We start from the raw sequence: 56,192 nt of genomic DNA, 5'->3' as shown, positions 1-56,192 counted from the left end.
CCGAGACCGTCGGCCTGCAGGCCCTGGTCGACGACCTGCTGGTGCTCGCCCGCGGCGACGCCGGGGTGCTCGAGGTCGCGCACCCCGTCGCCGTCGACCTCGACGCCGTCGTCCTGGCGGCCGTCGCGGAACGGCCGACGAGCGACCGAGCCCTCCGGATCGGCACGCGCGAGGTCTCCCCGGTCCAGGTCCTCGGCGATCCGGCGCAGCTCCAGCGGCTGGTCGGGAACCTCGTCGACAACGCGCTCCGGCACGCGGAGCACGCGGTGTCGATCACCCTGGCCGCCACCCCGGACGGGCGCGCCGAGCTCGCGGTGCTCGACGACGGTCCCGGGATCCCGGCGGAGCACCGCGAGGACGTGTTCCTCCCCTTCACCCGGCTCGACGACGCGCGTCCGGCGAGCGACGGCACGGGGCTCGGCCTGGCGATCGCGACCGATATCGCGCGTCGCCACCACGGCACGCTCGTGCTCGACGCCCGGCACCATCCCGGTGCGCGCTTCGTGCTCACCCTCCCGCTCGACCCGCGTTGACGGCGGCGGTCCCGGCCGGGTCCCCGGGACCTTCTGCTCTACCCCGCCTGCGCGCCCCCGGCGCAGGCTGGGGATCGAGCGGAGGGCGCCTGCCGCCCGGCACGACCGTCCTCCCCCGGAGGGAGTGAGTGCCATGGCACGCACCTGGAAGGCCGCGATCTACCTGTTCGACGCGGACGACCCGAGGTCCGACAGCGACGTCACCACGGCGCACGCCGTGCTCGAGACGGTCGGCGGGACGACGGTCGAGGGGTACGGGCGGGCGCGCCGCGCACCCGCGGACGTGGACGTCCCGGAGATCGGCGACGAGCTCGCCGCGGCCAGGGCCCTGCGCGACCTCGCCGACAAGCTGCTGCGCGCGACCTCGGACGACATCTCGCAGATCGAGCACGCCGAGGTGCACCTCGTGCGGTGACCGCGCGGGCTCCTCGTCCACGCGAGTGCGACAGGCGGGCCGGCGCGCGATGGTGGCGTGACCACCCACGTGCGAGCAGGCTTGTCGAGTGACCGAGACCGAGGAGCCCGGCGTGACCACGGCTCGGCACGGCCGCGGGCGGCTGGTCGCCGTGGTGCTGGCGGGGTTCGCGGTCGGCGCGGTGGTCGCGGTGTCCGCGGCGGCCGCACGCTCCGGTTCCCCCGACCGCGACTGGGTGGTCGCCTGGTCCGGCCTGGCCCTGGCGCTCGCCGTCACGTCGGCAGTCGTGTTCGAGCTCGGGCTCCGCCGGTCGGACGACGTGAGCCGGGTCCGCGCCGTGCGCTGGGGTCCCCTCCGGGCAGCCGCCGTCGCCACCGTGGCCGTGGTGGTGGTGCTCTGCGTGTCCACCCTGCTCGTCGACCTGACCGGGGTGAGCTGGCGGGGGCTCGCGCTGACCATCTGGGCCGTCGTGGGCTCGACGACGGTCGTGGTCGCGATGCTGGGCGTCCGCAGCGCCGTCCACGCCGTGCCCGCGGGGACGACCCTCGGGCGGCGCGTCGACGACTACCTGCGGCTGCGCGAGCTCACCGTCGGGCTCCTGCCCCCGCTCGGCGCGCTCGTCGCGCTGTCGACCTTCGCGCTCGGCGCAGCCGCCCAGCTCGCGCCGCTGCACGGTGCCGCGCCCGTCACGTCGAGCACGGTGCTCGTGTTCGGGGTGGCCGGGACGGCCCTCGTCGGGTGCGTGTACGCGGTGCCGCGCCACGCCCTGCGCACCGAGGCCCGCGACCTGCTCCGGGCGCTGGCTCCCGTCGTCGGGACCCACGCCGACGCCGTCCGCGCCGAGCTCCAGCAGCGACAGGCCGTCCGGGCCCAGCTCGGGCTGGACGCCACGTTCCTGGGCGACCTGCAGTCGGGGCTCTCCATCCTCGGCCCGCTCCTCGCGGCCGCGACGACCCTGCTCGTGACCACCCGATAGTCGCGGCTGGACGGCTCAGCGTCCGACGAGCTCGTCCCGGCGGCGGACGAGGTACGCCGTCTCGGCGGAGTTGCCCGCCACCGCGATCGCCCGGTCGTACGCCGCGCGCGCCTCGTCGTCGCGCCCCAGGCGGCGCAGCAGGTGCGCGCGGGTCGCGTGGAAGGCGCGGTAGCCCTGCAGCGGCAGGCCGTCGACCTCCTCGAGCGCGACCCGCGGGCCGTCGAGCTCGGAGACCGCGACGGCCCGGTTGAGCCGCACGACCGGCGAGGGGTCGAGACCGACCAGCTGGTCGTAGAGCGCGACGACCTGCGGCCAGTCGGTGCCGCGGACGTCCGGGGCGTCGGTGTGGACCGCGTTGATGGCGGCGAGGAGCTGGTAGCGGCCCGGGGCCCGGCCGGACGCCAGCCGCTCGCGCACGAGGGCGTGGCCCTCGGCGATCAGGGCCCGGTCCCAGCCCGTGCGGTCCTGCTCGTCGAGGGCGACGAGCTCCCCGCTCGGCGACACGCGCTCGGCCCGTCGGGCCTCGGTCAGCAGCATCAGGGCCAGCAGCCCGGCGACCTCGCCGTCCGCCGGCAGCAGGTCCCGGACCAGCCGGGTCAGCCGGATCGCCTCGGCGGTGAGGTCGCCGCGCACGGCCGGCGCCCCGGGCTCCGAGGCGAGGTAGCCCTCGTTGAAGACGAGGTAGAGCACGGTGAGCACCCCGGTGACCCGGGCCGGGAGGTCGTCGCGGTACGGCACGCCGTACGGGATCCGCGCCGCCCGGATCTTGGCCTTCGCGCGGGTGATCCGCCGGCTCATCGCGGTCTCCTGGACCAGGAAGGCGCGCGCGATCTCCGGCACGGTGAGCCCGCCGACCATCCGCAAGGTCAACGCGACCCGCGCTTCCATGGCCAGCGCGGGGTGGCAGCAGGTGAACACGAGCCGGAGGCGGTCGTCGTCGACGGCACCCAGCGGCTCGGGCGCGCCGGTCAGCATCATCGCCTCCCGCTGCCTCTGGCCTCGCCCGGCCTCGCGACGGAGCCGGTCGATGGCCTTGCGGTGGGCGGTGAGGGTGAGCCACGCGCCGGGGTTCGCCGGGACGCCGTCGACCGGCCAGCGCGCGACGGCGGTCGCGAACGCCTCCGCGGCCATGTCCTCCGCGAGGTCGAGATCGCCGAAGCGTCGGGCCACGGCCGCGACCACCCGGGCCCACTCCGCACGGTGGACGCGGGCGATCGCCTCGTCGACCTCGGTCATGCCACCCCGACGAAGGGCCGGAGCTCGAGCCGGCGGTTGCAGCTCGCCGAGCCCTGGGCGGCGAGCCGCAGCGCGGCGTCGAGGTGCGGGGCGTCGATGATCCAGAAGCCGGCGACGAACTCCTTGGTCTCGACGTACGGGCCGTCCGTGAGCACGGCCTCGCCGTCCCGTCCGTCGACGACCGTGGCCGTACCCGGCGCCGCGAGGCCTCCGGCGAAGACCCAGTGCCCCTCCGTCCGGAGCCGGTCGTTGAACACGTCGATCGCGGCCATCTCCTCCGCGGTGCCGGACCCGGACCTCTCGTCGAGCACGGACATCAGGTAGTGCGCCATCGGATCGTCCCCTCCTCGTGCGGCCGCCCGGCGGGCCGCCGCTCACCAGTGCGACGAACGCCGGTGCCGGAGACCGACACGTCGCCGCGAGCTCGTCGAGGATCTTCGTACACCGCGGGACCGAGACTTAGGTCACACTCCACCGGAAAACCCGCCCCTAGCCTGCGAAGAAAGGCCGAAGCACGTCACGAAACGGGGAACCCGTGCGCACCATGACCGCCCTCTGGACCACGCTCTCGTCGACGGCGGAGCCGCCCGGCGCGGGACACGGCGGTGAGGCCAGCCTCGTGCTGCCGGACCTCAGCACCGTGACCGTCTTCGGCGGGGTGTCGGGGCGCCTGCTGCTGAGCCTGGGCCTGGTGGTGTGCCTGCTCGGTCTCGGGTTCGGGCTCGTCGCGTTCGTGCAGCTGCGCCGGCTGCCGGTGCACACCTCCATGCGCGAGGTGTCCGAGCTCATCTACTCGACGTGCAAGGCGTACCTGGTGCAGCAGGGCCGGTTCCTGCTCATGCTCTGGGTGTTCATCGCCGCGGTGATCGTCGTCTACTACCGGTTCCTGGTCGACTTCCCGTGGAGCCGGGTGGCCATCGTCATCGGGTTCAGCCTGGTCGGGATGGCCGGCTCGTACGCGGTCGCCTGGTTCGGCATCCGCGTGAACACGTTCGCCAACTCCCGCACGTCGTTCGCCGCGCTGCGGGGCCGGGCGCTGCCCGTGCACCGCATCCCGCTGAAGTCCGGCATGTCGATCGGCATGGTGCTCATCAGCCTCGAGCTGCTGATGATGCTGGTCATCCTGCTGTTCCTGCCGCGGGAGATCGCGGGCGCCTGCTTCATCGGGTTCGCCATCGGCGAGTCGCTCGGCGCGGCGGCGCTGCGCATCGCGGGCGGCATCTTCACCAAGATCGCGGACATCGGCTCCGACCTCATGAAGATCGCGTTCAAGATCAAGGAGGACGACGCCCGCAACCCCGGCGTCATCGCGGACTGCACGGGCGACAACGCGGGCGACTCCGTGGGCCCGAGCGCCGACGGCTTCGAGACGTACGGCGTGACGGGCGTGGCGCTGGTGACGTTCGTGCTGCTCGGGGTCCACCAGCCCAACGTGCAGGCGAGCCTTCTCGTCTGGCTGTTCGTCGTGCGCGCGGTCATGGTCATCGCCTCCGCGCTGTCCTACCTGGTCAACGACGCGTGGGTGGGTCGGCGGTACCGGGACGCGACCCGGATGGACTTCGAGTCGCCCCTGACCTCCCTGGTCTGGGTGACCTCGGGCGTCTGCGTGGCCGCCACCTACGCGACGACGTACCTGGTGCTCGGCCGCGGCAGCACGGGGTCGACGTGGTGGGTGCTCGCGACGATCGTCGCGTGCGGCACGCTGGCCGGCGCCGTCATCCCGGAGCTGGTCAAGGCCTTCACCTCGACCGGCAGCCGGCACGTGCGCGAGATCGTCATGAGCTCGCGGCAGGGCGGCCCGTCGCTGAACATCCTGTCCGGCCTGGTCGCGGGCAACTTCTCGGCGTACTGGCTCGGCATGACGATCGTCGGGCTGATGGGCGGCGCGTTCCTGCTGTCCGGCCTGGGGCTCGGCACGCTCATGGTGGCGCCGGCGGTCTTCGCGTTCGGCCTGCTCGCGTTCGGGTTCCTCGGCATGGGCCCGGTGACCATCGCCGTCGACTCGTACGGGCCCGTCACCGACAACGCGCAGAGCGTCTACGAGCTGTCGATGATCGAGGACGTCGAGGACATAGAGGCCGAGCTGGAGGCCGACCACGGGTTCGCCCCGCAGTGGGACCGCGCCAAGGCGATGCTCGAGGAGAACGACGGCGCGGGGAACACCTTCAAGGCCACCGCCAAGCCGGTGCTGATCGGCACGGCGGTCGTGGGCGCCACCACGATGATCTTCTCGATCATCATGGGCCTCACCGAGGGGCTCACCACCGGCCTGGACAACCTGTCGCTGCTGCACCCGCCGTTCCTGCTCGGCCTGGTGACCGGCGGTGCCGTGATCTTCTGGTTCACCGGCGCCTCCATCCAGGCGGTGACCACGGGCGCCTACCGGGCCGTCGAGTTCATCCGCACCACGATCCGGCTCGACGGGGCGGCCAAGGCGAGCGAGGCGGACTCCCGCCGGGTGGTGGAGATCTGCACCCAGTACGCCCAGCAGGGCATGCTCACGATGTTCCTCGGCGTGTTCTTCTCGACGCTGGCCTTCGCGTTCGTGGAGCCCTACTTCTTCATCGGCTACCTGATCTCCATCGCCGTCTTCGGCCTCTACCAGGCGATCTTCATGGCGAACGCGGGCGGGGCGTGGGACAACGCCAAGAAGATCGTCGAGATCGACCTGCACGCCAAGGGCACGGCCCTGCACGAGGCGACGATCGTCGGCGACACGGTGGGCGACCCCTACAAGGACACCTCGTCGGTCGCGCTCAACCCGGTCATCAAGTTCACCACCCTCTTCGGTCTCCTGGCGGTCGAGCTCTCGCGCAGCCTGACCACCGACGGGAGGCACGGCCTCGTGCTCGGGCTCGCCGGCGTCTTCTTCGTCGTCTCCCTGTTCTTCGTGCACCGCTCGTTCTACGGCATGCGGATCCAGCCCACGCTCTCCGACGAGGGGACGCCGGCGGGTCCGCAGGGCGACGAACCCGCGGCCCCGGACGCGAGAGACACCGCGGACGCCGACGTGCTCGATCTCGTCGACGCGACGGGAGGCGACCGATGAGGATCGCGGTCCGCCACCCGGACGTCCTGGTCGACCCCGACGGGCACGTCGCAGGGCACGACGCCGGTGCCACCCTGGTGCGGCGCCTGCTCCGCATCTTCCCCGGGTCGATCCTCGTGGGGCCCGGCCCGCGACGCGGGGACGGCTTCGACCTGCTGCCGCTCGAGTTCGTCGACCCCGACCGGACGGTCGTCATCAACATGGCCGTGGCGGACACGGTCGGCGTCTGGCGGACGCTCGCCGCGTCCGGGGGCGAGCCGCACGTCATGAACTTCGTGTGGTTCAGCACCTCGCAGTTCTCCCACCCGGTCGAGCGGGCGGCTGTCGCCCTCTCCTGCGCGCTGTTCCCCACGTTCGCCAACTCCGAGCGCACCGCGGGCGAGGTCCGCGAGATGGTCGAGCGCTGGACCATCCCCGCGCTGGCGGAGAAGGCCGAGTCGGCCTGGGTGAACCTCGGCATCCGGCTCGACCACGTGCTGCCGCGCCGCGACCCCGACGTGCCGGTCGTGCTCTACCCCGCGATCTACCTGTCCGACCGCAAGCAGCCGCAGCTGTTCCTCGACGTGGTCGAGCGGGTGGCCAAGCGCACGCCGCTGCGGGTGGAGGCCCGACTGCACGAGTCGCACCTGGCCACCGAGCTCGCGATGCGCCTGTCGCTGCACGACTGGGCCTGGGTGGGCCCGCTGACCGCGACGCGCGAGGGGTACTGGTCGGCCCTGGCGCGGACCACCGCGTTCCTGGCGACGGCGAGCGACGAGTCCTACGGGCTGGAGTACATCGAGGCGCTGGTCGCCGGGGCGGTCGGCGTGCTGCCCGACCGGCCCTGGGCGCGAGCCATCCTGCCCGCGGGGTACCCGTTCCTGTACCGGACGCCGGCCGAGGCCGAGCAGATGCTCCTGCGCGCGGTCACGGAGCCCGACGCGTGCCGCCGGGAGGCCGACGCGTCGGCCGGGGGCAGCTTCGCCGAGTGGTTGCGCGCCCGGCACGACGACGACCGGTTCGACGCCGCGATCGTCGAGCAGGTGGGCCGCTGGTTCGGTCCGTGACCTGAGGTCCCCGGGGTGGGTCAGCTCCGGGTCAGCCGCTCGCCGTGCGCCGCCTCCTCGGGCTCGACCACGCCGGGTCCGGCGCCCAGCACGGTCCATCGGCTGGTGCGCCCGTCCGGCCCGACGACGGACCCGCCGGCCAGGGCCGACTCGACGAGCGCACGCACCCGCGCCTCGTCGGCGGGCTCGGCCGCGAACAGGACCCGGAGCCGGACCTCGTCCCCGACGGCGTCGGCCCGCGTGTGGTGCGCCGCCAGCGGGCACGGCGGGTCGTGCTCCCACGACCCGCAGAGGGCGAGGGTGATCGCCGCCCCCGGGCCGTCGACCGCGGCACCGTCTGCGAGCTCGACGACCGCGGTGTGCACGAAGGGGGTCCGCATCCCCACAGTGTCCGGCCGTTCCCGCGTGAGGGGTACTGGCAGGGCCTCCCCGCGGTGCCCGCAGCCGTGTTCCATGGGGTCATGCGCGGAGCGATCATCTACGGACCGAACGACGTGCGCTTCGAGGAGCGCCCCGACCCCACGGTCGTCGAGCCGACCGACGCCGTCGTCCGCACGGTCGCCGCGTGCGTCTGCGGATCGGACCTGTGGCGGTACCGGGGGCTGGCGGATGTGCCGCGGCCGACCCCGATCGGGCACGAGTACGTCGGGATCGTCGAGGCGGTCGGCGGCGCCGTCGCCACGGTCCGGCCCGGCGACTTCGTCGTCGGCGGGTTCCTGCACAGCGACAACACCTGCCCGGTGTGCCGCAAGGGCATGCACTCGGCCTGTCTGCACGGCGGCGGCTACGACGGGTGCCAGGCGGAGAAGATCCGCGTCCCGAACGCCGACGGCACACTGATCGCCACGCCGGGGCAGCCCGACGACGACCTGATCCCGAGCCTGCTCGCCCTCTCGGACGTCATGGCCACCGGCTGGCACGCCGCGGTGTCCGCCGGCGTGGGTCCCGGCAGCAGCGTGGTGGTGGTCGGCGACGGCGCGGTCGGGCTGAGCGGGGTGCTCGCCGCGGCCCAGCTGGGCGCCGGGACGATCATCGCGATGAGCCGGCACGCCGACCGGCAGAAGGTCGCCACCGAGTTCGGCGCCACGCACCTCGTCGCGGAGCGCGGCGAGGAGGGGCTGGCGCGCGTGCGAGAGCTGACCGACGGGATCGGCGCGGACGCCGTGCTCGAGTGCGTCGGCACCGAGGAGGCGCGTCTGCAGGCCGTGCAGAGCGCGCGGCCCGGCGGGATGATCGGCCTGGTCGGCGTCCCGCACGGCGACCTCCCGACCGACCAGCTGTTCTGGGCCAACAAGGGCATCCGCGGCGGCCCGGCCCCCGTCCGGGCCTACCTCCCGCACCTGATCGACCTCGTGTGGACCCGGCAGATCGACCCCGGCAAGGTCTTCGACCTCACGCTCCCGCTCGCGCAGGTGGCCGAGGGCTACCGCGCGATGGACGAGCGGCGCGCCATCAAGGTGCTCCTGCAGCCGTGACCAGCCTCAGCAGACCGGAGGAGACACCATGAGCAGCTGGACCGCCGACGAGCTCCGGCGCATCGAGCGGGTCGACGAGCTCGAGGTCGCCTCCCGACGGCCCGACGGCACCCTGCGGCCGTTCGTGACGATCTGGTTCGTCGGCCACGGCGACGAGGTCTACATCCGCTCGGCGCACGGCCCCCAGAACGGGTGGTTCCGGCGCGCGCGCGAGGCGGGTGCCGGCCGCGTGCGGATCGGGGGCGTGCAGAAGGACGTAACGTTCGAGCCGGGCGACGACGCGCCGCACGACGCCCTCGACGCCGCGCTGCACGCCAAGTACGACCGCTACGGCCCGGCGCCCGTCGGCGCCATCGTGGGCCCGGCCGTCCGCGACGTGACCCTACGCGTGGTGCCGTCGCCCTGAGAGGCGGCCACCGACGCGCCGGACGTACTGTCGAGAGGTCAGGTTCGCGCACGCGTCGAGATCGACGGCCGGACTCGCGACCCAGGTCGTCGGGAACGGATCAGCCATGTCTCGCAGCTACACGGTCGGGTACTTCGTCGGGAGCCTCTCGTCCACGTCGATCAACCGGATCCTGTCGAAGGCGCTCATCGCGCTCGCGCCCGGTGACCTCGAGTTCGTCGAGCTCCCCATCGGCAACCTCCCGCTGTACAGCCCGGACTACGACGCGGACTACCCGCCCGAGGCGCGGGCGCTCAAGGAGGCCATCGCCGGCATCGACGCGGTGCTGTTCGTCTCGCCCGAGTACAACCGGTCCATCCCGGGCGCCCTGAAGAACGCCATCGACTGGGCGTCGCGCCCGTGGGGCCAGAACTCGTTCGACCACATGCCGGCCGCCGTGATCGGGGCGTCGATCGGGGCCATCGGCACCGCGGTGGGCCAGCAGAGCCTGCGGGCCGTGCTCAGCTTCTGCAACGCCCGGCAGATGACGTCGCCCGAGGCGTACATCCACTACTCGCCCGAGGTCTTCTCGCCCGACGGTGAGGTCAGCGACGACTCGACGGCCGCGTTCCTGCGCGCCTACATGACCGAGTTCCACGACCACCTGGTCCGCGTCCTGACCGTGCTGCCCCGCGGCTGAGCCGGTCCGGTCCTACAGCCCCTCGAAGACGTCGCGCAGCGGCGTCGCGTGCTCCCCGGGCGGCCACGCGATCGCGTACGACTCCCGGCCGACCGTCCGCCGCCACAGGTCCTCGGAGCCCGCGGGGTCGTAGAGCACGTGCCGCTGCGTGCGGTGCTGCGTCAACCCCGCGACCACGAGGTCGGAGACGGGCCGGGTGTCGACGCTGACCCCGAGCAGCTCGTCGGGGAACCCGCGCAGGTGGTAGAGCCTCGTGGGGTCCCACACCGGCTTGCCGTGCCGGGCCAGCCAGGCCTGGTGCCGCGCGAACTGCGCGTCCGGGATGCCCGCGTGCAGGAGCCGGCGCAGGCCCGGCCCGCCGTCCCTGCGCACCCGCTCGAACGCCTCGTCGGTGGCGCGGCCGACGGTGACGTGGTCCGGGTGGCCCGTGACGCCGTCGGGACCGAACGTGACGACGACCGCGGGGCGCTCCGCGTCCAGGAAGGCCGCGACGGTGTCGACCAGCCCGGCGAACGGCACGTCGGCCACCCCGCCGTCGGGCAGGCCCAGGAAGTCGTGGCGCGCGGGCGCCCGGCCCACCGCGAGCCAGCCGCGCCGGGACTCGTCACGGCGCACGCCGGCCAGCGACGCGGGCGTCGCGTCGACCCCGGGGGCGATCTCGCCCGCGTCGCCGTCGGTGGCGTGCAGCACGGCCAGCCGGAACGCCGGGTCGTCGCAATGCAGAGCCACCGTGCCGTACACCGCGTACGCCTCGTCGTCCGGGTGCGCCACGCACACCGCGAGGCCGTGCGCCGCACCGCGGGCGTCCCCCGCCTGGTCCATGCCCCGACGGTCCCGGGGCGTCACGCGCGGGGCAAGTGAATTCGGGGCGGCGACAGGTTCCTAGGCCCGGGAGCGACCCCGGCCGACGATCCACCCGATCAGGCTGATCACCAGCAGGGCGATGCCGATCCACAGCAGCACCTTCGCTGCCGTGACGGCCACGCCGAGCACGATCATGATGACGCCGATGATGATGAGAACCAGCCACAGAGCCATGGTGATGCCTCTCTACGACGCGGCCGTCGGGGTCGACGACCGCCCGGCCGCTGATCGACCTGACACTTCGCATGGTCGACCTGCGCGGTCCGTCGCGCACGCCGAGAGCGGGCGATCCCCCGCTACGCGTCGCCGACGGTGAACGCCGGGCGCGGGCGGGTGTCCACCGTGAGCCGGAAGATGTCCGGGCGGTTGTAGTGCCCGACGGGGTCGAACATGCGGCGCGCCGCGCGGACCTGCGCGAGGTCGACGTCCGCCGTCAGGATGGCCTCCTCGTGGCGGACCGGGCCGGCGAGCAGCTCACCGTTCGGACCCACGATCACGCTGTTGCCGGGCTCCACCCAGCCGTCGTCCCCGTCCTTCACCGGCCAGACCTCGTCACGCCGCGGGAAGCCGGCGGGGATCTGGTCGACGTGCGTGCACGGGTTCGCGCCGACGACGTAGCACCGACCCTCGCGGGCGATGTGCCGCAGGGTGGCGATCCAGCCGTCGCCCTGCGCCAGGGTGGGTGCCACCCAGATGTCGATGCCCTGCGCGTAGAGGTAGAACCGGGCCAGGGGCATGTAGTTCTCCCAGCACGTCAGGCCGCCGATCCGGCCGTGCGGGGTGTCGACGACGGGCAGCGTGGAGCCGTCGCCCATGCCCCAGACGGTGCGCTCCGAGCCGGTGGGCATCAGCTTGCGGTGCGTGGCGAGCAGCGCCCCGTCGGGGCCGAGGTAGAGCGTCGTGTTGTAGATCGTCGAGCCGTGCGGCTCGCGCTCCTCGACGTTGACGACGACATGGACCCCGGCGGCGGCGGCCGCGGCGCCGAGGGCCTCGGTGACCGGACCGGGGACCACGACGGCCTGGTCCACCAGCAGCGCGAACCACTCCTCGTCCCCGTCCCAGATCGGCCGGGAGTCCATCCAGACGGGAGTGCCCGGGATGAAGGCCTCCGGGAAGACGACGACCTGCGCGCCCTCGGCCGCGGCCTTCCCGATCAGCCGCACCGCCTTGTCGAGGCACGCCTGCCGGTCCATCAGGACGGGGGTCGCCTGGACCGCGGCGACGCGAGTGACAGCCATCCTGCAGCGTATCGACCGCGGCGGGGCCGGGACAGGAGGGTGTGCTGGTCAGCGCGTGACGGCGACGACCTCGCGGAGGGCGGCCCCGACGAGCGACCCGGGGTCGAGCGTGCAGTCCAGCTCGACCCCGGGCTCGTCGGGGGCGAGCGGCTCGAGGGTCGCCAGCTGCGTGTCCAGCAGCGACACCGGCATGAAGTGGCCGTCCCGGGAGCTCATGCGGGCAGCCAGCTGCGCGCGGGTGCCGACGAGGTGGACGAACCGGAGGTCGGGTGCGGCCTCCCGCAGCAGGTCCCGGTACGGCCGCCGCAACGCCGAGCACGCCACGACCGCGCCGTGCGGTTCCGCGGCGAGCGCCGCGCCGACGAGCCGGAGCCACGGCCAGCGGTCGGCGTCGGTGAGCGGCACTCCCCCGGCCATCTTCGCGAGGTTGGCTGGCGGGTGCAGGCTGTCGGCGTCGAGGAACGCGACCCCCAGGCGCTGCGCGAGCAGGGCGCCGACCGTTGACTTGCCGCAGCCGGAGACGCCCATCACGACGAGGCGGGTCACCAGTCGTGGACCGTACCGTCGGCCAGCCGGTTGTACGGCAGGTACGCGACCTCGTACGGGTACCTGCCGGCCTCGTCGACGTCGAGCTCGACGCCCAGGCCCGGCTTGTCGCCCGGGTGCAGGTAGCCGTCGACGAAGGTGAAGGACTGGTCGAACACCGCGTTGGTCTTCTCCCCGTGCTGCATGTACTCCTGGATGCCGAAGTTGTGGATGGCCAGGCCGACGTGCATCTGCGCGGCCAGGCCCACCGGCGAGATGTCGGTCGGGCCGTGGAACCCGGACTTCACCTGGTACTGCGCGGCGTAGTCCATGACCTTCTTCAGCGGGCTGATCCCGCCGAAGTGCGTCGAGGCGGCGCGCACGTAGTCGATGAGCTGCTCCTTGATGAGCCCCTGGAAGTCCCACACGGTGTTGAAGATCTCGCCGATGGCCAGCGGGGTCGTCGTGTGCTGGCGGACCAGCCGCAGGGCCTCCTGGTTCTCGGCCGGCGTGCAGTCCTCGAGCCAGAACAGGTCGTACGGCTCGAGCGACTTGCCCAGCTTGGCGGCCTGGATCGGGGTCATCCGGTGGTGGCCGTCGTGCAGCAGCGGCAGCTCCGGCCCGAACTCGTTGCGCACGGCCTCGAACACCGTCGGGACGTGCCGCAGGTAGGCCCGGGTGTCCCAGTCCTCCTCGGCCGGGTAGGCGCCACGCTGGGCGGGCTCGTGGTCGTAGCGCTCCTCGCCCGTCGACTGCGCGGCGATGCCGTAGATGGCCTTGAGGCCCGGCACCCCCGTCTGCACCCGGATGGAGCGGTAGCCCAGCTCCTGGTGCTCCCGGACGGAGTCGAACAGGGACGGCAGGTCGACGCCGGACGCGTGGCCGTACGCCATCAGGCCGTTGCGGCTCGCGCCGCCCAGCAGCTGGTAGACGGGCATGCCCGCGGCCTTGCCCTTGATGTCCCACAGGGCCATGTCGACCGAGGCGATCGCGGCCATGGTCACCGGACCGCGCCGCCAGTAGGCGCTGCGGTAGAGGAACTGCCAGGTGTCCTCGATCCGCTGCGGGTCGCGGCCGATGAGCAGCGGCGCCACGTGGTCGCGCAGGTAGCTGACCACCGCGAGCTCGCGGCCGTTCAGGGTGGCGTCCCCGAGGCCGGTGAGCCCGTCGTCGGTGGTGATCTTCAGGGTGACGAAGTTGCGGTTCGGGCTGGTGACGACGACGTCGGCGGCGACGATCTTCATGGTCGGGCTCCTGCGAGGGTGGGTGTGGTGGGACGGCGGACGGCGAGCAGCTCGGCCACGTGCCGGGCGTAGACGTCCTTGCGGGCGAGTCGGGGGGCGAGGAGGTCCAGGGCCAGCGTCGCGCGGGTCGAGCTGCCCTGCCCCGGCAGGCGCGCGACCAGGTCGGCGGCGCCGGGGTCGGACGTCGCCGGGTCGATCGTGCCGAGGTGGTCGATCCAGGCGGCGACGACGCCCGCGCCCGCCCGGCCCACCGGGAGGCCGGCGGCCGCGCGCTCCTGGGCCACGGCGAGGATCCGGACGGGGAGCTTCGCGGACCCGTCCTTGGCAATCTGGGCGAGCCGGTGCTCGATGCGGGCGTTGGCGAACCGCGTGCGCAGGGCGGCGGTGGCGTCCTCGACGGGCAGGGGCAGGACGGCGGCCGCCTCCGACCACAGCTGCTCGAGCCGGGCTCGGCAGTCCGGGTCGGCGAACGCCTCCGCGACCGTCTCCAGGCCGCGTGACAGGCCCTCGTACGCGAGCAGCGAGTGCCCGGCGTTGAGCAGCCAGAGCTTGCGGCGCTCGTACGGCTCGAGGTCGTCGACGAACCGGGCACCCGCGAGGTCCCACCGCGGGCGACCGGCCGGGAACTGCCCCTGCACCACCCACTCGCTGAAGGGCTCGGTGACCACCGGGGAGCGGTCCTCGCGCCCGGTCAGGCTGCGCACGATCGCGCGGTCGGCCTCGGTGGTCGCGGGCGTGATCCGGTCGACCATGGTGGACACGAACGCGACGTGCTGCGCGATCCAGCCGGCGAGCGACTCGTCGACCCGGGACGCGACGTCCAGCGTGACGCGGCGCACGACGCTGCCGTTGTCGGGCAGGTTGTCGCAGCTGACGACCGCGATCGGGCCGGCGCCCGCCGAGCGGCGCGCCCGGAGCCCGTCGACGAGCCGCCCGGGGGCGGTGCGCGCGGGCTCGCCGGCGCGGAGGCGGTCCAGGTCGCGGGCGACCTCGGGGTCGTGGCGGTCGAGCTCGCCGGACGACGTGCGCCGGTAGCCGGCCTCGGTGACGGTCAGGGTGACCACGCCGACCTCGCGCCGGCGGAAGTACTCGCGCCAGGCGTCGGAGTCCGCGCCGTCGTGGACGGCGACCAGGGCGTCGATCGTGGTCGGCGCGTCGCCCTCGGGCGAGCGGACCAGCAGCGTGTACCGGCCGTCCTGCCGCGCGAGCGCCTCGGCCGCGGCGGCGGACCGGCCCGTGAAGGCGGCGACGCCCCACTGCTCCGGGGTGGCGGACTCGTTGGCGCGCTGGGTGTACCAGAGCAGATGGGCGCGGGCGAAGGCGCCGAGCCCGAGGTGGACGATCCGCACCGGTGCCGGGGGCTCGGTGCGCTCCCAGCCTGTCGCGTCGTGCACGGCTCCACCTCCTGGTCGTCGGACCCTCGTCGGTCCTCGACCATTCAGCACCCTGGCGACGCGGGATGGCAATCGGTTGCCATCACTTGCCGCCGGTCACGCCCGGCGGCGGCGCACCCGTCGCCCGGTGGACTCCCGCACCACCAGCTCGGCGGGCAGCAGCGCGGGACGGACCTGGGGCGGCGTGCGGGACGCCATGCCGGTCAGCAGCGTCTGCACCGCGTACCGGCCGAGCGCGGCCAGCGGCGCCGCGACCGTGGTCAGGGCCGGCGAGCAGAGCTCGGCGCCGAAGATGTCGTCGAAGCCGACCACGCTCACGTCGCGCGGCACCCGGACCCCCGCCGCGGCCAACCCTCGCATGAGGCCGATCGCGACGAGGTCGTTGTAGGCCACCACGGCCGTCACCGACGAGCCGGCGACCGCCGCGGCCGCCTCCGCTCCCCCGGCGAGCGTCGGCGCGAACGGGCCGAACCTCTGCACCCGCAGGTCGAGCGCCTCGGCCGCCTCGCGCATCGCGCGCCACCGCATGCCGTCGGCCCAGGACGCCTCCGGGCCCGCGGCGTAGCCGATCGTCCGGTGCTCGAGCGCGGCCAGGTGCTCCACGGCCCGGCGCGTGCCGCGCGCGTTGTCGGTGATGACGCTCGGGATTCCGGTGAGCACCCGGTTCAGCACCACCGTGGGCCGCTGCTTGGCCATCACCCGGATCGCCGAGTCGGACATCCGCGAGGTGCCCAGCACCACGCCCTCGACCAGCGGCAGCGCGCGCTCGAGCGCCTTGCGCTCCGCCGTCGCCGACTCGTGCACGTCCGCGACGAGGAGCGTGTAGTCCGCGTCGGTGGCGGCGATCTCGGCGCCGCGGATGATCTCGAAGTAGAACGGGTTGGTCACGTCCGAGACCACGAGCGCGAGCAGCGACGTCTTGCCGGTGGGCAGCGCGCGGGCCAGCGGGTTCGCCCGGTAGCCCATCTCCTCGGCCACCTGCCGGATGCGCGCGGCGGTCTCGGCGTTGACCCGGCCCGGCCGGGAGAACGCCCGCGACACCGTCGACGGGGCCACGCCGCAGGCCGCGGCCACGTCGTAGATCGTCGGCACCCGGCGCTCGTCCACCCTCGAACGGTAGGGACCGCGACAAGTCATGGCAACCGCTTGTCGTCCGGTGATCCCGGGGTCTCAATGGGATCACCGGCCGCTGCGCAGATGCTCCGCCGGCGATGAGAGGAGAGCACCGATGCTTCGTCCCCAGGACACCCCGAGCCGCGAGCGCAAGGCGCTGAACGGCCTGTGGGACTTCCGCCTCGACGGCGCGGGTACCGGTCGGCGCGAGGGCTGGCACCGTGCCCCGCTGACCGACCCGCAGGCCATGCCCGTCCCGGCGAGCTACAACGACGTGCTCGTCGGGACGACCGGGCGCGACCACGTCGGCGACGCCTGGTACCAGACGACCGTGCGGGTCCCCCGCGGCTGGGCCGGCCAGCGCGTCGCGCTCCGGTTCGACTCCGCCACCCACGCCGCGGTCGTCTGGGTCGGGGACACCGAGGTGGCCCGCCACGAGGGCGGCTACACGCCGTTCGAGGCCGACGTCACCGCGCTGGTCTCCCCCGGGGACGAGGTCCGGGTGACCGTCGTGGTGAACAACGAGCTCAGCTTCCAGACGATCCCCCCGGGCATCGTGCACGACACCCCGCAGGGCCGCCGGCAGCAGTACTTCCACGACTTCTTCAACTACGCCGGCCTGCACCGGTCGGTCTGGCTCTACGCCACGCCGACCACCTACGTCGACGACGTCGTGGTCACCACCGACCGCCGCGGCAGCACCGGGGTCGTCGCCTACGCCGTGTCGGTCGCCGGCACCGCGGAGCACACGGTCCGCGTGAGCCTGCGGGACGCCGACGGCGTCACCGTCGCGACTGCCACGGGCGCCCGGGGCGAGCTCGAGGTGGCCGACGCGCACCTGTGGGGCCCCGGCGACGGGTACCTCTACGACGCCGAGATCGAGCTGCTCGACGGGTCCGGCCGGCGCCTCGACAGCTACCACCAGAGCGTCGGCATCCGCACCGTCGAGGTGCGCGGCACCCAGTTCCTGATCAACGGCGAGCCGTTCTACTTCCAGGGCTTCGGCAAGCACGAGGACACCGCCGTGCGCGGCAAGGGGCACGACGACGCCTACCTGGTGCACGACTTCGAGCTGCTCGACTGGATCGGCGCCAACTCGTTCCGCACCTCGCACTACCCGTACGCCGAGGAGGTCTACGAGTACGCGGACCGCAAGGGCATCGTCGTCATCGACGAGGTCGCGGCCGTCGGGCAGAACATGGGCCTGGCGGGCGGGATCTTCGGCGGCCAGAGCTACACCACGTTCTCCCCCGAGACCGTCAACGACGTCAGCCAGGAGGCGCACAAGCAGGCCATCCGGGAGCTCGTCGCGCGGGACAAGAACCACCCGAGCGTCGTGCTCTGGTCCATCGCCAACGAGCCGGAGTCCGACACCGACGCCGCGCGCGCCTACTTCGAGCCGCTGTTCGCCCTGACGCGCGAGCTGGACACCAGCCGACCGGTCGGCTTCGTCAACGTGATGCTCGCGCCGCACGGCGCCTGCCAGGTGTCGGAGCTGGGCGACGTGATCATGCTCAACCGCTACTACGGCTGGTACGTCAACACCGGCGACCTCGTGGCCGCGGAGGCCGCCTGGTTGGCCGAGCTGCAGCAGTGGGCCACGGACGGCAAGCCGATCATCATCACCGAGTACGGCGCCGACACCGTGGCCGGCGTGCACTCCCTGACCCCGCAGCCGTGGTCCGAGGAGTACCAGGTCGAGTACCTGGACATGAACCACCGCGTCTTCGACGCGGTCGACGCGGTCGTCGGCGAGCAGGTCTGGAACTTCGCCGACTTCGCCACCGCGTCGAACAGCGTGTTCCGGGTCGACGGCAACAAGAAGGGCGTCTTCACCCGGGACCGCCGACCCAAGGCCGCGGCGCACGTGCTGCGCCGCCGCTGGACCAGCAAGCCGTGACAAGCCCCAGCAACCCCGCCGCGCCGCGGCCCGACCGAGGAGTCGACATGACCAGCACCGTCGCTGTCTCCGACCCGATCACCACCACCCCCAGCCCGACACCCCCACCCAAGCTCCGGTTCCGCACGTACCTCGGGTACGCCGCCGGGGACGCGGGCAACAACCTGGCGTTCTCGATGACGTCGATGTTCCTGCTGCTCTACTACACCGACGTCGTCGGCATCTCGGCCGCCGCCGCGGGGACCCTGTTCCTCGTGGTGCGGGTCTGGGACGCGTTCGCGGACATCTGGGCCGGCCGCCAGGTGGACAAGACCATGACGCGGTGGGGCAAGTTCCGGCCGTTCTTCCTGTTCGGCTCGCTCCCCCTGCTCCTGCTGTCGGTCGCGACGTTCACCGTCCCCGGCGGCCTCGGCGGGACCGGCAAGCTCATCTACGCCTACGTCACCTACGCGGCGCTCGGGCTGGCCTACAGCCTCGTGAACATCCCCTACGGCTCGCTCGCGTCGGCCATGACGCAGGAGCCCGTCGAGCGCGCCAGGCTGGCGAGCTTCCGGTCCATGGGGACCGCGGCGACGATCATCGCGCTGGCGTTCATCGTGGCGCCGCAGATCAAGAGCTCCGACAACCTCCAGCAGTCGCTGACCCTGACCACCCTGCTGTTCGTCGTCATCGGGTTCGGCCTCTACATGCTGCTGTTCTCGACGTCGAAGGAGCGCGTGGCCCGCGACGTGGCCCACGTGACCCTCAAGCAGAGCCTCGGCACGCTCAAGGGCAACCGCCCGCTGCTCATGCTGTGCCTGAGTGCGCTGTCGTTCCTGGTCGGCATGTTCACGCTGCAGACCGTCCAGGCGTACTACGCCCGAGACGTGCTCGGCGACGCCAACTACTTCATCATCCTGACGGTCGTGAGCACCGGCGTGATGTTCGTGGTCGCCGGCTTCATCCCCCGCATCGTGCGGGCTGTCGGCAAGAAGCCCGCCTACGTGGCCAGCAGCGTCGTCGCGATCGTCGCCGCTCTCGGCATCGCCCTGACACCGTCGACCCGCCCGGGGCTCGCCATCGCGTTCTTCGGCCTCTACGGCGTGGGCATGGCCGCGGTGAACACCCTGATGTGGGCGCTGGAGGCCGACACCGTCGAGTACGGCGAGTGGCGGACCGGCGTGCGGACCGAAGGCACCACCTACGCGGTCTTCTCCTTCACCCGCAAGGTCGGGCAGGCGGTCGGTGGTGCCGCCGCGGCGTTCGGCCTCGCCTTCGTGGGCTACGTGGCCCAGCAGGACGTGCAGAGCCAGGCCACCCAGGACGGCATCCGCTACATCGCCGGCTTCGTGCCGGCGGCCTTCATCACGATCGGCGTCCTCATCATGGTCTTCTACCCCCTGACCGAGACCCGCTTCCGCACCATGGTGGCCGAGGTCGCCGCTCGCCGCGCCGCGCGGGAGGACTGACCGTGTCGACCGCCACCGCGCAGGCCCTGCGCCTCCACCCCGACCGGCTGCTGCCGACGGCACCGGAGGTCCGGTCCATCGCCCGACGCCTCTACGACGAGGTGCGCGACCTGCCGATCCTCTCCCCGCACGGGCACGTCGAGGCCAGGCTCCTCCTCGAGGACCGGCCGTTCACGGACCCGACGACGCTGCTGGTCACGCCGGACCACTACGTCACCCGGCTGCTGCACGCGTCCGGCGTCCCGCTCGACCGGCTCGGGGTAGGGCAGGGTCCCCTGTCTCCCGAGGCGGCGCGCGAGGCCTGGCGCCTGCTCTGCCGGAACTGGTCGGCCTACCGCGGCACCCCGGTGAAGTACTGGCTGGAGAGCGCGCTGGTCGACGTGTTCGGCGTGGACGTGCGGCCGAGCGCCGAGACGGCCGACGAGCTCTACGACGCGATCGCCGGCCAGCTCGCGCAGCCGACGTTCCGGCCGCGGGCGCTCTTCGACCGGTTCCGCATCGAGGTGCTCGCCACCACCGACGACCCGGCGGACGACCTGGCCGCGCACGCCGCGCTGCGGGACGACCCGACCTTCACCGGCCGGGTGGTGCCCACGTTCCGGCCCGACCGGTACCTCGAGGCCGGCCGGCCCGAGTGGGCCCGGGACGTGCTGCACCTGGGCGCCGTCGCCGGGGTCGACACCGGCTCGTACGCGGGGTGGGTGGCCGCGATGGAGCACCGTCGCGACCACTTCCGGCGGCACGGCGGCGTCTCCACGGACCACAGCCACGAGGACGTCGGCACCGAGCCGCTGGACGCCGCCGACGCCGAGCGGATCTACCGCGCGGCGCTGGACGGCCACGCGGGCGCCGGGCAGACCACGGCCCTGCGTCGGCACATGCTGCTGGAGATGGCGCGCATGGCGACCGAGGACGGCCTGACCATGACCCTCCACCCGGGCGTCCGCCGCGGCCACCACCGCCCGACCGGCGCCCGGTTCGGCCCGGACACCGGGCACGACCTGCCGCTGCCCGGCGCGTTCACCGACGCGCTGCGGCCGCTGCTCGACCGGTACGGCACCCACCCGAACCTCACGCTGGTGCTCTTCACGCTGGACGAGTCGGTGTTCTCCCGCGAGCTCGCACCCCTGGCCGGCTTCTACCCGTCCGTGTACGTCGGCGCGCCGTGGTGGTTCCTCGACGCGCCCGACGCCATCCGGCGGTGGCGGTCCGCGGTCTCCGAGACCGCGGGCCTGTCCCGGACCAGCGGGTTCATCGACGACACCCGCGCCATCTGCTCGATCCCCGCGCGGCACGACATGGCGCGCCGCCTCGACGCCGGATACCTGGCCGGCCTGGTCGCCGACCACCGGCTCGAGGAGGACGAGGCCGCCGACGCGGTCGTGGACCTGGTGCGCGGCCGACCCCAGCAGGTGTTCGGGCTCTAGGCGGTGTGCTGACCCGCGGCGTCGCCGCCCGGCACCCGGTATCGCCGCGGTATCACGCGCGTTGACCGCGGTATCGGGCGGGCGGAGACTCCGGGAATGAGGGTCCGGCTCCTGGGTCCGACACAGGTCGAGGGCGACGGCACGCTCGGGCGGCGCGACCGGGTCGTCCTTGCGGCTCTCGTGGTCCACGCCGGGGAGCCGCTGAGCGTCGACCAGATCGCGGTGGCCCTGTGGGGGGACGCCGTCCCGCCGTCGTCGGCGAAGGTCGTGCAGGGCGTCGTGAGCCGGCTGCGTCATGCTCTCGGGGCGGAGCGCATCCGGACGACCAGCAGCGGGTACGTGCTCGAGCTCGACGGTCTCGACCTCGACGTCGTCGACTTCGAACGCCTGGTCGGCCGGGCACGCGAGCTCCTGGCGGTCGGCGACGCGAACCGGGCAGCGGCCGTCTACGGCCAGGCGCTGTCGTGCTGGTCCGGCCCGGCTCTGGCGGACCTGGCGGACTGGGACGACGGGCGCGCCGAGGCGGCGAGGCTCTCCGAGGTGCGCGAGTCGGTGGAGGAGGAGCTGGTCGAGTCGTTGCTGGCCTGCGGCCGCACCGCGGAGGCGGTCGCGGAAGGACGACGGCTGGTGAGCCGGGCGAGCACCCGCGAGCACCGGTGGGCGCTCTACGCACGCGCCCTCTACCGCGCCGGCCGCCAGCGCGAGGCGCTCGACGTCCTGCGCCGGGCGCGCACCGTGCTGCGCGAGGAGGTGGGCCTCGACCCCGGGTCCGAGCTGGTCGAGCTCGAGCGCGCGGTCCTGGACCAGGACCCGGCGCTCGGTGGCCCCGACGAGGCCCCGGTCCGTGCGTCCGACGTGTGCCCGTATCCCGGGCTCCGGTCGTTCGACGCCGAGCAGGCCGACCTCTTCGCCGGTCGCGAGCAGGAGGTCACCGACTGCCTGGCGCGGCTGGACACGTCCCGCTTCCTCGTCGTCGTCGGTGCCTCGGGCTCCGGCAAGTCGTCGCTGGTCCGCGCGGGCCTGGTCCCTGCGCTCCGCCGGCGCGGGCAGCCGGTCGTCGTGCTCACGCCCGGGGCAGCACCGACCGCCACCCTCGCGGCGGCGGCCGCGGCGCAGGACGCACCCGTCGTCGTGGTCGACCAGCTGGAGGAGCTGTTCGCCCCGACCTCGGCGACGCACGTGACCGGCTTCCTCGACGGGCTCACCGGGCTGGTCGACGGCGGCCGGACGGTCGTCGCGACCATCCGCGCGGACCACCTCGCCTCGCTGTCCGGCAACCCCGGCCTCGCGCGCCACGTCGAGCGGGGCGTGCTGCTGCTCGGCCCGCTCTCGGAGGGCGCGCTGCGGCGGGCGATCGAGGAGCCCGCCCGGCGCAGCGGGCTGCTGCTCGAACCCGGCCTCGTGGACCTGCTGGTCCGGGACGTGCTGGACGAGCGCGGCGCGCTGCCGCTGCTGGGACACGCTCTCGCCGAGACCTGGGCACGGCGGGAGGGGTCCGTGCTGACCGTGGCGGGATACACGGCGAGCGGAGGCATCAACGGCGCGGTCGCCCAGTCGGCCGAGCGCCTCTACCTGTCGCTCGACGCCGCGGACCGCGACGCGCTGCGTGCCGTGGTGCAGCGGCTGGTCTCGTCGGCGCCCGGCGGCGACCCGGTCGTGGTCCGCGTCCCCACGCGGGTCTTCCTGGGCACGGACGACGCACCGCGCCTCCTCGACCTGCTGGTGCGCGCCAGGCTCGTCACGACGGACGCCGACACCGCGGCACTCGCGCACGAGAGCCTCGTGCGCGCGTGGCCGCGGCTGCGCTCCTGGCTCGACGAGGACGTCGACGGGCAGCGCACGCTCACGCACCTGCAGGTCACCGCGGACGCCTGGGACCGGGCGGGCCGTCCGACCGACGAGCTCTACCGTGCGGCGCGGCTGCAGAACGCGCTCGAGTGGCGAGCGCGCGCCCACCCGGTGCTGGCCCCGACCGAGGAGGCGTTCCTCGACGCGTCGGCCGAGCACGAGCAGGACGAGCACCGCGAGCAGACGCGCCGGCTGCAGGCCAAGACGCGGGCGAACCGCCAGCTGGTCGGTGCGCTCGCCGCGGTGGTGCTGCTGCTGGGCGTCGCCCTGCTGGGTGGGTCGCTCGCGGTCGGGAACGGTCGGCGCGCCGCGAGCTCGGCCCTGGCGGCGGCGGCGTCGGCCGCGGACGCCCGCGGTGACCGGCTGGTCTCGGCCAGCCAGTCGGAGCCGCGGATCGACGTCGCCCTGCTGCTCGCCCGGCAGGCCGTCGAGATGTCGCCCCGGCCCTCGCTGCAGGGCAGCCTGCTCGACGCGCTCACGCGACGCAACATCGTCAGCTCGGCGAGCGCCGGCGTCTTCGTCCCGCAGCGGTTCGACGACTCCGCGGTCAGCCCGGACGGCTCCCGGGTCGTGCTGGACGCGATGCCCACCGACGACGCGACCGACACGGGGCCCTATCTGGTCGATGCCGGGTCGGGGCGGGTGATCACGAGTATGGGCATCGGGGCCCCCCGCGCCGACTGGGGGCGCCAGCCGTGGGTCGCGGGCTTCGTCGACGGCGGCCGGACCGTGGCCGTCATGCGCGACACCGCCGACGGCTCGGGCCGCGAGATCGTCCGGATCGACGCGGCGAGCGGCGCCGTCGCGGAGCCCGCTGCACCGGTTCCCGGGTCGATCACGGACGACTTCTTCGGGCAGGACCGGATGTCGATCAGCCCCGACGGCCGGACGCTCGTCTCCCTGGTCGACCGGACCCTGCGGGTGTGGACCGACGCCGGCGCCGGGTGGACCGGGCCTCGACTCCTCCCGCTGCCGGCGCTCACCCCGTCGCGCTCCGACCAGGAGGCCCCCGATGCCATCCGGTTCAGCGCCGACGGGCGGCGGGTCGCGGTCGTGATGGAGTACGCCGGGCGGGCGGAGGCCAACCCGCCGCAGCTCGCGCTCGCCGTCGACCTGGCGACGGGGACCTGGTCCGGGCCGTACCTCGCCGCCGTCGACGTGGCGCTGTCCCCGGACGGGTCGATCTTCGCGGTGGCCTCGCAGCTGGGCGGCGTCACGCTCCACGACGTCGGCGGGGGCGCGACGGTCCTGCCTGGCGTGTCCACGCCGGGGGCGTTGGCCTTCTCCGCGGACGGGGCGCAGCTCGTCGTCGGGTACCGCGACGGCTCCGTCGAGGTCTTCACCACGGACCCCCTGCGTCTGGTGCTCCGGACGCCCGCGACCAGCGTCCCGGTGCGGCTCGTGGCGCTGCCCGTCGGAGGGAGCACCGTCGTCGCCGTCGACGAGGAGTCGCGCACCACCACCGTCTCCCTGCGTGGTGCGAGCAGCATCGTCGCGACGACCCCGACGTCGGCCATCGACCACGTGTCGGTCGGCCCGCCGGGCACGATCGTCGCCGCGGGCTTCTACGACGGGAAGGTCACGGTGTTCGACCAGGGCGACCTGCGCAGGGTGCGCGACCTGTGGCTCGGGCCCTACCCCGAGCCGGACGGCACCTACGACCCCCCGCTGCACCGGCGGGTCACCGCGCTCGCCGTCACGCCCGACGGCACCGCGGTGGTCGCCGCCGACCGGACGGGGCACCTGCGGATGTGGTCCGTCGCGGACGGGCGCCTGCTGTGGTCCCGGGACGACGTGCACGCGTCCTGGCTCGCGGTCTCGCCCGACGGCAAGTACCTCGCCACCTCGGAGTTCACCGAGGACCTGACCGACGCCCCGGTGCCCGAGGGCGCGCACCCCGACGGCTTCCCCGTCACCGACACCGTGCGGGTGTGGGACCTCTCCGACGCGTTGGCTCCCGTGCTCACCGACCCGCTCACCGACCTCGCGAACCGGGACGGCGGCCCGCCGAAGCCCCGCGCCCTCGCCTTCTCGCCCGACTCCTCGATGCTGGCCGCGTCGTGGTTCGGTGACGGCCCGGCGCTGATCGTCTACGACGTGCACACGGGTGCGCGGGTGCTGACCACGCCGGACGACCCCGCGACGCCGTCCGTCTCGGCGATGACCTTCACGCTCGACGGCCGCCGCCTGATCGCGTGGGAGTCGAGCGGCGACATCGTCTCGCGCGACCTGCGCTCGGGCGACACGACGCGCGTCGCGAGCGGCGGCCGAGGGGACTACGCGAGCCTCGCCTACAGCTCGGACGGACGGCTGCTGATCGGGGTGTCGGGCTACGACGAGGTCCGGCTGTCGATCTGGGACGCGTCCACGTACGCGCCGATCGGTTCCACCGGGAACATCCCGGCGACCGACGGCGACGCGTCGCTCGCGCCGACCGCCGACGGCCAGGTGTTCGTCGGCACCGGGATCGGCGTCGAGCGCCTGGACCTCGACGTCGAGCACTGGAAGGCCGCCGCGTGCGCGCTCGCCGGGCGCCCGCTGACCACGGACGAGTGGGACGCGTACCTCCCGGGGACCCCGTACTCGCCGGCGTGCGCCTGAGACCCGCGGCGATACCACGGCGATACCTCCGTGAGGGGGGTCCTGCAACCGCGGCCCTCGACGGTGGACGTACAGCTCCCACCCGGGAGCCCGTCCCTGGAGGTTCTCATGACTACCGTCCCCGCCGTCCCGTCGCCGGCCCACCCACAGCTCCGGCGCGGTGCGCTCGTCGTCGCGCTCGTCGTCGTCGCCCTGGCTGCGCTGACGATCACGCTGGTCTCCGCGTGGCTGCGTCCGCTGGGTGCCGGGGCGCCTGCTGAGGTGCCCGCGCAGGTGCCCGCCGCACCACCCGCGTACCTGTCCGGCGGCTCCGTCTACGACGAGCAGGTTCCCGCTGCCGGCCTGTCGGACACCTACGGCCCGGGCAGCGCGATCTACGACCAGCAGGTGCCGCCCGCGGCCCGCGGCGTCGTGAGCACCGAGCGGCCGCGGTTCACCGCGACCTTCCCGGTCGGTGCGCCGCAGGGTTGACGGCCCGTGCCGACGACGACCTCTAGGCCGCGGCGAACGCCCGCTCGAGCTCGTCGGCGGTCGGTGGCACGGCTCCGACGCGGGCGACCGTCAGCGCGGCCGCCTGCACGGAGCGGGCCAGCACCTGCTCCACCACGGGCGCGCCCGACCGCAGCCAGCGCATGCCGGTGTCCGCTTCGAGGGTCAGCGCGCTGTCGATGAGCGTCGACATGAAGGCGTCCCCGCCGCCGACGCCCTGCTCGGCGTGGAGCACGTCGATGCCCGGCACGTCGACGACGCCGCGGGCCGTGACGGCGGACGCGCCGCGCGGCCCGCGGGTCAGCACGACGAGGTCGGGCCCGCGGTGCAGCCAGTCGGTCAGCACCTCGAGCGGGTCGTCGTCGGGGTAGAGGAAGTCGAGGTCGCGCTCGCTCGCCTTGACGATCCCCGCCAGCTCCACGAACTCCAGCGTCCTGCGCCGGGCCTCGTCGCGGCCGCCGACGAGGGCGGGCTCGATCCTCGGGTCGAACGTGATCAGGGACCGCCCGTGCGCGCGGGAGACCAGGTCCAGCACGGTCGCCGCCCCCGGGGCGAGGTAGGCCGCGACCGAGCCGGCGTGGACGGCGCGCGCGCTGACCTCGCCGGGACCGGACGCGGGCTCCCACTGGATGCGGAAGTCGTGCCGCGCCGAGCCGTCGCCCCGGAGCACCGCCCGCGCGACCGACGACGACGCCAGGCTGACCGACGAGTCGGACAGCCCGACCCCCGACGCCGCGAGGTACTCCGTGATCTCCTGGCCGCGCTCGTCGGGACCGATCGCCGTGTGCAGCAGGGTGTCACGCCCGAGGCGCGCCAGCCCGACCGCGATGTTGCCTGCGCTACCGCCCACCCGCTCGCGGATGGTCATGCCGTCGTCGTGCACGTCGATGAGCGCTTCGCCGACGACGAGCACATCGTGTCGTGGGTCCATGATCGTCCTCGGTTCGCTGCCTGGGGGTTGTCGGGTGGCACCCCGAGGCCCGGGAGCCGAGCTCGAACCGGGGCCTCGGGACGCTTGTCCACGAGCGTCGCACACGGCTCGTTTCGGCCAGATTTCCCCAGGGCGAACACTCGGGGTCGACCGGCTTTTCACCCGGTCGGGTGGATCAGGCCGTGCCGAGCTTCTCGTCGAAGAAGTCCAGCACCCGCGCCACGGCGCCCTCGTCGCGGTGCTCGGTGAGCGTGCTGTGCCGAGCGCCCGGCAGGTCGACCGCGAGGAAGTTCTCCCCGAGGGCCCGGCGCAGCGTGTCGAACCGCGTGCCGACGGCGCGGTCGTCCGCGTACCGGACGCCGAGCACCTGGCAGCCGGCGGCGACCTTCGCCCGCACCGCGGCGACATCGTCGGGGCCGAGACCCAGGTCCGCGGCGCGCCGGCGACCGACCGGGAACGGGGACGCGGGCTGCGCGAGCACCGGGGCGGCGACCGGCGCGTCGGCCAGCATCGCGAGCGCGAACCCGCCGGTGAAGCACATGCCCACCGCACCGACGCCCGGGCCGCCCAGCTCGGCGTGCAGGTCGCGGGCGAGGGACTGCAGCCAGCCCGCGACGGGGCTGGTCCGGCCGAGCGCGAAGGCGTGGAACTCCCGGCTCACGCAGACCCGGGTCAGCGAGCCGAGCACGGCCCGGGCCGACGAGGGCTCCCCCGGCGTCCCGAACAGCACCGGCATCACCACGGTGTGCCCGCGCGCCACGATGTCCTCGCCGAACCGGATGCACTCGGGCGTCAGCCCCGGGAGCTCGTGGATCATCACGACGCCCGGCCCGGTGCCCTTGCGGTAGGTCGGGTGCGTGACGCCGTCGGCGGTGTGCTCCCCGACGACCCAACCCTCGAGCGGACCCATCCGGGCAGCGTAGCCACGGCACCGCCCGCACACTCAAAGGGTGTTCCCAGCCTGACGGCCTACCGTGCACCCAAGAGCCGAGCCGTCCGGGAGGAACCATGGCAACCGAGCCTGTCCCCACCGCTGCCCCCGCACCGGCCGCAGCACCCGTCCCGCCGGTGCCCACCGGTCCCGCCGGTCCCGCCGCGCCGCCGCCGCGCCCGCCCGAGCCGTCCGCGCCGGTGGGCTGGGTCATCGCCGCCATGATCCTGTTCTGGCCGACGGGCATCCCCGCGCTGCTGGCCTCGCACCGCGCGGCCCGGGCGTTCGGCGCGGCCGACACCCCGGTCGCGTTCCGCGAGGCCGCCAACGCCCGCCGCTGGGGCATCATCAGCGTCATCGTGGGCGGGTCCCTCATCGCGCTCGCCGTCCTGGCCTCGATCGCGTGGCTCGTGATCGCCGCGTTCGTCGTGAGCACGGGCATCGACGACGGTCAGTGGCAGCAGGGGCCGAACCGCTCGCACGTCCTGCCGTTCGACCGGCCGGACATGCCCGGGATGCCCGACCGGCAGGGGTCCGGCAACTAGCTGGCGTCCACCATGCGAGAGCCCGCCGGCTCACTCTTGACTGAGCCCCGGGCGGGTGCTGGTGTGTGCTCCGCCAGCGCGGGGTCGCCCCCGCCTCGTGCGCCTCGAGGAAGGGAGAACCGATGACCGCCACCCGCGTCGCCGCGGCTCCCTCCCGCCTGCGGTCCTGTCCGGCCTGCTGTCAGCAGCACTGACGCTCCCACCCGGCCCACGCCGGGAACAGGCCCGTCCGATCGCGCCCCCTCGGCCGCGCGACCGGTCCGCAGACGCACCCGAGAGGCACCGCCATGACCGTCGACCTGTCCACCCGTCCGACCCCGCCCGCACCCGTCACGCTCGGCGTCGACGAGCTCAGCGCCCTGACCCGCGAGATCGCCGCCCGCACCGCGCTGTGGCGCCCGCTGGTCCGCTTCCAGCAGAGCGGCCGCTGGTGGACCCGCCTCGACGGGCCACCCGGCGTCGACGTGTGGCTGCTCACCTGGCTGCAGTCGCAGGGCACCGAGCTGCACGACCACGGCAGCTCGTCGGCCGCGTTCACCATCGCCGCCGGCACGCTGACCGAGATCCGGCCCGACCGGGACGGGCGGCTGGTGCCGCGGCAGTTCCGGGCCGGCCGCACGCAGACCGTGGCGCCCGGCGAGCTCCACGACGTGGTGAACACCTGGTCCGAGCCGGCCGTGAGCATCCACGCCTACTCGGTCCCGCTGACCCGCATGACCTACTGGGCGCGCGCCGCCGACGGCACCCTGGTGCCCAGCCGCACGGTGGAGACGGACGAGCCGGAGTCGCAGGCATGAGCGCGGTGCGGCGCCGGACCATCGACGAGGTGCTCGCCCACGCGCGCGCCGGCCTGCAGCGGCTGTCCCCGGACGAGGCCTGGGACGCGATCGGGCGCGGCGCGCTGCTGGTCGACATCCGCCCGGCGGGCCAGCGCGCGGCGGAGGGTGACGTGCCGCAGGCCGTCGTGATCGAGCGCAACGTGCTCGAGTGGCGCCTCGACCCCGCCAGCGACCACCGGCTCCCGCAGGCCACCGGGTACGACCTGCAGGTCGTCGTGCTCTGCTCGGAGGGCTACACGTCCAGCCTCGCCGCCGCCGCGCTGCAGGACCTCGGGCTGGACCGCGCGACCGACGTCGTCGGCGGGTTCCACGCCTGGTCCGCCGCAGGGCTGCCGACGACGCAGCAGGGCCGCGTCCTGGTGGGCGGCTAGAGACCGATCGTCGCGAGCACCGGCCGGTGATCGGACCCGGGCTTGCCGCGGCGCGCGTTCGGGTCGTCGGTGATCGACGGGACCGGTCCCGCGTCGTTGGTGGTGACCGCCCCGTCGGGGACCAGCCCGACCAGGACGTGGCTGACGAAGATGTGGTCGATCAGCTCGCGGCGGCCGCGGTACTCCCGGCTGAACCGCTGCGCCTGCGGGATGCGCGCCGCGAGGTTCCACAGCCGCTGCCGGTCGCCCTTGTCGGGCGCGTCGAAGCCACCGGTGCCGATCTCCGAGCCCGTCGGCCCCTGCAGGATCTGGGTGGTGGCGGCCTCGGGCTCGTCGTTCAGGTCCCCGAGCACGACGACCGCCGACCCCTCGTCGCCGAGCCGGCGCGTCGCGGCGGCACGCACGGTGACCGCCTCGGCCGCGCGCCTGGTCAGCGCGTACGACGCGAACCGTGCCCGCTCGCCCTCGTCGTCCGTCGAGAACCGCTCGCCGGGGAACGTCAGCAGCTTCGACTTGAGGTGACACGTGATGACGTCCACCGGGTGACCCCCGACGTGCACCCGGACCTGCAGCGCCGGCCGGCCCATGGCGGACATCGCCGGGCCGGTGTCGTCGACGTGGATGGCCCGCAGCCGGGTCGGGAACCGGCGCCACTCCTGCACGTGCGTCAACGGCAGGCGGGACAGGAAGCCGACGCGGATCCCGCGGGTGTCCGGGTCGGCGGTCTCGAGGTGCCACGCCCCGCCGGCCCGGTCGGCCAGGTCCTCGAGCGCCGTCACGTCGCCGACCTCCTGCACGCCCAGGACGTCCGGCGCCATCGCCACGATCACGGCGGCCAGGCTGGCGAGCTTCTCCTCGTAGTCCGCGGCGGTGACCGGTCCGGCGGCGCCGCCCGGCAGGAACAGGTTCTCCAGGTTCCACGTGCCGATGCGCACCATGGTCTCCACCCCCACGAGTTCCCTCGTGTCTACTCCCCCGACGAAACGCGGCACAAGGCAACGGGCGCGGTGGCGGCGCGGCCCAGGCTTCCCGACGCGACCCCCCGGCTACTGTGGGCGCAGGTGCGCAGGGGTTGCGAAGGAGGACCGTGCCACGGTTGACGAGTGCCGATGTGGCCCGGGAGAGCGGCGTCTCGCGGACGACGGTGAGCTACGTCCTGAACGGCAAGCCCGGCGTCGCCATCCCCGAGGCGACGCGGCAGCGGGTGCGTGACGCCGCCGCACGGCTGGGCTACACGCCGTCGGCCGCCGCGCGGACCTTGCGCTCGGGTCGCAGCGACCTGGTGCTCTGCGTGCTGCCCGACTGGACCATCGGGCCGGTCATCGACACCCTGCTCGACCACCTCACGGCCGAGCTGGCCGAACGAGGGCTCTCCGTCCTGGTGCACCACGACCGCGGCCCTCGCCCGCTCGCCGAGCTCTGGCGGGCGGTGACCCCCCGTGCCGTGCTCGGGCTGGCGCCGTTCGCCGAGGAGGACGCGCGCGCGATGCGCCAGGCCGGCATCCAGGTGGTGGGCAGCGCCCTCGACGAGGACGACCACCCGGGGACCTTCTCGGTCCCGCAGGTCCGCATCGGGCAGCTGCAGGTGGAGCACCTGGCCGCCCGGGGCCACCGGGTCGTCGCGTTCGCCGCGCCCAGCGACGACCGGCTGGCGGCGTTCGCCGACCGACGGCTGGCCGGCGTCGTGCTGGAGTGCGAGCGGCTGGGGCTGCCCGCACCGTCGGTGCAGGCCGTCGACCTGGACGTGGAGCCCGCCGCCGCCGCGGTCCGGCACTGGCGGTCGGGCGCGGACCCGGTGACTGCCGTGGCCGCGTACAACGACGAGGTGGCGCTCGCCGTGCTGTCCGGGCTGCGGGCCGAGGGCCTCCGGGTGCCGCAGGACGTCGCCGTGATCGGGGTCGACGACATCCCCGCGGCCCGGCTGGCCGCGCCGGCCCTGACCACCGTGTGGCAGGCGATCGACGCGCAGGCCACCTATCTGGCGGCCGCGGTGCTCGCCGCCCTGGACGGGAACCTCGAGCCCCCCGCGCTGCCGAGCGACCTGCTGCACGTGGTCGCACGCGAGTCGACCTGAGGCACCGAGCCCGGCTTCGCACGACGTCGAGGAGCGTGTGATGGCGAGCGTCACCCCGTGGTTGCAGGTCGCCGACGCCGACGCGGCGCTGGAGTTCTACCGGCGCGCGTGGGGTGCGGTGGTGCTCGAGCAGCTCGACGACGACGGGCACGTCGCGGTCGCCCTGCTGTCCGTCGACGGCGCGGAGTTCTGGGTGCAGTCCGGTGGCCACGCGGCCGCGGACGCGCCCGACGACCCGCCCGTGCGGATGATCCTCACGGTCGCCGACCCGCACGCCGCACACGCGTCGGCCGTGGCCGCCGGGGCCACCGAGATCTTCGCGGTGGGCGAGGGGAACGGCTGGCTGGTCGGGCGGCTGGCAGACCCGTCCGGGCACCACTGGGAGGTCGGTCACCGGCTGACCGACTGATCGCGGGCCGTCGGCGACCATCCGGTCAATTCACTCGAACGGGGCAGACACACACGGGTTGACTCGTGTCACTAGCGGCAATAACGTGTGCCCGGCGGCAGCGACCGATCACCGCGACCGCCCGCGAAGACGACGACGTCCCTGCACACACGCTCCCCGCGGAGCACCCCGGAGATGCGCTCGAGCGCCTCTCCCCCGCGCCTGCCCACGACGCCCCGCGCGCCTTCGTCGCGCCCGTCGCCCGCCGGCGTTCCGACGACCGCCACCCGAGAGGTGCACTGCCATGCCTGCTCTTCCGTCCTCCCCTGCCCGGCGCCCTCGCGCGCTGCGCTGGTCGACCCGCGTCGCCGTCGTCGCGGTCGGCCTCGCGACGGCCGCGCTCACCGGCGCGGGCGGCGCCACCGCCGCCGTCCCACCCACCCCGTCCGGCTGGACCCAGCAGTTCGCCGACGACTTCACCGGCGCCGCGAACACCGGGCTCAACACGGCGAGCTGGCTCTACGACCTCGGGCACGGCTACCCCGGCGGCGCCGCGAACTGGGGCACGGGCGAGATCGAGTCGAACACCAGCAGCACCGCGAACGTCTACCAGGACGGCGCCGGGCACCTGGTGATCAAGCCGGTCCGCGACGCGTCGGGCAGCTGGACCAGCGGGCGGGTCGAGACCCAGCGCACCGACTTCGCCGCACCGGCGGGCGGGAAGCTCCGGTTCGAGGCCTCCCTGCAGCAGCCGAACGTCAGCGGGGCGGCGGCCGCCGGGTACTGGCCCGCGTTCTGGGCCTTGGGTGCCGCCGCGCGCGGCACCGGAGCCAGCGGCTGGCCCGGCATCGGTGAGATCGACCTCATGGAGGACATCAACGGGCGCAGCTCGGAGTTCGCCACGCTGCACTGCGGCGTCTCGCCGGGCGGCCCGTGCAACGAGACCACCGGCCTCGGCAGCGGCGAGCGCGCCTGCCCCGGCTGCCAGACGGGGTTCCACACCTACGCCATGGAGCTCGACCGCAGCGTCTCGCCCGAGCAGATCCGCTGGTACCTCGACGGGAGCAACTTCTTCACGGTCAACGCCAACCAGGTCGACGCCACCACCTGGAACAACGCGACCCACCACGGCTTCTTCATGATCCTCAACGTCGCGATCGGCGGCGGCTTCCCCGACGCGTTCGGCGGCGGGCCCACCGGTGCCACCCAGTCCGGGGTCCCGATGGTCGTCGACTACGTGGCCGCGTACACGTCGGGCGGCGGCACGATGCCCCCGCCCGCCGGCGGCGGGTCGCTGACCAACGCGAACGGGATGTGCCTGGACAACAACGCCCAGAGCACGGCCAACGGCAACAAGGTCCAGATCTGGGGCTGCAACGGCACGGTCGCCCAGCAGTGGACCTTCGTGCAGGCCGGCACCACCTTGCACGTGCAGGGCAAGTGCCTCGACATCGCCGGCGGCGGCACCGCCAACGGCACCAAGGTCCAGCTCTGGGACTGCAACACCACCGGCGCGCAGGTCTGGATCCCGCAGAACGGCGGCTACTACAACCCCGCGTCCAACCGGTGCCTCGACGATCCCGCGGCCTCCACGACCGCCGGCACCCAGGTCCAGATCTGGGACTGCAACGGCAGCAGCGCCCAGAAGTGGACCCTGCACAGCTGACCGCCCGCCCGGTGCCGGGGAGCTCCACCTCCCCGGCACCACCCCCCTGCCCGCACACGAGAAGGAGCAGTCGATGAGGACCAGGTTGCTAGGAGCGCTCGCTGCGCTCGCGGTCACCGTGGCGACGGCGGTCGCCACGGCCCCCACGGCACAGGCGGTCGGCCCCGACCGGTTGCCCGTGACGATCACGAACTCCAGCGGCCGCGCAGAGGCGGTCTACGTGTACGTGCTCGGCACCAACCTGAGCACGGGCCGGCTCGGGTACGTCAACGCGGCGGGCACGTTCACCGCGTGGCCCGCGGGGTCGAACCCGCCGTCGCCCGCGCCCGACGTGTCGATCGCCGGACCGGGCAACGGCGGCAGCACGACGATCCAGGTGCCGCGCGGCATCTCCGGCCGCATCTACTTCGCGCTCGGCGAGAAGCTCAGGTTCTTCCTCACGCCCGACGGGCTGGTCCAGCCCGCGCCCTGGGCCGCGGGGGACGCCAACCAGAACATCCTGTTCGACTGGAGCGAGTTCACCTACAACGACGCCGGGCTGTGGCTGAACAGCTCGCAGGTCGACATGTTCGCCGTGCCGCACACGGTCACCGTGACCGACGCGGCCGGCACCAGGCGCTCCGGCGCCCTCGTCGCCGACGGCCGCGACAGCACGATCAACGGGATCGCCGCCCAGCCGGGCTGGGCGAGCACGATGGTCCGGCGCTCGGACGGCACCGTCCTGCGGGTCCTGGCCCCGGGCAAGGCGGCCGGCGCGGGACTGCTGAGCAGCACGTACCTCGACCCGTACATCAGCTCCGCCTGGGGCGCCTACGCGAGCAAGACGCTCACGGTGGTCCCGTTCGCGGACCAGCCGGGCACGAAGTATTTCGGCCGCACCTCGGGCACGGTGATGACGTTCACCAACGCGTCCGGGGCGCAGGTGGCGTCGTTCACCCGGCCGAGCAGCGCGGACGTCTGGGGCTGCGACGGAGCGCTGCACGCCCCGAACGACCTCGTCGTCGGCCCCATCGCCCGCACCCTGTGCGCCGCCCTGAACCGGGGCACGCTCGGCACGGTCGACACGCAGCCGAGCACCGACGCGTCGGCGTTCTACCGGAGCAACCCGACCAACCAGTACGCGCGGATCATCCACGCCAACATGGCGGACGGGAAGGCGTACGCGTTCGCGTTCGACGACGTGGGCAACTTCGAGTCCCTGGTCAACGCAGGCTCACCGTCGGCCGCGGGCCTGGTCATCCAGCCCTTCACGGGTGGCGGCGGGACCACGCCCCCGCCCGCCGGCGGCGGGTCGCTGACCAACGCGAACGGGATGTGCCTGGACAACAACGCCCAGAGCACGGCCAACGGCAACAAGGTCCAGATCTGGGGCTGCAACGGCACGGTCGCCCAGCAGTGGACCTTCGTGCAGGCCGGCACCACCTTGCACGTGCAGGGCAAGTGCCTCGACATCGCCGGCGGCGGCACCGCCAACGGCACCAAGGTCCAGCTCTGGGACTGCAACACCACCGGCGCGCAGGTCTGGATCCCGCAGAACGGCGGCTACTACAACCCCGCGTCCAACCGGTGCCTCGACGACCCGGCCGCCTCCACGACCGCCGGCACCCAGGTCCAGATCTGGGACTGCAACGGCAGCAGCGCCCAGAAGTGGACCCTGCACAGCTGACCGAGGACCCGTCCGGCACGGCGCACCCGTCGTGCCGGACGGCCCCCGGGGAGCACGATGGCGGTGCCCTCATCCCTCGGCCCGGGAGACCCGCCATGACCCGACAGAGCGTGCACACCGACCGAGCGCCCGCCGCGCTCGGCCCCTACAGCCAGGCGATCGTCGCCGGCGGGCTCGTCTTCTGCTCCGGCACAGCCGGCATCGACCCGACCACCGGAGAGATCCCCGACGGCATCGAGGCCCAGACCGACCTCGCGCTGCGCAACCTCGCGGCGACGCTCGAGGCCGCGGGGTCGTCGATGGACGACCTGGTCAAGACCACGATCTTCTACGCCGACGTCGCCGACTTCGCCGCGCTCAACGCCGTCTACGCCCGGCACATGCCGACGCCACCGCCGGCGCGGTCCGCGCCCGCCAACGTCCGGCTCCCCCGCGGGCTGCTCGTGTCCATCGACGCCATCGCGACGGCCTCCGGCACCTGACGGCGTCAGGAGCCGGCGAGGATCCTCGCCGCCAGCTGCGGCAGGTCGACCAGGGCGAGCCTGATCGACGAGTCGCTGCACCCGTAGGGCAGCACGAGAGTGTCGCCGTGCACCAGGCCCCCGCAGGAGTAGACGACGTTCGGCACGTACCCGTCCCGCTCGTCGGCCTCGGGGGTCAGCAGCGGCGCCGCCAGGCTGCCGAGGACGCGGCGCGGGTCGTCGAGGTCCAGCAGCAGCGCACCGATGCTGTACCGGCGCATCGGCCCGACGCCGTGCGTGAGCACCAGCCAGCCGGCGGAGGTCTCGACGGGTGACCCGCAGTTGCCTGCCTGGACGATCTCCCAGGCCCGCGCCGGGGCGCGCAGGGTGCCGAGGTCGTCCCAGTGCCGCAGGTCGCTGGACGCGGCCAGCGAGTTGCTCTCCCGGTCCCACCGCGACAGCGCGAGGTACTGGCCGCCGACCCGTCGCGGGAACAGCGCCATGCCCTTGTTCTTCGCCCCCGGCCCGGTGAGCCGGCTCATGCGGAACGTGGTGAAGTCCTCGGTCGCGACGAGGTGCGGCGCCACGGACTCGCCGTCGAACGCGGTGTACGTGCCCAGATAGCTGCGCCGGGCGCCGTCGGGCTCGACCTCGACCAGGCGCAGGTCCTCGACGCCGTGCCGCTCCGCGGGGCTGCCGGGCAGCAGCACGCGGGAGTCCATCGCACTGGCCTCCGGGAACGCCACGCCGTACGTGCACGCCGCGAGCCACTCCAGCCGCGGGCTCCCCTCGAGCGCTTCCGCGCCGAAGGTCGCCGGGAGTGTCCGCAGCAGCGCGTCGGCGTCCCCCGGGTCTCCCCCGAGCTCCTCGTTCTGCCGGCGCAGGTCGTCGCGCGAGTGCCGGGTCTCCAGCCTGCCGGGCACGGTCGTCGTGGGTCCCGGGGTGTCGAACGTGATCTCGTCGGAGGCGTCGACGACGCCGGTCCGCAGCTCGACGCAGGAGACGTGCCCCTCGCCGACACCCCGGACGCTCATCACGAACCGGGTGCTCCCCGCCGGCAGGCCGCCCTGGTCGGGGTGCGCGACCATCGACGGGTTGAACAGGGCGGCCGACTCGATCGCGTACTCCTGGCTCATGCACGCGCCGATGAGCCGACGCCGCTCGAGCGAGAGCGCCCCCGAGTCGGCCACGTGGGGCGCGACCAGCGCGAAGCGAGCGTCGAGCAGCGCCGGGAGGTCGTGGTGGCGGGTGCTGAACGACGTCAGGACCTCGATCAGCGCGGCGTCGACCTCGGCGTCGGGCAGCGCGAGCAGGCGGCCCAGGACGGCGCTCCGGCGCGAGATGCCCGCCCCGGAGATCTCCTCGCCCGGCAGGAAGGGCGAGCTGACCACACGTGTCGCGTCGGGCCGCAGGACGTGGTGCGTGCGCCGGACCAGGGCACCGGCGTCGACCTGCGTCATGCGACGGCCTGGACCAGCGCGAGGCGTCCGAGCTGCAGGGTCGACAGCGCCGCGAGGGTCGACTCGGCGCCCTGGTTCTGGTTGACGCCGTGTGCGTGCAGGCCGTCGTAGCCGCCGCCCGTGACCCCGTCGTAGAGCCTCGTCCCGGAGTCGTTGTCGCCCAGGAACCAGCCGACGCACCGGTCGAGGTACGCCAGCCAGACCTCTTGCCGCGTCGCGCAGAAGGCCCGCCAGCACGCCTCGGCGAGGGCGGCGACCTCGATCGGCTGCTGGTCGAAGCCGGGCCGCTCGTCGCCCGGCCGCCGACCGCCCACGGGCGTCATCGAGAGCCGGCCGTCGTGGGTCTCCTGCTCGACGAGCCAGTGCAGAAGCTCGAGCCCGGCTAGGAGGGTGGCGGCGTCCGCCAGCGCCGTGCCGATGGCGACCAGCGCCTCCGGCAGCAGCGCGTTGGCGTAGGTGAGCCGCGCGTCGGGCCACGGCCACGACGGGTCGCTCGGCTGCGCCAGGAGCGTGCGCGCGTCCACCAGCAGACCCAGTGCCGCGCGGTTGCCGGGGCGCACCTCGAGCACCTCGGCGGCGCCGAGCGCCGCGTAGGCCATCGCGTGCCACCACGGCGACCGCCGCTCGAGGCTCACCGCGGCGGCGTCCAGCGCGGCGCCCCGGACCCGGGCGTCGGGCGTCGTCGCCGCGGCCGTGCCCAGGGCCCACAGCGCGCGACCCCAGTGGTCCTCGACGGTGGCGGCGTCGGTCCAGCGGCCGGCCTCGTCGCGCCGGTTGTGGAACCGGCCCAGACCGTCCTGGGCGAACAGCGTGAAGCGCAGGTAGGTCGCGGTGAGGCCCTCGACCTGCGAGGTCGGGTGCGGCTGGCGCGCCGTGACCACCAGGGCGCGCGCCACGTCGTCCAGGCAGTAGCCGTGCTCGGGCCGGGGCTCGGTGAGCAGGGCGTGCTCGAACAGGCCGATGGGGGTGCTCAGGTGCGCCAGGTGGTCGAAGACCGGTGCCGGATACATCAGGCGGCCGACAGCGCGCGCGCGTGCACGAGCCCGGCGCCGAGGACCACGTACTGCCGCGCCACCGCGGTCCACAGCAGGCTGGGCGCCAGGGCGCGGGACGCCGCCGCCATCGACGGCGCGAGGCCCGGCTCGGTGAGCACCCGTCGCAGCGCGTCACGGATAGCGGCGGGGTCGCGGCGCGGCACCAGGATCCCCGCGCCCCCGGACAACAGCTCCACGGCGTGCGGGAACGCGGTCGAGACGACCGGCTTGCCCGCGACGACGGCCTCGGTCAGCACGCCCGACGTCACCTGGTCCGGCGAGTCGTACGGCAGGAGCACGACGTCGGCCGCGCGCACGATGCGCTGCAGGGTCGGGACGTCGAGGTACCGGGCGTCGAACTGCACCATGGGCGCGATGTCGAGGCGGTCGACCAGTCGCTCGAGCCGGCGGCGGTACGCCTCGCCGTCACGCTCGAGGACCTTCGGGTGGGTCTCGCCGACGATCCGGTACATCGGCCGCGGTCGCAGGTCGGCCAGGCCGGCGAGCGCCTCGAGCGCCCACTCGATGCCCTTTCCCTCGCCCAGCAGCCCCCAGGTGAGCACCGTCGGCACCGGCCGTGCCCCGGGGCCTGTCGGCGTCGCGACGACACCCTCGCCGGACCGGTCGTCGTGCGCGCCGTGGGCGATCACCGTGACGGACCCGGGGTCGACGCCCCACCCCTCGATCAGCCTCTGGCGGCCCGCCTCGGTCATGGTGACCGTCACCGACGACGCGGCGACGACCCGCGCCAGAACCTCGTGCTGGTGCGGGGTCGGGTCGGCCAGGACCGTGTGCAGGACCGTGATGACCGGCACGTGCACACGCGCCAGGACGTCGAGGACGTCGGCACCGTCGGGACCGCCGAAGATCCCGTACTCGTGCTGCACCAGCGCGACGTCGCACGCGTCGAGCGCCGCAGCGGCCGCCCGTGCCTGGTCCGGTGCGCCGGTCACCAGCTGGTGGGAGACGAGGGGAACCGGCGGCTGCGGGCCGTCGACGACGCGGACGACCGAGACCTCGGCACCCGCGTCGACGAGGTGCGTGGCCAGGGCCGACGAAAAGGTGGCCAGACCGCACTGGGTGGGGGGAAAGGTGCTGAGGACGCCGAACCTGATGGCCATGGAGGCCCTTCGAGCTGTGGTGCTTCGCAGCGGAGTGCGCTACCGACCTCGGGCGGGGCCTGATCGACATCCCCGGGCGTCCTGACCCGGGGAGGACTGCTCGCCGCCGGGCCGTGCACCGCGTGGCTAGGCTACCAGTCGCGGCCCGTCCCCCCCGGGGACCACCGGCCGCCCCAGCCGCGGAGGCACCCCGTCAAGATCGCCGTCCTCGCCTCGATCGCCCACCGCACGCCGCCCCGCTCCTACGGGCCGTGGGAGCAGGTCGCGTCGACCCTGACCGAGGGTCTGGCGGCCCGCGGTCACGACGTCACCCTGTTCGCCACGGCCGACTCGCTGACCGGCGCGCACCTGCACGCCGAGGCGCCGACGGGCTACGAGGAGGACCCGACGATCGACGTGAAGGTGTGCGAGTCGCTGCACATCGCCGCGGTCTACGAGCGGGCCGCCCGGTTCGACGTGATCTCCAACCAGTTCGACTTCCTGCCGCTGACCTACAGCCGCCTCGTCGCCACGCCCGTCGTCACCACGGTGCACGGCTTCTCGTCCGAGCGCATCGTGCGCGTCTACCGGGCCTACGACGACGTGGCGCACTACGTCTCGATCAGCGACTCCGACCGGCACCCGGACCTCACCTACGCGGCGACGATCCACCACGGGCTCGACCTCGGGCAGTTCACGCCCGGGGCGGGCGACGGCGGCTACCTGCTGTTCCTCGGGCGGATCCACCCCGACAAAGGCACCCACCTCGCCGTCGAGGTCGCGCGCCGGACCGGGCTGCCGCTCGTCATCGCGGGCGTGGTGCACGACGAGGGGTACTTCCGGGCGCTCGTCGAGCCGCACGTCGACGGCTCGCGGGTGCGCTTCGTCGGCTCGGTGGGGCCGACCGAGAGAGACCGGCTGCTGGGCGGTGCGGTGGCCCTGCTGCACCTGATCGACTTCGACGAGCCGTTCGGGCTGTCGGTGGTCGAGGCGCTCGCCGCGGGCACGCCGGTGGTCGCGACGCCGCGCGGATCGATGCCCGAGCTGCTCCGGGACGGCGTCACCGGCTTCCTCGTCAGGGACGCGGACGAGGCGGTCGCGGCCGTCGGTCGGCTGTCGGCGATCGACCGTCGGGACTGTCGTCGCGACGCCGAGTCGCGCTTCAGCGCGGCACGCATGGTGGACGCGTACGAGGAGCTCTTCGAACGGATCGTCGCCGGGCGCTCCTAGGGGGCGCGCGCGGACGCGAGCCGCAGCATGATGGCGAGCGTGGACGTCCACCTGATCACCGACGACGGCGTGCGCGAGTGCGGCGTCGACGAGCTGCCCGAGCTGCTCACGGGCCGGCACGGGATCGTGTGGGTGGACATCCCGCAGTGGTCCCCGGAGGCCGCCGACGTGCTCACGAACGTGTTCGGGATGCACCCGCTGGCCGTGCACGACTGCGAGGTCCGCAACCGGCTGCCCAAGCTGCACGCGTACCCGAGCTCGTTGTTCCTGGTGCTGCACGCGCCGGAGCGCGGCGCCGGCGGCCACGTGCACCACGTCGAGCTGGACCGCCTGATCGGGCCGCGCTACCTGGTCACCGTGCACGGGCCGGTCAACCCCGCGGTCGCGGCCGACGTGCCCCTGCGGGACACGCGTGAGGTGCTGGAGCGCATCCGGTCGGGCCGGCTCAAGCCCCGCACGTCCTTCGACATCTCCCACGCGATCGTCTCGGCGCTCACGCGCCGCATGGAGAAGTTCGTCGAGGAGCTCACCGCGGACGTGTGGGAGCTGGAGCGGCGCGTCACCGACGGCGGCTACGGCAACCCCGAGCACTTCCTCGACGAGATGTTCCGCACCCGGCACGGTCTGCTCGCCGTGAAGACGATCGCCGCGCAGACCGCGGAGATCTACCGCCGCCTGATGGGCCTCCCGCGCGCCGTGCCGGAGGAGAGCCGGCACCTGGTGGGCGACCTGGTCGACCAGTTCGACCGGATCGCCGGGCTGGCCGGCGAGGAGAAGGACTACCTGCAGGGCGTCATCGAGTTCTACCGGACGCGCACGGAGACCAAGATGACGATCGCCGCGGAGCGCCTCGCCGTCATCGCCGTGGTCACGCTGCCGATCACGGCGCTCGCGTCCGTGCTCGGCATGAACATGATCGTGAACACCCACACGGTGCCGATCCCGCTGAGCATCGCCCTGACCGTGATGATCGCCATGTCGTTCGGCCTGCTGTGGTGGGCCAAGCGCCAGGGCTGGTGGTGAGGAGTCAATCCGCCCGTCACCCGACAGAGGTGTCAATGTCACCCGAGAGGACTACCGTGCCCGGGTGCACCGCAACCCGGTGCACAACCGACAGCACGGGAGGACTCCGGCATGGGTATCAACGTCCTGCAGCGAGGCAGGGTCAGGCACGGCCTGAGAGCGGGCGCGGTGGCGGCAGCCGCGGTGCTCGCGGTCGGCCTCGCCACACCGGCGATGGCCGGCGACGGGCACGACGGACACGGTGGCGGGCACGGGACCGGCGGGTCGAACGACTACCGCCTCACGGTGATGGGGACCACCGACCTGCACGGCAACGCCCTGAACTGGGACTACTTCAAGAACGCGGAGTACGACGACAGCGCCCACAACGACGTGGGGCTGGCCAAGGTGTCGACCCTGGTCAACCAGGTGCGCGCCGACCGCGGCGACCGGAACACGCTCCTCGTCGACGCGGGCGACACCATCCAGGGGACCTCGCTGGCGTACTACTACGCCAAGGTCCAGCCGATCTCCAGGACGGTCGAGCACCCGATGGCGGCCGCGATGAACGCGATCGGGTACGACGCCGCCGCCGTGGGCAACCACGAGTTCAACTACGGCATCCCCTACCTGCGCACGTTCCAGAAGCAGCTCGACTTCCCGCTGCTCGCCGCCAACGCGCTCGACGACGGCACGGGGCGCCCCGCCTTCCAGCCGTACGTCATCAAGACCGTCAAGCCCGCGCACGGCAAGCCCATCCAGGTCGGCATCCTCGGCCTGACCAACCCGGGCATCGCCATCTGGGACAAGGCCAACGTCCAGGGCAAGATGCACTTCGACGGGCTGGTCGAGCAGGCCAAGAAGTACGTGCCCGAGATGCGGCGCAAGGGCGCCGACGTCGTCATCGTGGCCGCCCACTCGGGCGCCGACACGTCGTCGTCCTACGGCGACACGCTGCCGTTCCCCGAGAACGCCTCGACCCTGGTGGCCCAGCAGGTGCCCGGCATCGACGCGATCCTCGTGGGCCACGCGCACCAGGAGATCGCCCAGCGCGTGGTCACCAACACGGCCACGGGAAAGCCCGTCGTGCTCTCCGAGCCGCTGAAGTGGGGTGAGCGGCTCTCGGTGTTCGACATCGACCTGTCGTTCGCCCGCGGGCGCTGGACCGTGCAGTCGGTGGGCGCGCAGGTGCTCAACTCGAACACGGTCGCCGAGGACCCGAAGATCGTCAGCCTGCTCCAGGCGGACCACCAGAAGGTCGTCGACTACGTGAACGGCGTGATCGGCACGTCCACGGAGGCGATGTCGGCCGCGACGGCCCGCTACGAGGACACGGCCGCGCTCGACTTCATCAACTACGTGCAGGCGGGGGCGGTGAAGGCCGAGCTCACGGGTGCCGACGCCGCGCTGCCCGTGCTGTCCATCGCGGCGCCGTTCAACAAGGACGCGGCGATCCCCCAGGGCGACGTCTCGGTGCGGGACATCGCCGGCCTGTACATCTACGACAACACGCTCCTGGGCATCAAGCTCACGGGCGCGCAGGTCAAGGCGTACCTGGAGAAGTCGGCGGAGTACTTCAAGCCCGCCCCGACGCCCGGCACGTACGCGGCCGCCGACCTCACCAACGCGGTGACGCCGACGGCCCCGAACGGCACGCCCGACTACAACTACGACGTCATGGGCGGGCTCGACCAGCCGCTGACCTACGACATCGACCTGGCGCAGCCGGTCGGCAGCCGGATCACCGGCCTGGCCTACGGCGGCGTCCCCGTGAGCGACACCCAGGAGTTCGTCGTCGCGATCAACAACTACCGGCAGTCGGGCGGTGGCAACTTCCCGGGCGTGGTCGGCGCGCCGGTCGTCTACAACCGGCAGGTGGAGATCCGGCAGCTGCTCATCGACTGGGTGAGCGCCAACCAGGTGGTGGACCCGGCGGTCTTCTCGTCGACCAACCCCGACTGGCGTCTGACTTCCGGCGGCACGCCGCTGACCGTCACGCCGTAGCACCACGCGCGCGGGCGCCGTCAGGCGGCCGCCCGGTTGCGGGCCACCGCCGCGCGCCCGGCCTCGAGGCGGGCGATCGGCACCCGGAACGGGGAGCACGAGACGTAGTCCAGGCCCACCTCGTGGAAGAAGTGGATGGACTCGGGGTCTCCCCCGTGCTCGCCGCAGACGCCGAGGTGCAGACCCGGCTTCGTGGCCCGACCGCCCTGCACGCCGGCGCGCACCAGCGCACCCACGCCGTCGGCGTCCAGGGTCTCGAACGGGGAGATGGTGAGCACCCCGTTCTGCAGGTAGTCCGCGAAGAAGGCCCGCTCGACGTCGTCGCGCGAGAACCCCCACGTGGTCTGCGTGAGGTCGTTGGTGCCGAACGAGAAGAAGTCGGCCTCCTCGGCGATGCGGTGCGCCGTGAGTGCGGCGCGCGGCAGCTCGATCATGCAGCCGATCGGCAGGTCCAGCGGGACACCGGACGCCGCGCTGACCTCGGCGAGCACCCGCTCGGCCTCCTCGCGGACCAGCTGCAGCTCCCGCACCGACCCCACCAGCGGCACCATGATCTCCGGCCGCGGGTCCAGGCCGGCCCGGCGCAGCTGCACCGTGGCCTCGGCGATCGCCCGCACCTGCAGCGCGAACAGTCCCGGCAGCGTCAGCCCGAGGCGCACGCCGCGCAGCCCGAGCATCGGGTTCTGCTCGTGCATCCGCTGGACGGCCGCCAGCAGCACGACGTCCTTCGGGTCCGGCTCGGGGGCCACCGCCACGCGGACGGCCAGCTCGGTGAGGTCCGGGAGGAACTCGTGCAGCGGCGGGTCGATGAGCCGGATGGTGGTCGGCAGCCCGTCCATCGCCTCCAGCAGCCCGGCGAAGTCGTCCCGCTGCAGCGGGAGCAGCGCGTCGAGGGCGGCGAGCCGGGCGTCGTCGGAGTCGGCGAGCACGAGCCGCTCGATGTACTGCCTCCGCTCGCCCAGGAACTGGTGCTCCGTGCGGCACAGGCCGATGCCCTGGGCGCCGCGGTCCCGCGCGCGGCGGGCATCGACGGCGTTGTCGGCGTTGGCCCGGACCTGCATCCGCCGGACCGAGTCGGCGTGCCGCAGCACGCGGTCGACAGCCGACACCAGCGCGCGCGCCTCGGGGTCGCGCGCCGCCGCCAGCCCGGCGTCGATCCCGTCGGACACGTAGACCATGACCGGCGAGTCGACCACGGGCACCTCGCCGCGGAAGACCTCGCCGGTGGAGCCGTCGATCGCGATGACGTCCCCGGCGTGGAGCACCAGGTTTCCGACCCGGACCTCGCCGGCGACGGCGTCGACCATGAGCTCCTCGGCCCCGACCACGGCGCAGGTGCCCATTCCCCGGGCCACCACCGCGGCGTGCGACGTCTTGCCACCCCGCGCCGTGAGGATGCCGTCGGCCACGATCATGCCCTGCAGGTCGTCCGGGTTGGTCTCGCGCCGCACCAGGATGACGTGCGCCCCGGCCGTCGTGCGCTCCAGCGCCTGCTCGTTGTCCAGCACGATCTCGCCGACGGCGGCCCCGGGCGAGGCCGGCATGGCCTGCGTCAGCAGCTGCCTGGCCGCGCTGGAGTCGAACTGCGGGAAGAGCAGCTGGTTGAGCTTGTCGCCCGAGCACCGCGAGATCGCCTCGTCCATCGTGATGAGGCTCTCGTCCACCAGCTCGGTGGCGATGCGGAACGCGGCGGCCGCCGTGCGCTTGCCCACCCGGGTCTGCAGCAGCCACAGCTTGCCGCGCTCGATGGTGAACTCGATGTCGCACAGGTCGCGGTAGTGCGTCTCGAGGCGCCGCATCGCGTGCCGGAGCGCGTCGTACGAGACGGGGTCCAGCAGCTCCAGCTCCGCCAGCGGCAGGGTGTTCCGGATGCCCGCGACCACGTCCTCGCCCTGGGCGTTCGGCAGGTAGTCGCCGTAGACGCCGGACGCGCCCGTGGACGGGTCGCGCGTGAAGCAGACGCCCGTGCCGGACGACTCGCCGAGGTTGCCGAACACCATGGCCACCACGTTGACGGCGGTGCCCAGGTCGTTCGGGATCCGCTCGCGGCGGCGGTAGAGCCGGGCGCGGTCGGTGTTCCATGAGTCGAGCACCGCCTCGATCGCCATGTCGAGCTGCTCGCGCGGGTGCTGCGGGAACTCGCGGCCGGTCTGCTCGATCACGATGTCCTTGAACGTCTGCACGAGGATGCGCAGGTCCTGCGCGGACAGGTCCACGTCGGTGGCGGCGCCGACAGCCGCCTTGCGGGCGTCGAGCGCGGAGGCGAACACGTCGCCGTCGATCCCGAGCACGGTCTTGCCGAACATCTGGATCAGGCGCCGGTAGGAGTCCCAGGCGAAGCGCTCGTCGCCCGAGAACTCCGTGAGCCCCTTCACGGACGCGTCGTTGAGCCCGATGTTGAGCACCGTCTCCATCATCCCCGGCATCGAGAACTTGGCGCCCGAGCGCACCGAGACCAGCAGCGGCTCGTGGAAGTCGCCGAGCCGCCGGCCGATGACGTCCTCGATCTCCCGGACCGCCAGCGTCACCTCGACCCGGAGCTCGGGCGGTACGTGCCCGTCGCGCATGTACGCGCGGCACGCCTCCGTGGTGATGGTGAACCCGGGCGGCACGGGCAGGTCGAGATTCGTCATCTCGGCGAGGTTCGCGCCCTTGCCGCCCAAGAGGTCCTTCTGATCCTTGTTGCCGTCCGAGAACCGGGAGACGTAGCTGGCCATCAGTGAGCTCCTGTCATCACGCTGGACGAGACGATTACCCGCCTCCTTCAAGCGTCCAGGTCAATCCGGAGCGGTTTCAATGGTGTTCGACTGTCAAGAACGTGCCTTGTTGCCCTAACGTCAACGTCATGGCGACGACCTCACCCCGGCCGGTGATCGACCTCCCCACCGACCCGCGCACGGCGTCCACCGACGGGACGCAGCTGCTCATGCTCGGGAGGCGCATCCGGCACGCGCGGACCGCCCGCGGGCTCACGCTGGACGAGCTGGGCCGGCAGGTCGGGTCCACCGCCAGCCAGCTGTCGCTGGTCGAGAACGGGCGCCGCGAGCCGCGGCTGAGCCTGCTGCAGTCGCTGGCGACCGCCCTGGGCACCACGACGACCGACCTGCTGGACGCCGCCCCGCCGTCCCGCCGGGCGGCGCTCGAGATCGAGCTGGACCGCGCCCAGGGCACCGGCACGTACGCCGCACTGGGGCTGCCCACCGTGCGGCCCGCCAAGAACCTGCCGACCGAGACCCTCGAGGCCCTCGTGGGTCTGCACCGCGAGCTGGCCCGGCGCGACGACGCGGCCATCGCCACCCCGGAGGAGGCGCGGCGCGCGACCACGGCGCTGCGGCTGTGGATGCGGGAGCGCAACAACCACCTGCCCGAGATCGAGGAGGCGGCCGAGGACCTGGTCCGACGGGCCGGCTACACCACGGGCGCCCTCACCCACAGCGCGGTGGCCCAGATGGCGGCCGACCTGGGCTTCTCGCTGCTGCACGTGGACGACCTGCCGCACTCCACGCGCACCGTCACCGACCTGGCCAACGGCCGCATCTACCTGCCGCCGGCTTCGATCCCCGGCGGCCACGGCCTGCGCTCGCTGGCGCTCCAGGCGATCGCCCACCGGGTGCTCGCGCACTCCACGCCGCGCAGCTACGCCGACTTCCTGCGCCAGCGCGTCGAGATCACCTACTTCGCGGCCGCGTGCCTCATGCCGCGCACGGCCGCCGTCGCCCACCTCAGCGCGGCCAAGCGTCGCAAGGAGCTCGCGGTCGAGGACTTCCGGGACGCGTTCGGCGTCACGCACGAGGCCGCCGCCCTGCGCCTGACCAACCTGCTGACCGAGCACCTCGACATCCGCCTGCACTTCCTGCGCGTGGCCGACGACGGCACGCTGTACAAGGGCTACGCCAACGACGCGGTGCGCTTCCCCACCGACGGCACCGGCGCCATCGAGGGCCAGGTCGTGTGCCGCGAGTGGGCCGCCCGGTCGGCGTTCACGCGCCGCAACCGGGCCACGGAGTACTACCAGTACACCGACACCCCGGAGGGCACGTTCTGGTGCACCACCCAGACCGGCTCGACCTCGGCCGGGGGCTTCTCCATCACCGTGGGCGTGCCGTTCACCGCGGCGAAGTGGTTCCGCGGGCGCGACACGACGACCCGCCGGGAGTCCCGCTGCCCCGATCCCTCGTGCTGCCGCCAGCCCGACCCGGCCCTGGCCGCGCGGTGGGCGCCCCATGCCTGGCCCAGCGCCGCCGTCCACGCGCACGTGCTGGCGCCGCTGCCCACGGGCGCTTTCCCGGGCGTCGAGGATGCCGAGGTGTACGCGTTCCTCGACCGGCACGCCGGAGACCGCGCACCCGCCTGAAATGGAGCGTGAAAAGGAGCACAGTGTCGTCATGGCCCAGATCAGGGTGTTCGTGCTGGACGACCACGAGGTCGTCCGCCAAGGGCTGCTGCGTCTGATCGACGCCGACCCCGACATGACGGTGGTGGGCGAGGCGTCCACCGCGCACGAGGCCCTCGTCCGCGTGCCCCTGTGCGACGCGGACGTCGCCCTGCTCGACGTCCGCCTCCCCGACGGGAGCGGCGTGGAGGTGTGCCGCGAGCTCACGGCGACGGCGCCGTCGGTCCGGTGTCTCATGCTCACCTCCTACGAGGACGACGAAGCCCTCCTGGCCGCAATCACCGCGGGCGCTGCCGGCTACGTGCTCAAGGAGATCCGCGGTCCCCAGCTGCTCGACTCGATCCGGCTGGTCGCCGCAGGCCGCTCCTTGCTCGACCCTGCCACCACGGCCCGGGTGCTGGAACGGCTCCGGGTGTCGCAGCGGCACGACGCCCGGCTCGACCTGCTCACGGCCCAGGAGAGCGCGGTGCTCGACCTCATCGGCGAAGGGCTGACCAACCGGGAGATCGCGGACCGCATGTTCCTGGCCGAGAAGACCGTGAAGAACTACATCTCCAGCCTCCTCGCCAAGATCGAGGTCCGGGGTCGCACGCAGGCGGCGCTGTTCATCGCCGAGCAGCACCGCCTGCACCCCGAGGCCGCGGCCATCAGCGTGCCGGAGCCCCGAGAGAGCCGGGGTCGATCGGACGCAGGCCCAGCAGCAGACCGGTGAGCCCCACGCCCCACGCGCGGGCGCGGTCCAGCTCGCCGTCGCGCAGCGGGCCCTTGATCCCCATCACCCAGAAGCTCTCCGCCTCCGCCGCCACCTGGAAGCCGGCCCGACGCAGCACCCGCCAGGCCCCCACGGCGGCCGAACCGGGCACGTGCGGGCTGTGGATGCGGGTGTCGAACGTGGCCGCGTGCACCGGGCGCTCGGGCGGCTCGAGCTCGCGGAGCCACTCGCGCACGCCGATCGTGGGCGCGGCCTCCGTCTCCCCCGCCTTCTGCTGCGCGTCCGCCCGGGTGCCCGGCCGGCTCATGCCGAACGCCTGCGTCGGCGCCCCGACCACCAGCAGCTCGAGCTCCGGAGGCAGCCGCCGCGGCGCCGCGCCGACCTCGAGGAGGGCGACGTCGTGCATGCGGCTGAACATGCCCTGCCACACGGCCTGTGCCACCTGGCCCGTGTTCCCGAACGACGACTCGTACACCACCAGTGCCCGCATCGTCCCCACCTCCTCGTGTGTCGACCTGGGACTCAGGATGTCGCCGGCGGAACCCGCCGCCCCAGGGCCGAAGGGCCCTGTTCACACCGGCAGGGGCGTCGGCGCACCTATGCTCCGACCATGCGAGAGGACGGCACGGACACGGAGCGCGACGACCGGCTCGACGCCCTCATGGGCGCCGTCGTGTCCATGTCCGCGGAGCTCGACATCGCCACGGTCCTGGAGCGGCTGGTCGCCGCGGGGTGCAGCCTCACCGGCGCCCGCTACGGGGCGCTCGGGGTGCTCGGCGAGCACGGCGGGCTGCAGGAGTTCGTGCACCAGGGCATCGACGAGCAGACCGCGCGGCGGATCGGGCACCTGCCCGAGGGCAAGGGCGTGCTCGGCCACCTCGTGTCGAGCCCGCACCCGCTGCGCCTGCACGACCTGGCCGACCACCCCTCCTCCGTCGGCTTCCCGCCGAACCACCCGCCGATGCACACGTTCCTCGGGGTGCCGGTGCGCGCGCGGGGCGCGGTGTTCGGCAACCTGTACCTGACGGACAAGGCGGGCGGGGCGGACTTCACGGCGCGTGACGAGCAGGTCGCGGTCGCCCTCGCCGCGGCGGCCGGCGTCGCGCTCGGCCACGCGCGCGCCTACCGGCAGGCGCGCGAGCACGAGCTCTGGCTCGAGACGGCGGCCGCCACGTCGGCCACCCTGACCTCGGGCCTGCCGCACGACGAGGCGGTGGTGTCGGTGCTCGCGCTGGTCCGGCGGAGCGCGGGCGCCACCGGCTCGCGGCTCTACGGGGTCGTCGACCCGCTGCCGCCGGAGATCGAGGCGGACCTCGCGGGGCGGTGGCCGGCGCTGCGCCGGGTCGCGGACGGCCGGGACTTCGAGGAGGAGGGGCCGGCCTGGGTGCTCGCGCTCCCCCTGCGCAGCGGCGAGCGCTGGGTGGGCGGGCTGGCCCTGTCCTGGCCCGCGGACGACGACCTGACCTCGGCGCCGTCGCTGGACCTGCCGAGCGTCGCGGGGTTCGGCGAGCAGCTCGCCCTGGCGCTCGACGTCGCGGAGGCGCAGTCCGACCGCGCCCGGCTGGCAGTGCTGGAGGAGCGCGAGCGGATCGCGCGGGACCTGCACGACATGGTCATCCAGCGGCTCTTCGCCATCGGGCTCGACGTCCAGGGCGCGGCGCAGGACGCGGTGCGTCCCGACGTGATGCGCCGGCTCGAAGGAGCCGTCGACGACCTGGACGAGACCATCAAGGACGTGCGCACCACGATCTTCCGGCTCAGTGCCCGGGGCGGCGCCACGGGGTCCGGCCTGCGGCACCGCATCGACTCCGAGGTGGTGAACGCGCGGCACACCCTCGGGTTCATGCCGCGGCTGCGCACCGACGGCGTCACGGCCACGGTCCCGGACGACATCGCCGAGGACGCCGTCGCCGTGGTGCGCGAGGCGCTGTCCAACATCGCCCGGCACGCGCACGCCCACGAGGTGGTGGTCCGGGTGGTGGTCGGTCTCGACCTGCTGGTGGAGGTGCAGGACGACGGTCGGGGCATCCCCGACGCCGTCGCCGTGCGCAGCGGGCTGGCCAACCTCGAGTACCGCGCGGTGCGCCGGGGTGGGACGCTCGAGATCACGGCGCTGCCCGAGGGCGGCACCCACCTGCAGTGGTCGGTGCCCCTGCCCTGACGACGGTCGCCACACGCACGAGAGGCTCGGCTCCCCCCGGGGCCGGGCCTCTCTGCGTCGGCCGCTCGCGGCCCCTGCCGATCGTCCAGGGGCGCGGGCCGCCGGCGCGGGGGTCGTCCGCCACCTGCATCGCACCGGCGGCGGCCGCCCCGAACCGGGTACTCACCCGTTGTCGTGCACCACCAGCACCGGGCACGTGGCCTCACGGACCACGGCGCTGGAGACCGAGCCGAGCAGCATGCCCCGGAACCCGCCGAGGCCTCGCGAGCCGACGACCAGCAGAGCCGCTCCCCGGGCCATCCCGGTGAGCGCGTCCGCCGGGTCGTCGTCGACGAGCGCGGCGTCCACGACGAGCCCCGCGTTGTCGGCCCGCAGGTTCTCGGCCACCACGCGGGCGGCCTTGTGCGTCGGGTCGTCCTCGTCGTCGGTGGCGAGCGGAGGCAGGCTGCCGCGGCCGAACGGGTCCGGGATGGTCGGACGCGCGTGGACGACCGTCAGCGCACGCCCGCGCATCCAGGCCTCGTGCGCCGCCACGTGCGCGGCGGCCAGGGACGCCGAGGATCCGTCGACGCCGACCACGACGGGAGCTTCGGGTGTCGTCCTGGCGGCGCGGACCACGGCGACCGGGCACCGGGCGTGCGCGGCGACGTGTGCACCGGTCGAGCCGGTCCGGCCGCGACCGTCGCGCGGGCGCGCCCCGACGACGAGCAGCTGCGCGTCGGCGCTCAGCTCACGCAGGCTCGGCACGACCTGCCCGTGCAGGACGCGGGTCTCCACAGGCACGCCGGGGTGCCGCTCGAGGAGGCGCGCCTGCTGGTCGGCCAGGTACTGCACGGCCTCGCCGTCGACGTCGCTGCCCCCCACGATCGGGTACCAGCTCCAGGCCGTGACCTGCCAGGCCTCGTCGACCGTCCGCACGAGCAGCACGTCGGCCTGCCGCCGTACCGCCTCGGCCACGCCCCACTCCAGGGTGTGCGCGCTGTTCGCGGTGCCGTCGAGCGCGATGACGACCGGTCCGTCGGTACGCATGAGGTGCCTCCTTGCTCCTCGCGCGTGGCCGCACCGGCCGGTCGCCGGCCACAGCCGCGCTCCCTCCAGCCTCCTCGCCCGGCAGCGCGCCGTCCCGGGACCTGGGTCCCTGATCGGCCGACGCACGCGGGACCTTCGGCCCTGGGTGAGGACGGCGGGGCCGGACAACCGTGGACACATCGGAGTTGCACACCCCGGTCCCGACAGCGGGGCCCAGCACGGAGGGAAATCGCCATGGCCACCATCCATCCCGAGGCGCGTACCTCGACCCATCCCGCAGTCCTGGTCGAGGACGACGTCGTCACGACCGCGACGGGCCGTCGATGGCTCGCCGCCACCCGGCTCGCCACGGGCTTCATCTTCCTGTGGGCGTTCCTCGACAAGGCGTTCGGACTGCACTACAGCACGGGCGCTGCGGTGGCCGGGGCTGAGCCGACGTTGTCGTGGATCAACGGGGGCACCCCGAGCCAGGGCTTCATGAAGTTCGGCGCCACCGGACCGTTCAAGGACACCTTCGCCTCGATGGCGAGCACCGCGACCGACTGGCTGTTCATGCTCTGCCTGCTCGGTGTCGGCGTCGCCGTGATGCTGGGCATCGGCCTGCGGATCTCCGCGGTCGCCGGCTCGCTGCTGATGCTGCTCATGTGGACCGCCGAGTGGCCGTTCATCCAGGGCACCAACAACCCGCTGATCGACTACCACATCATCTACGCGCTCGTCCTGATCGTGTGCGCGACGCTCTTCGCCGGAGACACCTGGGGCCTCGGCCGCTGGTGGGCGAAGCTCCCCCTGGTGCAGCGGTTCCGCTGGCTGCGCTGACGCGATCTCGAGAGGGGATCCGGAGCGGCACCTCGACCAACGAGGTGCCGCTCTGACACGATCGGTCGGGTGGTGGACATGGACCCGGGATGGACCGAGAACACGCTCGACGTGGAGGGCCACAAGGTCTTCTACAGGCTGAGCGCCGACGTTCCGGGCGCCCTGCCGATCGTGCACGTGCACGGGTTCGGCATCTCGGGCACCTACCTGATGCCGACGGCCCGCCTGCTGGCCGGGCGGGCCACCAACGTCGTGCCGGACCTGCCCGGGTACGGCCGGAGCGAACGCTGGGGCTACACCCTCGGCATCCCCGCGCTGGCGCTCGCCCTCCTGACGATGCTCGACCACTTCGGGCTGGAGAAGGTCGTCCTGGTGGGCAACTCGATGGGGTGCCCGGTGAGCCTCGAGGTGGCGCACGCCGCGCCGGACCGGGTGGACCGGATCGTGCTCGTCTCGCCCGCGGGCGGGGTCCACAACCAGGGCCTCGGCAAGGCGATCAGGCAGCTGGCGCGTGACGGCACGCGCGAGAGCCCGGCCATGGCGCGGGTGGCCGTCCCGGACTACCTCAAGTTCGGACCCGTCAACACGTGGAACATGTTCAGCGAGCTCACCCGGTTCCCGTCGCTGGAGCGGCTCCTGCGGGCGACCGTGCCCACGCTGGTCGTCATCGGGAGCAAGGACCCCCTGATGGCGCCGCCGCTCCGGGTGCGGGAGGTCGCCCGCCTCGCCGGCCCGCACACCACGGTGGCCCTGATCGAGGGTGCCGCCCACGCGATCAACTTCAGCCACCCCGGCGAGCTCTCCCACGTCATCGGGTCCTGGCTCGACGGCGTCGAGATCGTCGACGACCCCGACTCTCCCGGGTTCACCCGGGTCCTGCAGCTGCCCCGGGACTGAGCAGCCGCTCGAGCAGCAGCGCGTCCAGCGCCGGGTCGGCCAGCGGCCGGAAGTGCCCCGGGGTCGACAGGACCACGTTCTGCGCGCCGTCGAGCGCGCTCCCGGCCGGGATGTGCGGGTCCCACGCGCTGTGCACCGAGGTGATCCGGGCGTTCACGGACCGCTCACGGGCCAGCGCCACGATCGTCGCGTTGCTCGGGATGAAGGCGCGCACCGCCGGCGCGAGGAACCAGCGGGCGTGGACCGAGCCGGAGAACGGCGTGTTGACGGCGATCATCGAGTCGATCCGCCCGTCGGGGTCCTCGCGCACCATGGCGAGCTTGCCGATGAGCCCGCCCTTGCTGTGGGCGACGACGACGACGCCCCGCAGGTCGTGGTCCACCAGGTACCGGCCGAGCACCTGCGCCGCGTGGGGCACGGGCCGCCGGTTGCTGCGCAGGTGGGGCAGCACGTGCACCCGCACGCCGCGCCCGTGCAGGAAGGTGGCGATCGGCAGCAGGAAGTGCCACGACTCGTAGACGCCGGGCAGCAGCACCACCGGGGGGCCGACCGGTCGCTCGGGGTGACGCAGGTGCTCGGGGTCGACGCGGGACATCAGGCCCAAGGCCTGCCAGCGCAGCACCGCGGCGTAGTCCCGGGCGCGCCACCACGTCCGGTGGAGCAGGCGGCCGGCCCCCGGCGTCGCATCGGGCATGCGGCCATCGTCGCGCACCATGCGTGCCTCCGTGTCCCGATTGGTCCTATCTTGGGCTGGTGCCCCGCACCCACCCCGGCAGGTCGGCGTGAACATCCTCGTGGGCGCGCTCATCACGCTCGGCGTCACGGCGTTCACCGTGACGGCGATGCTGCTGGTCCGTCGCCGCGCCCCGGAGGGCAGCTGGTTCACCGACGGCGACCGCGCGTCCGGCGTCTTCGGGGTGTTGGCCACAGGGTTCTCGGTCCTGCTCGGCTTCATCATCTTCCTGGCGTTCCAGTCCTACGACCAGGCACGGTCGGGCGCGGAGACCGAGGCGGTGATCGTGGCGCAGCAGGTGCAGACCGCGCAGTTCCTGCCGCAGGACGTCCGCGAGCCGCTGACCGGCCAGCTGATCTGCTACGCCCGCGCCGTGGTGGGCGTCGAGTGGCCCAAGATGCAGCAGGGGACGCTCGGCGACGAGTTCAACCCGTGGGCCGCCGACCTGTACCGGACGATCCACTCCGTGGACCCGCAGTCGGACGTCGAGCAGTCGGCCTACGACCGGTGGATGGACCAGACGGCCAACCGCGAGCAGGCCCGCGTCGACCGCGTGCACGGCGCCGAGGGCCTGATCCCGCTGCCGCTGTGGCTGGTCCTGTTCGTCATCTCCGCGGTGATCTTCGTGTACGTGCTGTTCTTCGCGGACTCCGGCGAGAGCGCGGTGACCCAGGGCGTGCTGATGGGCAGCGTCACCGTCACCATCACGCTGCTGCTCCTGCTGCTCGCGTTCTTCGACCACCCGCACGGCGACCAGGTCGGCAAGCTGCAGCCGGTGGCCATGGAGCGCACGCTGCGGCTGATCGACGCGCAGCTGGACGAGGTCGGCCTGACGGTCACGGCCCCGTGCGACGACGCCGGTCGGGCCCGCTGACGCCCCGCACCGGGGGTGCCGCGAGCGGGTCGTCGGGCCACGCGTGCTTGGGGTACCGCCCGCGCAGCTCGGCGCGCACCTGCGGATAGCCGGTCCGCCAGAACGACTCGAGGTCGGCGGTGACGGCGGCCGGGCGGCCCGCCGGCGAGAGCAGGTGCAGCAGGACGGGCACCCGCCCGTCGGCGAGCCGCGGCGTCGCCCGCCACCCGAACGTCTCCTGCAGCCGGACGGCCAGCACGGGCTGGTCGCCGGTGTAGTCGACCCGGACGCCGGACCCGCTGGGCACCGTGATCCGCTCCGGCGCGAGCGCGTCGAGCCGCGCGGCGTCGGGCCACGGCAGCAGCCGGCGCAGCCCGTGCAGCACGTCGACGCGCGCGAGGTCCCGCGTCCCTCGCACCCGCGACAGGTCGAGCCAGGCGTCGAGGTCGGCCAGCAGGGCGTCGTCGGACACGTCGGGCCAGGGGCTGCCGAGCGCGCGGTGCAGGAACGCCAGCCGGCCGCGCAGGGCCGTCGCGGCGTCGGTCCAGCGCAGCAGCCCGAGCCCGTCGCGCGCGAGGCCCGTCCGCACCGCGGCCGCCACGAGCCCGGCCGGGGGGTCCGTCAGCGGCACGGACGTCAGCTCGATGGCGCCCAGCCGGCGCACCCGGCGGGCGACCACGGCGCCGTCCGCCCAGGCGACCACGTCCTCGTCGTGGAGCAGGGCCGGGGCCGCCTCGGTGGCCAGGTCCAGGTCGATCGGCGCGGCCGACCGGATCGTGGCGTCGCGCCGGCCGGCACCGCGGTCGGCGTCGGCGACGGCCAGCCACGGCAGGCCCGCGAGCGCCGACCCGGCCGGCAGCGCCGCACCCGTCCCGGAGGTCATGAGGTACGTGGAGCCGCCGGGCCGCAGCCGCGCGATGCGGTCGGGGTGCGCGAGCGCGACCACGAGACCCGCGGCGAGGTCGTCCGTCAGGCGCTCGGCCGGGC

At 73.6% G+C, this 56,192-nt stretch carries 51 protein-coding genes (1 of these 51 running past the window's edge); 30 read left to right on the top strand and 21 right to left on the bottom strand.

Annotated elements, in window-relative coordinates:
- The 3 genes from AB5970_RS09130 to AB5970_RS09120 form a co-directional block, all read left to right on the top strand.
- Positions 1-533 carry the 3' portion of a sensor histidine kinase gene (locus tag AB5970_RS09130; RefSeq protein ID WP_370503619.1) on the top strand. It extends 823 nt beyond the left edge of the window, so only the last 533 of its 1,356 coding nucleotides appear in the window; its start codon lies off the left edge, out of view; it ends in the stop codon at positions 531-533.
- A 133-nt stretch (positions 534-666) separates the two neighbouring features.
- Complete coding sequence (locus AB5970_RS09125; RefSeq protein WP_370503618.1) at positions 667-948, top strand: dsRBD fold-containing protein; 282 nt, start codon at positions 667-669, stop codon at positions 946-948.
- A gap of 88 nt (positions 949-1,036) precedes the next feature.
- Positions 1,037-1,924: a hypothetical protein gene (locus AB5970_RS09120; protein WP_370503617.1), complete on the top strand. Its 888-nt coding sequence runs from the start codon at positions 1,037-1,039 to the stop codon at positions 1,922-1,924.
- A gap of 15 nt (positions 1,925-1,939) precedes the next feature.
- Here AB5970_RS09120 and AB5970_RS09115 read toward each other — a convergent pair whose 3' ends face one another.
- Both AB5970_RS09115 and AB5970_RS09110 read right to left on the bottom strand, forming a co-directional pair.
- A complete protein-coding gene (locus AB5970_RS09115) occupies positions 1,940-3,160 on the bottom strand; it encodes an RNA polymerase sigma factor (protein WP_370503616.1) in 1,221 nt (406 codons plus the stop codon).
- Entirely contained in the window at positions 3,157-3,492 is a 336-nt protein-coding gene (locus tag AB5970_RS09110; protein ID WP_370503615.1) for a YciI family protein, read from the bottom strand. Before AB5970_RS09110 ends, AB5970_RS09115 begins: the two co-directional genes overlap by 4 nt.
- A 212-nt stretch (positions 3,493-3,704) precedes the next feature.
- On the opposite strand from AB5970_RS09110, the gene AB5970_RS09105 reads away from it, so the two are divergent.
- Complete coding sequence (locus tag AB5970_RS09105) at positions 3,705-6,209, top strand: sodium-translocating pyrophosphatase (protein ID WP_370503680.1); 2,505 nt, start codon at positions 3,705-3,707, stop codon at positions 6,207-6,209.
- Positions 6,206-7,255, top strand: coding sequence for a glycosyltransferase family 1 protein (locus tag AB5970_RS09100; RefSeq protein ID WP_370503614.1), 1,050 nt, complete (start codon positions 6,206-6,208; stop codon positions 7,253-7,255). Before AB5970_RS09105 ends, AB5970_RS09100 begins: the two co-directional genes overlap by 4 nt.
- Before the next feature lie 20 nt (positions 7,256-7,275).
- Here the strand turns inward: AB5970_RS09100 and AB5970_RS09095 are convergent, their stop codons facing one another.
- Positions 7,276-7,635 carry a hypothetical protein gene (locus AB5970_RS09095; RefSeq protein ID WP_370503613.1) on the bottom strand — a complete coding sequence of 120 codons (360 nt, stop codon included), beginning with the start codon at positions 7,633-7,635 and terminating at the stop codon, positions 7,276-7,278.
- Positions 7,636-7,716: 81 nt separating this feature from the next.
- Between AB5970_RS09095 and AB5970_RS09090 the strand changes: the two genes are divergently transcribed.
- The 3 genes from AB5970_RS09090 to AB5970_RS09080 all read left to right on the top strand — a co-directional run bounded on the left by AB5970_RS09090 (position 7,717) and on the right by AB5970_RS09080 (position 9,815).
- Positions 7,717-8,730, top strand: a complete 1,014-nt coding sequence (locus AB5970_RS09090) for a zinc-dependent alcohol dehydrogenase family protein (RefSeq protein WP_370503612.1) — start codon at positions 7,717-7,719, stop codon at positions 8,728-8,730.
- A gap of 28 nt (positions 8,731-8,758) precedes the next feature.
- Positions 8,759-9,136, top strand: a complete 378-nt coding sequence (locus AB5970_RS09085) for a DUF2255 family protein (RefSeq protein WP_370503611.1) — start codon at positions 8,759-8,761, stop codon at positions 9,134-9,136.
- A 106-nt stretch (positions 9,137-9,242) separates the two neighbouring features.
- A complete protein-coding gene (locus AB5970_RS09080) occupies positions 9,243-9,815 on the top strand; it encodes an NADPH-dependent FMN reductase (RefSeq protein ID WP_370503610.1) in 573 nt (190 codons plus the stop codon).
- A 12-nt stretch (positions 9,816-9,827) separates the two neighbouring features.
- On the opposite strand, the gene AB5970_RS09075 is transcribed toward AB5970_RS09080, so the two are convergent.
- The 7 genes from AB5970_RS09075 to AB5970_RS09045 form a co-directional block, all read right to left on the bottom strand.
- Positions 9,828-10,637: a PIG-L deacetylase family protein gene (locus AB5970_RS09075; RefSeq protein ID WP_370503609.1), complete on the bottom strand. Its 810-nt coding sequence runs from the start codon at positions 10,635-10,637 to the stop codon at positions 9,828-9,830.
- A gap of 60 nt (positions 10,638-10,697) precedes the next feature.
- Positions 10,698-10,853, bottom strand: a complete 156-nt coding sequence (locus AB5970_RS09070) for a hypothetical protein (protein ID WP_370503608.1) — start codon at positions 10,851-10,853, stop codon at positions 10,698-10,700.
- Positions 10,854-10,975: 122 nt separating this feature from the next.
- Positions 10,976-11,917, bottom strand: a complete 942-nt coding sequence (locus tag AB5970_RS09065) for a carbon-nitrogen hydrolase family protein (RefSeq protein ID WP_370503607.1) — start codon at positions 11,915-11,917, stop codon at positions 10,976-10,978.
- Positions 11,918-11,965: 48 nt separating this feature from the next.
- Complete coding sequence (locus tag AB5970_RS09060) at positions 11,966-12,463, bottom strand: gluconokinase (RefSeq protein ID WP_370503606.1); 498 nt, start codon at positions 12,461-12,463, stop codon at positions 11,966-11,968.
- On the bottom strand, positions 12,460-13,686 hold the full coding sequence (gene manD, locus AB5970_RS09055) for a D-mannonate dehydratase ManD (RefSeq protein ID WP_370503605.1): 1,227 nt from the start codon (positions 13,684-13,686) through the stop codon (positions 12,460-12,462). Before manD ends, AB5970_RS09060 begins: the two co-directional genes overlap by 4 nt.
- Positions 13,683-15,080: a mannitol dehydrogenase family protein gene (locus tag AB5970_RS09050; protein ID WP_370503604.1), complete on the bottom strand. Its 1,398-nt coding sequence runs from the start codon at positions 15,078-15,080 to the stop codon at positions 13,683-13,685. Before AB5970_RS09050 ends, manD begins: the two co-directional genes overlap by 4 nt.
- 96 nt (positions 15,081-15,176) lie before the next feature.
- Positions 15,177-16,187: a LacI family DNA-binding transcriptional regulator gene (locus AB5970_RS09045; protein ID WP_370503603.1), complete on the bottom strand. Its 1,011-nt coding sequence runs from the start codon at positions 16,185-16,187 to the stop codon at positions 15,177-15,179.
- 121 nt (positions 16,188-16,308) lie between these two features.
- Between AB5970_RS09045 and uidA the strand changes: the two genes are divergently transcribed.
- From uidA to AB5970_RS09020, 5 genes are all read left to right on the top strand, one after another.
- The gene (gene uidA, locus AB5970_RS09040; protein ID WP_370503602.1) at positions 16,309-18,093 is read left to right on the top strand and encodes a beta-glucuronidase; all 1,785 of its coding nucleotides are present in this window, start codon (positions 16,309-16,311) and stop codon (positions 18,091-18,093) included.
- Positions 18,094-18,140: 47 nt separating this feature from the next.
- Positions 18,141-19,541 carry a glucuronide transporter gene (gene uidB / locus AB5970_RS09035; RefSeq protein ID WP_370503601.1) on the top strand — a complete coding sequence of 467 codons (1,401 nt, stop codon included), beginning with the start codon at positions 18,141-18,143 and terminating at the stop codon, positions 19,539-19,541.
- Positions 19,542-19,543: 2 nt separating this feature from the next.
- On the top strand, positions 19,544-20,968 hold the full coding sequence (gene uxaC, locus AB5970_RS09030) for a glucuronate isomerase (RefSeq protein ID WP_370503600.1): 1,425 nt from the start codon (positions 19,544-19,546) through the stop codon (positions 20,966-20,968).
- A gap of 96 nt (positions 20,969-21,064) precedes the next feature.
- Positions 21,065-25,417 carry a BTAD domain-containing putative transcriptional regulator gene (locus AB5970_RS09025; protein WP_370503599.1) on the top strand — a complete coding sequence of 1,451 codons (4,353 nt, stop codon included), beginning with the start codon at positions 21,065-21,067 and terminating at the stop codon, positions 25,415-25,417.
- Between the two features lie 108 nt (positions 25,418-25,525).
- Positions 25,526-25,888: a hypothetical protein gene (locus AB5970_RS09020; protein ID WP_370503598.1), complete on the top strand. Its 363-nt coding sequence runs from the start codon at positions 25,526-25,528 to the stop codon at positions 25,886-25,888.
- Between the two features lie 22 nt (positions 25,889-25,910).
- Here AB5970_RS09020 and AB5970_RS09015 read toward each other — a convergent pair whose 3' ends face one another.
- Both AB5970_RS09015 and AB5970_RS09010 read right to left on the bottom strand, forming a co-directional pair.
- Positions 25,911-26,837, bottom strand: a complete 927-nt coding sequence (locus tag AB5970_RS09015; protein WP_370503597.1) for a PfkB family carbohydrate kinase — start codon at positions 26,835-26,837, stop codon at positions 25,911-25,913.
- A 175-nt stretch (positions 26,838-27,012) separates the two neighbouring features.
- Positions 27,013-27,747 carry a dienelactone hydrolase family protein gene (locus tag AB5970_RS09010; protein WP_370503596.1) on the bottom strand — a complete coding sequence of 245 codons (735 nt, stop codon included), beginning with the start codon at positions 27,745-27,747 and terminating at the stop codon, positions 27,013-27,015.
- Between the two features lie 98 nt (positions 27,748-27,845).
- Between AB5970_RS09010 and AB5970_RS09005 the strand changes: the two genes are divergently transcribed.
- The 3 genes from AB5970_RS09005 (at position 27,846) to AB5970_RS08995 (ending at position 29,523) form a co-directional block, all read left to right on the top strand.
- Positions 27,846-28,313: a CD225/dispanin family protein gene (locus AB5970_RS09005; protein ID WP_370503595.1), complete on the top strand. Its 468-nt coding sequence runs from the start codon at positions 27,846-27,848 to the stop codon at positions 28,311-28,313.
- Positions 28,314-28,600: 287 nt separating this feature from the next.
- Complete coding sequence (locus AB5970_RS09000) at positions 28,601-29,110, top strand: cysteine dioxygenase (protein ID WP_370503594.1); 510 nt, start codon at positions 28,601-28,603, stop codon at positions 29,108-29,110.
- On the top strand, positions 29,107-29,523 hold the full coding sequence (locus AB5970_RS08995) for a rhodanese-like domain-containing protein (RefSeq protein ID WP_370503593.1): 417 nt from the start codon (positions 29,107-29,109) through the stop codon (positions 29,521-29,523). Before AB5970_RS09000 ends, AB5970_RS08995 begins: the two co-directional genes overlap by 4 nt.
- Here the strand turns inward: AB5970_RS08995 and AB5970_RS08990 are convergent.
- Positions 29,520-30,461: an endonuclease/exonuclease/phosphatase family protein gene (locus tag AB5970_RS08990; protein WP_370503592.1), complete on the bottom strand. Its 942-nt coding sequence runs from the start codon at positions 30,459-30,461 to the stop codon at positions 29,520-29,522. The genes AB5970_RS08995 and AB5970_RS08990 overlap by 4 nt on opposite strands.
- Before the next feature lie 113 nt (positions 30,462-30,574).
- On the opposite strand from AB5970_RS08990, the gene AB5970_RS08985 reads away from it, so the two are divergent.
- The 5 genes from AB5970_RS08985 to AB5970_RS08965 all read left to right on the top strand — a co-directional run bounded on the left by AB5970_RS08985 (position 30,575) and on the right by AB5970_RS08965 (position 35,799).
- Entirely contained in the window at positions 30,575-31,597 is a 1,023-nt protein-coding gene (locus AB5970_RS08985) for a LacI family DNA-binding transcriptional regulator (RefSeq protein ID WP_370503591.1), read from the top strand.
- A gap of 40 nt (positions 31,598-31,637) precedes the next feature.
- Positions 31,638-32,006 carry a VOC family protein gene (locus AB5970_RS08980; RefSeq protein ID WP_370503590.1) on the top strand — a complete coding sequence of 123 codons (369 nt, stop codon included), beginning with the start codon at positions 31,638-31,640 and terminating at the stop codon, positions 32,004-32,006.
- Positions 32,007-32,289: 283 nt separating this feature from the next.
- A complete protein-coding gene (locus tag AB5970_RS08975) occupies positions 32,290-33,651 on the top strand; it encodes a ricin-type beta-trefoil lectin domain protein (protein ID WP_370503589.1) in 1,362 nt (453 codons plus the stop codon).
- A gap of 73 nt (positions 33,652-33,724) precedes the next feature.
- A complete protein-coding gene (locus AB5970_RS08970) occupies positions 33,725-35,317 on the top strand; it encodes a beta-1,3-glucanase family protein (RefSeq protein WP_370503588.1) in 1,593 nt (530 codons plus the stop codon).
- 95 nt (positions 35,318-35,412) lie between these two features.
- Positions 35,413-35,799 carry a Rid family detoxifying hydrolase gene (locus AB5970_RS08965; RefSeq protein ID WP_370503587.1) on the top strand — a complete coding sequence of 129 codons (387 nt, stop codon included), beginning with the start codon at positions 35,413-35,415 and terminating at the stop codon, positions 35,797-35,799.
- Between the two features lie 5 nt (positions 35,800-35,804).
- On the opposite strand, the gene AB5970_RS08960 is transcribed toward AB5970_RS08965, so the two are convergent.
- Genes AB5970_RS08960 through AB5970_RS08950 form a run of 3 tightly spaced genes read right to left on the bottom strand, consistent with a single transcriptional unit; the run spans position 35,805 to position 39,393 of the window.
- Positions 35,805-37,238 carry a glycoside hydrolase family 130 protein gene (locus AB5970_RS08960; protein ID WP_370503586.1) on the bottom strand — a complete coding sequence of 478 codons (1,434 nt, stop codon included), beginning with the start codon at positions 37,236-37,238 and terminating at the stop codon, positions 35,805-35,807.
- Positions 37,235-38,248: a glycosyltransferase gene (locus AB5970_RS08955; protein ID WP_370503585.1), complete on the bottom strand. Its 1,014-nt coding sequence runs from the start codon at positions 38,246-38,248 to the stop codon at positions 37,235-37,237. The genes AB5970_RS08960 and AB5970_RS08955 overlap by 4 nt, the downstream gene beginning before the upstream one ends.
- The gene (locus AB5970_RS08950) at positions 38,248-39,393 is read right to left on the bottom strand and encodes a glycosyltransferase (RefSeq protein WP_370503584.1); all 1,146 of its coding nucleotides are present in this window, start codon (positions 39,391-39,393) and stop codon (positions 38,248-38,250) included. The genes AB5970_RS08955 and AB5970_RS08950 overlap by 1 nt, the downstream gene beginning before the upstream one ends.
- A 396-nt stretch (positions 39,394-39,789) precedes the next feature.
- On the opposite strand from AB5970_RS08950, the gene AB5970_RS08945 reads away from it, so the two are divergent.
- From AB5970_RS08945 to AB5970_RS08935, 3 genes are all read left to right on the top strand, one after another.
- Positions 39,790-40,602 carry a glycosyltransferase family 4 protein gene (locus AB5970_RS08945; protein ID WP_404990639.1) on the top strand — a complete coding sequence of 271 codons (813 nt, stop codon included), beginning with the start codon at positions 39,790-39,792 and terminating at the stop codon, positions 40,600-40,602.
- Positions 40,603-40,641: 39 nt separating this feature from the next.
- Positions 40,642-41,625 (top strand): magnesium transporter CorA family protein, encoded by a 984-nt coding sequence (locus AB5970_RS08940; RefSeq protein WP_370503583.1) that lies wholly within the window; start codon positions 40,642-40,644, stop codon positions 41,623-41,625.
- 111 nt (positions 41,626-41,736) lie between these two features.
- Positions 41,737-43,608: a bifunctional metallophosphatase/5'-nucleotidase gene (locus AB5970_RS08935; protein WP_370503582.1), complete on the top strand. Its 1,872-nt coding sequence runs from the start codon at positions 41,737-41,739 to the stop codon at positions 43,606-43,608.
- 20 nt (positions 43,609-43,628) lie between these two features.
- Here the strand turns inward: AB5970_RS08935 and ppdK are convergent, their stop codons facing one another.
- A complete protein-coding gene (gene ppdK, locus AB5970_RS08930) occupies positions 43,629-46,325 on the bottom strand; it encodes a pyruvate, phosphate dikinase (RefSeq protein WP_370503581.1) in 2,697 nt (898 codons plus the stop codon).
- Between the two features lie 128 nt (positions 46,326-46,453).
- On the opposite strand from ppdK, the gene AB5970_RS08925 reads away from it, so the two are divergent.
- Positions 46,454-47,962 carry a helix-turn-helix domain-containing protein gene (locus AB5970_RS08925; protein ID WP_370503580.1) on the top strand — a complete coding sequence of 503 codons (1,509 nt, stop codon included), beginning with the start codon at positions 46,454-46,456 and terminating at the stop codon, positions 47,960-47,962.
- 31 nt (positions 47,963-47,993) lie between these two features.
- The gene (locus AB5970_RS08920) at positions 47,994-48,713 is read left to right on the top strand and encodes a response regulator (RefSeq protein ID WP_370503579.1); all 720 of its coding nucleotides are present in this window, start codon (positions 47,994-47,996) and stop codon (positions 48,711-48,713) included.
- On the opposite strand, the gene AB5970_RS08915 is transcribed toward AB5970_RS08920, so the two are convergent.
- Positions 48,649-49,203, bottom strand: coding sequence for a flavodoxin/nitric oxide synthase (locus AB5970_RS08915; RefSeq protein WP_370503578.1), 555 nt, complete (start codon positions 49,201-49,203; stop codon positions 48,649-48,651). The genes AB5970_RS08920 and AB5970_RS08915 overlap by 65 nt on opposite strands.
- Positions 49,204-49,323: 120 nt before the next feature.
- Here AB5970_RS08915 and AB5970_RS08910 point away from each other — a divergent pair, with 120 nt between their 5' ends.
- Positions 49,324-50,874, top strand: a complete 1,551-nt coding sequence (locus AB5970_RS08910; protein ID WP_370503577.1) for a GAF domain-containing sensor histidine kinase — start codon at positions 49,324-49,326, stop codon at positions 50,872-50,874.
- Positions 50,875-51,036: 162 nt separating this feature from the next.
- Here AB5970_RS08910 and AB5970_RS08905 read toward each other — a convergent pair whose 3' ends face one another.
- Positions 51,037-51,903 (bottom strand): universal stress protein, encoded by an 867-nt coding sequence (locus tag AB5970_RS08905; protein ID WP_370503576.1) that lies wholly within the window; start codon positions 51,901-51,903, stop codon positions 51,037-51,039.
- Positions 51,904-52,137: 234 nt separating this feature from the next.
- Between AB5970_RS08905 and AB5970_RS08900 the strand changes: the two genes are divergently transcribed.
- Both AB5970_RS08900 and AB5970_RS08895 read left to right on the top strand, forming a co-directional pair.
- On the top strand, positions 52,138-52,722 hold the full coding sequence (locus tag AB5970_RS08900) for a DoxX family protein (RefSeq protein WP_370503575.1): 585 nt from the start codon (positions 52,138-52,140) through the stop codon (positions 52,720-52,722).
- A gap of 78 nt (positions 52,723-52,800) precedes the next feature.
- On the top strand, positions 52,801-53,619 hold the full coding sequence (locus AB5970_RS08895; RefSeq protein WP_370503574.1) for an alpha/beta fold hydrolase: 819 nt from the start codon (positions 52,801-52,803) through the stop codon (positions 53,617-53,619).
- Here the strand turns inward: AB5970_RS08895 and AB5970_RS08890 are convergent.
- Entirely contained in the window at positions 53,588-54,313 is a 726-nt protein-coding gene (locus AB5970_RS08890; RefSeq protein ID WP_370503573.1) for an esterase/lipase family protein, read from the bottom strand. The genes AB5970_RS08895 and AB5970_RS08890 overlap by 32 nt on opposite strands.
- An 88-nt stretch (positions 54,314-54,401) precedes the next feature.
- Here AB5970_RS08890 and AB5970_RS08885 point away from each other — a divergent pair, with 88 nt between their 5' ends.
- Positions 54,402-55,226 (top strand): hypothetical protein, encoded by an 825-nt coding sequence (locus AB5970_RS08885; protein ID WP_370503572.1) that lies wholly within the window; start codon positions 54,402-54,404, stop codon positions 55,224-55,226.
- On the opposite strand, the gene AB5970_RS08880 is transcribed toward AB5970_RS08885, so the two are convergent.
- Positions 55,189-56,192, bottom strand: a 1,004-nt coding sequence (locus AB5970_RS08880) for an ATP-dependent helicase C-terminal domain-containing protein (protein WP_370503571.1), incomplete at its 5' end; no start/stop codon positions are given. The genes AB5970_RS08885 and AB5970_RS08880 overlap by 38 nt on opposite strands.

Origin of the sequence: Cellulomonas sp. ICMP 17802 (genome assembly GCF_041295535.1) — a bacterium.
In the GTDB taxonomy this organism is placed as follows: Bacteria; Actinomycetota; Actinomycetes; order Actinomycetales; family Cellulomonadaceae; genus Cellulomonas.
Note: the sequence above shows the minus strand (reverse complement) of the source record. Positions and strands in the feature narration are given on the sequence as shown.

What these genes read in the sequence shown, in the direction of transcription:
- AB5970_RS09125 (WP_370503618.1), top strand. Translation starts at nt 667, where the DNA reads ATGGCACGCACCTGGAAGGCCGCGATCTACCTGTTCGACGCGGACGAC.
- AB5970_RS09115 (WP_370503616.1), bottom strand. Translation starts at nt 3,160, where the DNA reads ATGACCGAGGTCGACGAGGCGATCGCCCGCGTCCACCGTGCGGAGTGG.
- AB5970_RS09110 (WP_370503615.1), bottom strand. Translation starts at nt 3,492, where the DNA reads ATGGCGCACTACCTGATGTCCGTGCTCGACGAGAGGTCCGGGTCCGGC.
- AB5970_RS09105 (WP_370503680.1), top strand. Translation starts at nt 3,705, where the DNA reads ATGACCGCCCTCTGGACCACGCTCTCGTCGACGGCGGAGCCGCCCGGC.
- AB5970_RS09100 (WP_370503614.1), top strand. Translation starts at nt 6,206, where the DNA reads ATGAGGATCGCGGTCCGCCACCCGGACGTCCTGGTCGACCCCGACGGG.
- AB5970_RS09095 (WP_370503613.1), bottom strand. Translation starts at nt 7,635, where the DNA reads ATGCGGACCCCCTTCGTGCACACCGCGGTCGTCGAGCTCGCAGACGGT.
- AB5970_RS09090 (WP_370503612.1), top strand. Translation starts at nt 7,717, where the DNA reads ATGCGCGGAGCGATCATCTACGGACCGAACGACGTGCGCTTCGAGGAG.
- AB5970_RS09085 (WP_370503611.1), top strand. Translation starts at nt 8,759, where the DNA reads ATGAGCAGCTGGACCGCCGACGAGCTCCGGCGCATCGAGCGGGTCGAC.
- AB5970_RS09080 (WP_370503610.1), top strand. Translation starts at nt 9,243, where the DNA reads ATGTCTCGCAGCTACACGGTCGGGTACTTCGTCGGGAGCCTCTCGTCC.
- AB5970_RS09075 (WP_370503609.1), bottom strand. Translation starts at nt 10,637, where the DNA reads ATGGACCAGGCGGGGGACGCCCGCGGTGCGGCGCACGGCCTCGCGGTG.
- AB5970_RS09070 (WP_370503608.1), bottom strand. Translation starts at nt 10,853, where the DNA reads ATGGCTCTGTGGCTGGTTCTCATCATCATCGGCGTCATCATGATCGTG.
- AB5970_RS09065 (WP_370503607.1), bottom strand. Translation starts at nt 11,917, where the DNA reads ATGGCTGTCACTCGCGTCGCCGCGGTCCAGGCGACCCCCGTCCTGATG.
- manD (WP_370503605.1), bottom strand. Translation starts at nt 13,686, where the DNA reads ATGAAGATCGTCGCCGCCGACGTCGTCGTCACCAGCCCGAACCGCAAC.
- uidA (WP_370503602.1), top strand. Translation starts at nt 16,309, where the DNA reads ATGCTTCGTCCCCAGGACACCCCGAGCCGCGAGCGCAAGGCGCTGAAC.
- uidB (WP_370503601.1), top strand. Translation starts at nt 18,141, where the DNA reads ATGACCAGCACCGTCGCTGTCTCCGACCCGATCACCACCACCCCCAGC.
- AB5970_RS09025 (WP_370503599.1), top strand. Translation starts at nt 21,065, where the DNA reads ATGAGGGTCCGGCTCCTGGGTCCGACACAGGTCGAGGGCGACGGCACG.
- AB5970_RS09020 (WP_370503598.1), top strand. Translation starts at nt 25,526, where the DNA reads ATGACTACCGTCCCCGCCGTCCCGTCGCCGGCCCACCCACAGCTCCGG.
- AB5970_RS09015 (WP_370503597.1), bottom strand. Translation starts at nt 26,837, where the DNA reads ATGGACCCACGACACGATGTGCTCGTCGTCGGCGAAGCGCTCATCGAC.
- AB5970_RS09010 (WP_370503596.1), bottom strand. Translation starts at nt 27,747, where the DNA reads ATGGGTCCGCTCGAGGGTTGGGTCGTCGGGGAGCACACCGCCGACGGC.
- AB5970_RS09005 (WP_370503595.1), top strand. Translation starts at nt 27,846, where the DNA reads ATGGCAACCGAGCCTGTCCCCACCGCTGCCCCCGCACCGGCCGCAGCA.
- AB5970_RS09000 (WP_370503594.1), top strand. Translation starts at nt 28,601, where the DNA reads ATGACCGTCGACCTGTCCACCCGTCCGACCCCGCCCGCACCCGTCACG.
- AB5970_RS08995 (WP_370503593.1), top strand. Translation starts at nt 29,107, where the DNA reads ATGAGCGCGGTGCGGCGCCGGACCATCGACGAGGTGCTCGCCCACGCG.
- AB5970_RS08990 (WP_370503592.1), bottom strand. Translation starts at nt 30,461, where the DNA reads ATGGTGCGCATCGGCACGTGGAACCTGGAGAACCTGTTCCTGCCGGGC.
- AB5970_RS08980 (WP_370503590.1), top strand. Translation starts at nt 31,638, where the DNA reads ATGGCGAGCGTCACCCCGTGGTTGCAGGTCGCCGACGCCGACGCGGCG.
- AB5970_RS08975 (WP_370503589.1), top strand. Translation starts at nt 32,290, where the DNA reads ATGCCTGCTCTTCCGTCCTCCCCTGCCCGGCGCCCTCGCGCGCTGCGC.
- AB5970_RS08970 (WP_370503588.1), top strand. Translation starts at nt 33,725, where the DNA reads ATGAGGACCAGGTTGCTAGGAGCGCTCGCTGCGCTCGCGGTCACCGTG.
- AB5970_RS08965 (WP_370503587.1), top strand. Translation starts at nt 35,413, where the DNA reads ATGACCCGACAGAGCGTGCACACCGACCGAGCGCCCGCCGCGCTCGGC.
- AB5970_RS08960 (WP_370503586.1), bottom strand. Translation starts at nt 37,238, where the DNA reads ATGACGCAGGTCGACGCCGGTGCCCTGGTCCGGCGCACGCACCACGTC.
- AB5970_RS08955 (WP_370503585.1), bottom strand. Translation starts at nt 38,248, where the DNA reads ATGTATCCGGCACCGGTCTTCGACCACCTGGCGCACCTGAGCACCCCC.
- AB5970_RS08950 (WP_370503584.1), bottom strand. Translation starts at nt 39,393, where the DNA reads ATGGCCATCAGGTTCGGCGTCCTCAGCACCTTTCCCCCCACCCAGTGC.
- AB5970_RS08935 (WP_370503582.1), top strand. Translation starts at nt 41,737, where the DNA reads ATGGGTATCAACGTCCTGCAGCGAGGCAGGGTCAGGCACGGCCTGAGA.
- ppdK (WP_370503581.1), bottom strand. Translation starts at nt 46,325, where the DNA reads ATGGCCAGCTACGTCTCCCGGTTCTCGGACGGCAACAAGGATCAGAAG.
- AB5970_RS08925 (WP_370503580.1), top strand. Translation starts at nt 46,454, where the DNA reads ATGGCGACGACCTCACCCCGGCCGGTGATCGACCTCCCCACCGACCCG.
- AB5970_RS08920 (WP_370503579.1), top strand. Translation starts at nt 47,994, where the DNA reads ATGGCCCAGATCAGGGTGTTCGTGCTGGACGACCACGAGGTCGTCCGC.
- AB5970_RS08915 (WP_370503578.1), bottom strand. Translation starts at nt 49,203, where the DNA reads ATGCGGGCACTGGTGGTGTACGAGTCGTCGTTCGGGAACACGGGCCAG.
- AB5970_RS08910 (WP_370503577.1), top strand. Translation starts at nt 49,324, where the DNA reads ATGCGAGAGGACGGCACGGACACGGAGCGCGACGACCGGCTCGACGCC.
- AB5970_RS08905 (WP_370503576.1), bottom strand. Translation starts at nt 51,903, where the DNA reads ATGCGTACCGACGGACCGGTCGTCATCGCGCTCGACGGCACCGCGAAC.
- AB5970_RS08900 (WP_370503575.1), top strand. Translation starts at nt 52,138, where the DNA reads ATGGCCACCATCCATCCCGAGGCGCGTACCTCGACCCATCCCGCAGTC.
- AB5970_RS08895 (WP_370503574.1), top strand. Translation starts at nt 52,801, where the DNA reads ATGGACCCGGGATGGACCGAGAACACGCTCGACGTGGAGGGCCACAAG.
- AB5970_RS08890 (WP_370503573.1), bottom strand. Translation starts at nt 54,313, where the DNA reads ATGCCCGATGCGACGCCGGGGGCCGGCCGCCTGCTCCACCGGACGTGG.